Origin of the sequence: Pseudomonas antarctica (genome assembly GCF_001647715.1) — a bacterium.
Taxonomy (GTDB): Bacteria; Pseudomonadota; Gammaproteobacteria; order Pseudomonadales; family Pseudomonadaceae; genus Aquipseudomonas; species Aquipseudomonas antarctica_A.
In genome coordinates this window covers 1-56,937 of record NZ_CP015600.1, presented here as the reverse complement: position 1 = coordinate 56,937, position 56,937 = coordinate 1, and the positions used below count along the sequence as shown (strand labels likewise).

Here is a 56,937-nt window from a genome sequence, read left to right as displayed (position 1 = left end):
CGCCAAGGCCTGTACTGGCAACCGTGACCACCGGGATCAAGGTCAAGGATTTGCGCAAAAAGTCACGCCGGGGGTTGTCTTGATCTTGATCAGACATGGGTGCACCTCATCATGTGGTCACGGGTTGATCAGCCGCTTCTGAGAGCAGCGTGAAGGCTTGCCGAGCAAATAGGATCCAATGGGCTAGAGCAGACTGGCAAACAATAGTTACAAATGATAGCAGGCTAAGAATTGAGAAGAATCGATTAAGCGAGAAAAACACCGGATCAGGTCGGGTATTCACGATTCTTTGACGAGTACCTCACGCCGCGTTGACCCCTCGCAGGCGAATCTGTGGCCCATCAGCCATTTCCCTATTCGGTCCCAATGCGCATGTTCACAATTCGTTTGCTGCCTGCCCTCGGCCTGGCGTTCATGGCTCTGCTCAGCACGCTTCAGGCCCAAGCCGACGAGGCCACGTCCCTGCGCTCAGCAGAATGGGCCCAGCCTGTGGGCGACCAATTCAACCTGCACCAGATGACGCCGACGCTGTATCGCAGCGCACTGCCGGACAGCAGTGCAGTGCCCGTATTGGAAAAACTCAAGATCGGCACGGTGATCAACTTTTTGCCGGAATCTGATGCGGCATGGCTGAAGACATCTGATATCAAACAGGTGCAGCTGACTTATCGCACTAACCACGTCGACGATTCCGACGTGCTGGCGGCGCTCAGGGCCATCCAGCAAGCAGAAGCCAACGGCCCGGTGCTGATGCACTGCAAACACGGCTCCGACCGCACTGGCCTGATGGCCGCGATGTATCGGGTGGTGATTCAGGGGTGGAGCAAAGAAGACGCGCTGAACGAGATGACCCTGGGCGGTTTCGGCACCAGTAACGGCTTCAAGGACGGCGTTCGCTACATGATGAAAGCCGATATCGACAAGTTGCGTACAGCCTTGGCGAATGGCGATTGCAGCACCAGCGCGTTTGCCCTGTGCTCGATGAACAGTTGGCTCAACACGGCCACCAGCAGCCGTGTTGAGCCAAAGAAAGATGCTGAATTAGTGCTCACACCCTAAGAACGGGTATCAGTCTTTTTTCAGCTTGGGATTGGGGAAAAACTGCACGGCCTGCACCTTCGGGTCCGGCGCTTTCAACGCCGATGTATTGACCCGCGTGCCCAACTCCTTGGGCACCGACAAACCTTGATCATTGAGCGTGTCGGTATAACCGCAGGCCACACACTCACGGTGCGGCACGCTGTCCTCGGTCCACATCTTCAACTTGTCCGGCTCGCTGCACGCCGGGCAAACCGCCCCGGCGATAAATTGCTTTTTGGTAATCACAGGCCCTTCACTCATGCTGCCGCGTCCTCACTCAGGCCGCTGTGGCGCAAGAGTGCGTCAATCGACGGCGCACGTCCGCGGAAGTCGACGAACAGCACCATCGGCGCCTGGGAACCACCCCGCGCCAGAATCGCTTCGCGGAATGCACGGCCGGTTTCAGCGTTGAGCACACCCTCTTCCTCGAACTTGGAGAAGGCATCCGCCGACAACACTTCAGCCCATTTGTAGCTGTAATAACCCGCCGCGTAACCGCCGGCGAAGATGTGCGCAAAGCTGTTAGGGAAACGGTTGTAGGCCGGTGGACGCATGACCGAGACCTCATCGCGCACGCCTTCAAGCACCTGCGCCACTGTGCGACCATCGCCATGGGTGGCGTGCAACTCGAAGTCGAACAACGAGAACTCCAGTTGGCGCACCATCATCAGGCCGGACTGGAAATTCTTCGCCGCCAGCATTTTTTCCAGCAGGTCCTGAGGCAGCGGCTCACCGGTTTCATAGTGGCCGGAGATCAGCGCCAGGCCTTCCGGCTCCCAGCACCAGTTCTCCATGAACTGGCTCGGCAGTTCCACTGCATCCCACGCCACGCCGTTGATGCCGGACACGCCAGCGTGTTCAACGCGGGTCAGCAGGTGATGCAAGCCGTGGCCGAATTCGTGGAACAGCGTGGTGACTTCATCGTGGGTCAGCAGCGCAGGCTTGCCGCTGTCGGCCGGGGTGAAGTTGCACACCAGGTTGGCCACCGGGCTTTGCAATACGCCGTCGATCGTGCGGCGACGGTCGCGCGCGCCATCCATCCAGGCACCGCCCCGCTTGTTGGCGCGGGCGTACAGGTCGAAGAAGAAACGCCCGACGTGCTGGCCGTTTTCCTTGATTTCAAACAGGCGAACATCCGGGTGCCAGGTGTCGAAGCCTTTTTGCTCGGCGATTTCGATGCCGTACAGGCGCTGGACGATGGCAAACAGCCCGCCGAGCACTTTGTCGATCGGAAAGTAGGCGCGCAGGGCTTCCTGGGAAACGCTGTAGCGTTGCTCGCGCAGTTTTTCACCGTAGAAACCGCTGTCCCAGCTTTGCAGGTCGGCGCAGCCTTGTTCGGCGGCGTAGGCCTTGAGCTGTTGCAGGTCCTGAGCGGCAAACGGCTTGCTGCGCTTGGCCAGGTCACGCAGGAAGCTCAGCACCTGGTCGCTGGAATCAGCCATTTTGGTGGCCAGGCTCAGCTCGGAGAACGATGCATAGCCCAATAGCTTGGCCAGTTCCTGACGCAGATCGAGGATCTGCTCCATCACCGGGCCGTTATCGTTCTGACCGGCATTCGGGCCTTGGTCAGACGCACGGGTGCAGTAGGCCGCGTAGATTTCTTCACGCAGGGCGCGGTCCTGGGCGTAGGTCATCACCGCGTAGTAGCTCGGAAATTCGAGGGTAATCAGCCAGCCGTCGAGGCCTTTGGCCTGAGCGGCGGCAGCCATTTGCGCCTTGGCGGAGTCGGTCAGGCCGGTGAGAGTGGCTTCATCGGTGACGTGTTTGGTCCAGGCCTGGGTCGCATCCAGCAGTTGGTTGGAAAATTTGCTGCCCAGTTCGGAAAGCTTGCTTTGCACTTCCGCGTAACGCTTTTGCTGTTCGGGCGGCAAATCGATACCCGACAGGCGGAAGTCGCGCAGGGCGTGTTCCAGGATAGTTTTTTGCGCCACATCGAAGCCGGCCGCTTCGGGGCTGTTGGCCAGGGCTTCGAAGGCCTGGAACAGCGCGCGGTTCTGGCCCATCTCGGTGGAGTAGGCACTCAACGCAGGCAGGCAGCCTTCGTAAGCTTCGCGCAGCTCGGCACTGTTGCACACGGCGTTGAGGTGGCTGACCGGGCTCCAGGCGGCGCCCAGGCGGTCATTCAGCTCATCCATAGCCAGCACCAGACCGGCCCATGTCGGATTTTTGCCCTGGCTTTGCAGGATGCCTTCGATGGCAACGCGGTTGTCGGCGAGGATCTGTTCGATGGCCGGCTGCACGTGCTCGGCACGGATCGCCGAGAACGGCGGCAGGTCGTAGGACTGTAGAAGAGGGTTGTTCGCGCTCACGGTTGACACCTTGGCTGAAGAAACATGTAAGAACAAAGATGGGGCCATCTTAATTACAATCAACGCCCACCGCAGCTATCAGCAGAAGAGAGAGAGGCTATCGTGACCCTTCGCACCTATCAGAACCATACGCCAACCCTGGGCGCCGGGGCTTTTGTCGATATTTCGGCGGTGGTGATCGGCGATGTCGAAATCGGCACCGACAGCTCGGTTTGGCCGCTGACCGTGATTCGCGGCGACATGCACCGCATCCGCATCGGTGCGCGCACCAGCGTGCAGGACGGCTGCGTGCTGCACATCACCCACGCCGGGCCGTTCAACCCGGACGGCTTCCCGCTGCTGATCGGCGATGACGTGACCATCGCCCACAAGGTCATGCTGCATGGCTGCACCGTGGGCAGTCGGATCTTGATCGGCATGGGCAGCATCGTGATGGACGGCGCCGTGGTCGAAGACGACGTCATCATCGGCGCCGGTAGCCTGGTGCCGCCGGGCAAGAAACTCGACAGCGGCTTTTTGTATGTCGGCAGCCCGGTTAAACAAATCCGCGCGCTGACTGACAAGGAGCGCGCCTTTTTCACTTACAGCGCGGCGAACTACGTGAAGCTTAAAGACCTGCACCTGGCTGAAGGATTCGACCAATGACCCAGCGTTACCAAACTGTCCTGTTCGACCTGGATGGCACCCTGACCGACCCGCGTGAGGGCATCACTCGCTCGATCCAGTACGCGCTTGGCAAGCTCGGCATCGACGAGCCGGACCTGACCAAGCTGGAGCACTTCATCGGCCCGCCGTTGCTGCAAGCCTTCATGCAGTTCTACGGCTTCGACGAGGCCAAGGCTTGGGAGGCGGTGAATTTTTATCGCGAGCGTTTCAAGGTCACCGGCCTGTATGAAAACCGCGTGTTCGACGGCGTGATGCCGTTACTGGAAGCGCTGAACGGCCAGGGCCGTCAGCTCTATGTGGCCACGTCCAAGCCGTGGGTGTTCGCCCGCGAGATCGCCCGCCATTTCGATTTTGCCAAGCACTTCAAGGTCATCTACGGCAGCGAGCTGGATGGGACGCGCACCCATAAAGTCGAGCTGATCGCTCACTTGATCAGCGAAGAGGGCCTGGACCCGGCGACCACCTTGATGATTGGTGATCGAAAGCACGACCTGATCGGGGCGCGCAGCAATGGGCTGGACTCGGCGGCTGTAGGGTATGGGTTCGGCAGTTTTGAAGAGTTGAATGCCGAGGCGCCGACTTGGCATTTTGAGACGTTGGATGAGATGCATCAGGCGTTTTTGCAGCGGGTTTGAGACCGCTATCGCAGGCAAGCCAGCTCCCACAGTTGACTGCATTCCAAGTTTGGAAATCGGTCAACTGTGGGAGCTGGCTTGCCTGCGAAGAGGCCCTAACGGCCACCACTCTCCAATTGCCTCAACGCCGCCTTACGCTGCGCCACCGGCAACCCACCCAATTTCTCAACCGCCGCAAAAAACCTCACCCAATCCCCGCCTTCCTGCGCAAACAACGCCGCAAACGCCGGCACCCACTGGTCATACAGCCCGAATGGCAACAACCGCGCATTGTTCATCGGCTGGTTGATCCACACGTCGTAACGTTTATCCCCGCCCCATTGGCTATCGCGCATGTGCCGGTACTCGCTGCGCAATCGCTCAAATTCCGCTGCCTTGGCCTGCCGCATCACGTCCGCCACCAACGGTTTTGCGTACAACGCCTCCAGGCGTTTGCGGGTATCAAGAATCAGCTGGATAAATTGGTCACGCTGCTGCAACGCTGCATCGCTGACAGGCGCCAAACCCCGTGCTGCACGCCATTGGCGGGTGCCTTCCTGCTCGACGAAGTTGGCATAAGACTCGTTGAACTCGGTGTCGTCCTTCACATAAAAACGCTGGTGCGCCAACTCATGAAAAATCAGCGTGGCCAGTCGCTCATCACCCCAGTGCATCATCGAGCTCATGATCGGGTCGTTGAACCACCCCAGGGTGGAATAGGCCTCGACACCGCCAATCGACACGTCCATGCCCCGTTGCTGCAACAACGCCGCCTCGCCGCGTGCAGCGCCCTGGTTGTAATAGCCGCGATAAGCGACGCAGCCGGCGATCGGGAAACAGTGGGTTTGCGGGGATAGAGAGAATTCCGTCGTGGCGAACACATTCCAGACCACATAGGGTCGGCCAATGTCCGCGTACAACCGGTAACTCTGGTTGTCAGGCAAGTGCAGGTGCTCGCTGGCAAAGGCACGCGCCTTCTGCGATTGCTCCAGGTGATCGCGCAGCGCCTGTGGGCGAGAGGGGTCGGCGATGACTTCGGAAACCGGCTCCCGCGCCCTCAGCAACTGCCATTGGCCGTCAGCCAACTGGCTGTAATAACTGACGCTGGAGCAGCCGCTGAGCAACACGACCATTAACCCTGGAAGAAAACGCCTCAACATGCTCCGACCGCTCCTGGGTAATTGGCTCGCCAGACTATCCTGCCTGCGCGGGATTTTTCCATGCCGTGACGTGTTTATACTCATAGAGAGTCTGCTGCCCTGTGCGCCGGGCTTAATTCTTTCCTTCCGTTGAGTGCCTGCCATGCGCCAGCTCTTGCTTCCCGTCACTGCCCTGTTTCTCAGCGCCTGTGCTTCGACCCCATTGCCACCGGTCGATCCGCATCAGGCATGGGTCGATTTCGCCACGCCGACCCCGGGCGCCAAACTGGTGATGGCCCAGCGCCTGGACGGCAAGAACCTCAACGACGGGCGTTTCTTTCAGGTGCCACCCGGCAGCCACGAACTGATGGTGCGCTTTGATTTCGAGGTGCCGACCGGGGGCAGTTTGGGCGGGTTGTCGCAGACCCAGGACCGGACCTGCTTCATGACCTTGCAGTACGACAGTTTCCAGGCAGGCCAGCGCTATGTGCTGGAGGGCCGCTCGCTGGGCTTTACGCCCAACATCCGGCTGTACAACACAGCGCGGCAGTTGCTGGCGGAAGAACGCAGCGTCAACTGCATCTGATCAGTCGTTGTTCTTTTGGTAGACGATAGCTTTGGTACCGTTCTCACAGCTGCCGACGACCATGGCACTGTCGTGCTTGTCGGCTTCTTCTTTGCTGACGACTTCCAAGGTGTAGGACGGCACTGCGTTAGCCTGGATTTTGACCTCGATCTCTTTCCTGAGCTCTTCACAATCTTTTGGCGCGGCCACGGCCGACGTGGCCAAAACACCGCAGATGATCGCCAAGGCAAAACGTTTCATGTGTGTAGCTCCCTGAATGCATGCGCACGGGTGTGCGCCTAGGCTGCATAGCGTATAGGACCACATCCGGGAAACACGAGTTCTGATTTAACGCACAACTAAATGTGGGAGCGGGTGTGTGGGAGCTGGCTTGACCTGCGATGGCGCCACCTCGGCATAACTGAAACACCGAGGTGAACCTATCGCGGGCAAGCCCGGCTCCCACACACTCCCGCTCCCACAGAGGATCTACTGTGTTACGCAGACCGCATCAGCTGACGAGCGTGGCATCCAGGCTGATTTTCGCATTCAGTACCTTGGACACCGGGCACCCTTCCTTGGCCTTTTTGCTCAGTTCGTCGAACTGGGCCTGGCTCGCGCCGGGGATCTTGGCCTTGAGGATCAGGTGCACGGCGGTAATTGCAAAGCCACCTTCCACTTGGTCCAAAGTCACTTCAGCCTGGGTGTCAATGCTGTCGGCCTTGAGGCCGGCGTCGCCGAGAATCATCGAAAACGCCATGGAGAAACAGCCCGCGTGGGCCGCACCAATCAGTTCTTCAGGGTTGGTACCCTTGCCGCCTTCGAAACGGGCCTTGAAGCCGTAAGGCGCTTCGCGCAGCACGCCGGTTTCAGTGGAAATGGAACCCAGGCCTGTCTTCAGATCACCTTCCCAATGCGCGGATGCTTTTTTAACAATACTCATAGCTGTCTCCTCGAACGGTGGTTTTGCTTCAGTAAGGGTTCTGAGGATAGATGCGCTGGCAAAGTTCATCTTGTCGGAGAAACCTAGCTTTTTAGTAGGAAATTTCGCAATCTCTATTGAATCTCGGGTATATGCCCTCATTGCATAGAGCATGCACATGAAGCGGCAGGTTTTGGTTGGTCTATAAGCCTGCGCACCTAATGGAGAAGCAGGCTTATGAAATCGCTGTCCGACGTGAAGTTCTCGACCCTCGACCTCGTGCCCGTGCGCGCCAACGGGAGCATCGCGCAATCGTTGCACAACTCTCTGGACCTGGCCCGGCACGTGGAAAAGTTCGGCTACAACCGTTTTTGGGTGGCCGAACACCACAACATGGACGGCATCGCCAGCTCGGCCACCTCGGTTTTGCTGGGTTATTTGGCCGGTGGCACCTCGACCATTCGCGTCGGCTCCGGCGGCGTCATGCTGCCCAACCATGCGCCCTTGGTAATCGCCGAGCAGTTCGGCACGCTGGAAAGCCTGTACCCCGGCCGTATCGACCTGGGCCTGGGCCGCGCGCCCGGTTCCGACCAGATGACCGCCCGCGCCCTGCGCCGTGAACGCTCGGGCAGCGCCGACGATTTCCCCGAAGACGTGGCCGAACTGATGGCCTACCTCGGCCCGCGCACGCCAGACCAACGGGTGATCGCCGTGCCCGGCACCGGCACCAACGTACCGGTCTGGCTGCTGGGTTCCAGCCTGTTCAGCGCGCAGCTTGCGGGAGAGAGGGGTTTGCCCTACGCCTTCGCCTCGCATTTCGCACCGCGTTTGATGCACGAGGCGATTCGCGTGTATCGCAATCACTTCAAGCCTTCAGCCGTGCTGGACAAGCCCTACGTGATGCTCGGCATTCCGCTGGTGGCGGCCGATACCGACGAGCAGGCCGATTACCTCGCCACGTCCGTGTACCAACGCATTCTGGCGCTGATGCGCGGGCAAAGCCTGGTGCAGCGCCCACCGGTGAAAACCATGGATGGCCTGTGGCTGCCCCATGAAAAAGACGCCGTCGGCAGCTTCCTCGGCTTGGCCATGGTCGGCAGCCCGGCCAAGATCCGCGCCAAACTGGAAGTGCTGATCGAGCAAACCGGTGCCGATGAGCTGATCTTCACCAGCGACCTGTACGAGCACGCTGACCGGATTCATTCCTACGAGTTGCTCGCACAACTGATGAAGGGATAACCCTCAGGCGAAAAAAAACCGACGCACTCGCGTCGGTTTTTTATGTCTGGAACACGGGATTAACCGCGTTTGTAGACGATTTCCTTGGTGCCGCCTTCGCAGGAGCCAATCACCTTTCCACCGGCTGCAGCGCCTTTATCGACAACATCCAGGGAATAATGCTGAACGCCTTTCGCATCAAGCTTCGTTGCGAGTTCACTTTTCAGCTCTTCACAAGGCTTGCCCGCCGCCAGGGCTGTACCCGCAATGCTCAACAAACCTACCGCTAACAGGAACTTCTTCATCCGATACTTTCCTTGCGCTGATCAAAAAGAGCGTGCCGACGCATTGCATCGGCACCCCAAGGTTGTAGCGCAGGTTATGGCAATCGGCCAGTCAGCAAGTTCAACCAACGTGATCAACTACTGGCAATTCGGAATCCCACCTTCAGCGTGACCTGGAAATGCGCGGCCTTGCCGTCCTTGATGTGACCACGGGTTTCGGTCACTTCAAACCACTCCAAGTGCTTGATGCTCTTATGCGCTTCGGCAATGGCGTTGTTGATGGCGTCTTCGATGCTGGTCGTCGACGAGCCCACCAGTTCGACTTTCTTGTAGGTGTGATGATCTGACATAGCGTTTCTCCTGAGGTCTCTACTGAAGCGTAGCAGTCAATGTTCGTACTGCTTCTGGCGGCCATTCCTACGTGAAAGTTCAGATTTACTGCACTTTCTGAAAACGCCGTAGTCGGTATCTACACATGCCACTCAATCACTTCAGGAGAGCCCACATGGCCAACACTTCTTTACGCAAAGCGTCGCTGGAAAGCATGGAAGCCGAGATTTCGAGCCTGCTCAAGTCCCTTGAGAGCCTCAAGGATGATGCGTCCGATGAGTCGCGCAAAACGCTGAAGGCCCTGAAAAGTAATGCCGAGAATGCCCTCAAGCACTCCCGCCACCTGATCAGCGATGCTTACGAAGAAAGCAAAGTCAAAATCCGCGAAACCGGCGTCGCAACCCGGGACTACGCACAAGAGCACCCGTGGACTACCGCCGGCGTCGCCGTTGGCGCACTGGGCCTGCTGGCTGCTTACCTGCTGTGCAAACGCGGTGACTGATTGACCGGCTACAGCGGCTGGCGCAGCAGCTCTGCCTTGAGCCACTGCGCCAGTTGACCGGCGCGCCCGTCTGCGGCGCGCTTGGGTAGCCACAACGCCAGGTGCGCCGGGGTTTCACTGAAACCCCACGGCGCCACCAGGCGACCCGCTCGCAGGTCCTCTGCCACCAGCGGTTCAGGCGCAATCGCCACCCCCAGACCCGCAACCGCCGCCTCCAACAAATAATACAAATGCTCAAAACCCTGGCCGAGTTTCAGCGCGCCGGGATCGATACCGTGTTGCTGTGCCCAACTGGGCCAGGCCTGCGGGCGTGAGGTGGTGTGCAGCAACGCTTCGCCACACAACGCCGAGGCCGGCGCATGACGCAGGTGTTCATAACCGGCGAAGCGCGGGCTCATCACAGGGCCGATTCGCTCGCTGGCCAGTTCATACACCTGCATATCCGCCGGCCACGGCGGTTCGGCGAAGACCAGCAGGGCGTCAAGACCGGGGCGCCGAGGATCGAGGTCGCCGTCACCGGCGGACAGGTGCAGGCGCAAGTCCGGTAAGTCTGCGTTCAAGCGGCCCAGGCGCGGGATCAACCAGCGGGCCAACAAACTGCCCGAGCAGCCCAGCACGAAGGGGGCATCGGCGCTGGCTTGGGTGAGTTCTGCGCACACACCCCTCAAGCGCTCGAAGGCTTCGGCACTCGCGTCTCGCAGGCGGATACCGGCATCTGTGAGTTTAAGGCCGCGCCCATCCTTGACGAACAGGCTGACGCCCAAGTGCTCTTCCAGCACCTTCAACTGGCGACTGACGGCCCCGTGGGTTACATGCAGTTGCTCAGCAGCCTGGCTCACGCTGTTGAGCCGGGCAGTGGCTTCGAACGCGCGCAGGGCATTGAGGGGCGGAAGGTCTCGGCTCATCTGTGAGTTTTCCTGACAGGTTACGGCGATCTTATCGGTTTTCAGCGCCGGATGTGAGGGGTAGAGTGACCGTCATTGCCTCTCACACGAATTATTTCCTGGAGCGCCCCATGACTCAGTCCCAGACCGATCTGCGCAACGGCCCTGACGCCAACGGCCTCTTTGGCGCGTTTGGCGGCCGTTACGTCGCTGAAACCCTGATGCCGTTGATCCTCGAACTGGCCCGCGAATACGAAGCGGCCAAGATCGATCCGGCTTTCAACGAAGAATTGGCCTACTTCCAGCGCGACTACGTCGGACGCCCAAGCCCGCTGTATTTCGCTGAACGCCTGACTGAGTTCTGCGGCGGCGCCAAGATCTACCTCAAGCGCGAAGAGCTGAACCACACCGGCGCGCACAAGATCAACAACTGCATCGGCCAGATCCTGCTGGCACGGCGCATGGGCAAAAAACGCATCATCGCCGAGACCGGCGCCGGCATGCACGGCGTGGCAACCGCCACCGTGGCCGCACGCTTTGGCCTCGACTGCGTGATCTACATGGGCACCACCGACATCGAGCGTCAACAGGCCAACGTATTTCGCATGAAGCTGCTGGGCGCCGAAGTGATCCCGGTGGTCGCCGGCACCGGCACGCTCAAAGACGCGATGAACGAAGCCCTGCGTGACTGGGTGACCAACGTCGACGACACCTTCTACCTGATCGGCACCGTGGCCGGCCCGCACCCCTACCCGGCGATGGTGCGCGACTTCCAGGCCGTGATCGGCAAGGAAACCCGCACCCAGATGCAAGCCCAGGAAGGCCGCTTGCCGGACAGCCTGGTGGCCTGCATCGGCGGTGGCTCCAACGCCATGGGCCTGTTCCACCCGTTCCTGGATGACGCCAGCGTCGAGATTATCGGCGTTGAAGCGGCCGGCTACGGCATCGAAACCGGCAAGCATGCCGCCAGCCTCAACGGCGGCGTACCGGGCGTGCTGCACGGCAACCGCACCTTCCTGCTGCAGGACGACGACGGCCAGATCATCGACGCCCACTCGATTTCCGCCGGCCTCGACTACCCCGGCATCGGCCCTGAACACGCCTGGTTGCATGATATCGGCCGCGCCCAATACACCTCGGTGACTGACGACGAGGCCCTGATCGCATTCCACAAATGCTGCCGTCTGGAAGGGATTATTCCCGCACTGGAAACCGCCCACGCCTTGGCCGAAGTGTTCAAGCGCGCACCGAATCTGCCGAAGGATCACCTGATGGTGGTCAACCTCTCCGGCCGTGGCGACAAAGACATGCAGACCGTGATGCATCACATGGAACAGTCTCAGCAGGAGAAACACTAAATGAGCCGCCTGCAAACCCGCTTTGCGCAGCTGAAAGAACAAAACCGCGCGGCCCTGGTGACCTTCGTTACCGCCGGCGACCCGGGCTATGACACCTCGCTGGCGATCCTCAAGGGTTTGCCGGCAGCCGGCGCCGACGTGATCGAGCTGGGCATGCCCTTCACCGACCCGATGGCCGACGGCCCGGCGATTCAACTGGCCAACATCCGCGCGCTGGAAGCCAAGCAGAACCTGGCGAAAACCCTGCTGATGGTTCGCGAGTTCCGCCAGGACAACAACGACACGCCGTTGGTGTTGATGGGTTACTTCAACCCGATCCACAAATACGGTGTGCCACAGTTCATCACCGACGCCAAAGAAGCCGGCGTTGACGGCCTGATCGTGGTCGACATGCCGCCCGAGCATAACGGCGAGCTGTGCGACCCGGCCCAGGCTGCGGGCCTCGACTTTATCCGCCTGACCACGCCAACCACCGATGACGTGCGCCTGCCGACCGTGCTCAACGGCAGCTCGGGCTTTGTTTATTACGTGTCGGTAGCCGGTGTGACCGGCGCCGGCGCGGCCACCCTGGAACACGTTGAAGAAGCGGTGACCCGTCTGCGCCGCCACACCGACCTGCCGATCAGCATCGGTTTTGGTATTCGCACCCCGGAACAGGCTGCGGCCATCGCACGCTTGGCTGACGGCGTGGTGGTGGGTTCGGCACTGATCGACCACATTGCCAATGCCAAAAATGATCAGCAAGCGATTGATGGCGTGTTGAGCTTGTGCGCGGCGTTGTCGGATGGTGTCCGTAACGCCCGTAAGTAAACGCCGTGTAGCGGTAGGTAAAGTTCCTGATACAGAGGAATCATACTGTCGAATCAGTACCTAAACTGACAAGACCAAGGGATTTCGAACCCGGTTCGAAATCCCTTTTTTGTTCGTGCAGTACTGAGGAAACACCCCATGAAAATGCCTAAACGCTTGATCGCTGGTCTCGGCGTGCTGATGCTCGGCGCGAGTGCCCTGGTGCAGGCCGCTCCGCCTGACCAACGGGGCGATGGCGACGGCCCAGGCCGTGGCGGCCCGCAAGGCCAGCACGAACAACGTGGCGATGACCATCGCGGCCCGCAGGACAACCGTCGCGGCGGCCCGCCTCAGGACTTCGGCCCGGTGCGGCAGATCATCCACGACAACCACGGCCAATTCTCGCGCGGTGCACCACCGCCGCCAAATGTACGCCTGGTCCGCGGCCAGCCGCTGCCCCGCGGCTACTACGGTGAACGCCTCGACAATCGCGCCCTGTCACGCCTGCCGGTTTACCAAGGGTATGAATGGCGTCGTTCCGGGCCGGACGTGGTGTTGATCGCAGTGGGCACGGGTATCGTCTACGAAATCCTGAACGGCGTGCTCAACTGACACCAATGCTTTTGTGGCAAGTCGGCTTGTCGTCGCGAGCGGGCTTGCCACAGGGGTCAGTCGCCCCCCTGATAATGGGTTCACAGTTCGATGCGTTCGACTTTGCCCACCAGCAACACGTAGGAAAGCGCCCCAAGCAATGCCAGCACCGCGATATAGGTAATCGCTGGCGCAAATGAATCACCACTGGCCAAAAAGCCGATCACTATCGGCGTGGTAATCGCCGACAAGTTACCGATAAAGTTGAACACGCCCCCTGTCAGCCCCAGCAACCGCGCGGGTGCCAACGTCGATACCAGTGACCAGGTAATCGACGCCAAGCCATTGCCGAAAAACGCTACCGCCAAAAACGCAATCACCCACGCCGTCGAGTCCACATAGTTGGCGCCAATGATCGCCGTGGAAATCAGCAGCCCGCCAATGATCGGCAGCTTGCGCGCGAAACCTACCGACGCGCCCCGGCGAATCAGCCAGTCAGAAAAAATCCCCGAACACAGCACGCCGACAAACGCAGCCAGAAACGGCAACGACGCCAACAGCCCGGACTTGATGAAGTCCATGCCACGGTATTTCACCAGGTAGGTCGGGAACCACGTCAGGAAGAACCACAGCGTGGAGTTCAGGCAGAACTGCCCCAGGTAGATGCCCCACAACTTGCGCTGGCTCAGCACGACCCCCAGGTCGACCCAACTGAACGGCGCCTTGGTTTGCGCCTGGATATCCACCAGCCCGCCGCCGTCGCGGATCAGTTCGATTTCAGCCGCGTTGGCGCCTTTGAAATCCTTCGGCTCGCGGTACACCGCGTACCAGATCAGCGCCCATAGAATGCCCACGCCACCGGTGGCGACGAACACCATGTGCCAGCCAAACGCATGCTGCAGCCAGGCCAGCACCGGCGTAAGAAAGGCGAGCCCGACAAATTGCCCCGAGGTGTAAACACCAATCGCCGTGGCGCGCTCACGCTCGGGAAACCACGTGGTGACCACGCGGCTGTTGATCGGGTAGGCCGGCGCTTCCAGGGCACCGACGGCCATGCGCAACACGAACAGCGCGATAAAGCTGGCGGCGAACCCAAGCATCACGGTGGCAATCGACCACAGCAGCAGGGCGACGGTGTAGAGAATGCGGGGCGGCACTCGGTCCACCAGCCAGCCGCCGGGGATCTGCATGGCGGCGTAGGTCCAGCCGAAAGCAGAGAAGATCAGCCCGACGTGCACCGGGTCGATGCCTAGCTCGCTGGTCAACGCCGGGGCGGCAATCGACAGGTTGCTGCGGTCGAGGTAGTTGATCACCACGGTGATAAACAGCAACACCATGATGAAGAAGCGCTTTCTGCTGGGCGTGACTAAAGACGCCTGCCCGGTGAAGGATTCAGGGTGCATGGGGGGTGCCTCTTCTTATGGTTATTGAGGACAAATCTGGCTGAACGAGCGCGGTCAGTGTGGGAGCTGGCTTGCCTGCGATGGCGGTATACCTGCGCCAGAGATGCAAGCTGGCCCACCGATATCGCCGGCAAGCCAGCTCCCACATTGACTGTGTTTCCTCAGGAGGGGCTTACCACTCGGCGAAGCTGCCGTCGGCATGGCGCCAGATCGGGTTGCGCCAGCGGTGGCCGATGGCCGCGCGTTCGATCACGTATTCCTCGTTGATCTCGATGCCCAGGCCCGGCCCATTGGGGATCTTCACAAAGCCTTTGTCGTAGTCGAACACGCCCGGATCGCGCACGTAGTCGAGCAAGTCATTGCTCTCGTTGTAGTGAATGCCCAGGCTTTGCTCCTGGATAAACGCGTTGTAGCAAACCGCGTCCAATTGCAGGCAGGCCGCCAGGGCAATCGGGCCCAGCGGGCAGTGCAGGGCCAGGGCTACGTCGTAAGCTTCGGCCATGTTGGCGATCTTGCGGGTTTCGGTGATGCCGCCGGCGTGGGACGCGTCCGGCTGGATGATGTCGACGTAACCTTCGCTGAGCACGCGCTTGAAGTCCCAACGCGAGAACAGGCGCTCGCCCAGGGCAATCGGTGTGCTGGTCAGCGGCGCCAGTTCTTTCAGCGCTTCATAGTTTTCGCTGAGCACCGGCTCTTCGATAAACATCAGTTTGTACGGGTCCAACTCTTTCATCAGCACCTTGGCCATCGGCTTGTGCACGCGGCCATGGAAGTCGACGCCAATGCCAACGTTAGGGCCGACGGCGTCGCGCACCGCGGCCACGTTGGCCAGGGCCAGGTCGACTTTTTCAAAGCTGTCGACGAACTGCAGCTCTTCGGTGCCGTTCATCTTCACCGCGGTAAAACCACGGGCCACCGCCTCTTTGGCGGCGCGGGCGGTGTCGGCCGGGCGGTCGCCGCCGATCCATGAATACACGCGGATTTTGTCGCGCACCTGGCCGCCCAGCAGGTCGCTGACCGATACGCCAAGCGCCTTGCCCTTGATGTCCCACAGCGCCTGGTCGATACCGGCGAGGGCGCTCATGTGCACGGCGCCGCCACGGTAGAAGCCGCCACGGTAGAGCACGGTCCAGATGTCTTCGATATTGCGAGGGTCTTTGCCGATCAGGTAGTCGGAGAGTTCCTCGACGGCAGCGGCCACCGTGTGGGCGCGGCCTTCGACCACGGGCTCGCCCCAACCGGTCACGCCCTGGTCGGTTTCAACCTTTAGGAAGCACCAGCGCGGCGGGACGATGAAGGTAGTCAGTTTGGTGATTTTCATCTCTTATCTCTCTTGTCGATGCAGCGCCCAGGGCGCAATGCTTGCACTCAGTTCAGGGGCATCAGTTAAGCGCGTTCCAGGCCGCGACATAGGCCTGGGCACTGCTCGCCACTTGCGCCACCGACATACCCGGTTTGAACAACCCGGAACCCAGGCCGAAGCCCTTCGCGCCAGCGTCGAAATACACCTGCATGTTGTCCGGGGTCACACCGCCAACCGGCAGCAGCAACGTGCCCGTCGGCAATACCGCCAGCCACGCCTTGATCACCGCCGGGCCCATTTGCTCGGCAGGGAACAGTTTCAATACGTCGGCGCCCTCGGCCAGCGCGGCGAAGGCTTCGGTCGGCGTGGCCACACCCGGCGACAGGTACAGGCCCGCCGCTTTCGCAGCACGTAGCACCTTGGCGTCGCTGTGGGGCATGACGATCACTTGGCCGCCGGCCGCTTTCACGTGCTCCACTTGCTCCGCAGTCAACACCGTACCCGCGCCGATCAGGCAATCGGCGGGCAGGCTGTCGCGCAGCATGCGGATGCTGGTGTAAGGGTCGGGGGAGTTCAGCGGCACTTCAATCACGCGAAAGCCAGCCTCGTAGAGCACCTGGCCAACTGCCTCAGCTTCGTCCGGTCGTATACCGCGCAGGATTGCGATCAAACCGTTGTGTGCGAGTGCTTGCTTGAGCATGTCAGGCCTCCGATACACGTTGAGTGAGCCCGGCCGCGACTGCCAGTTGCCACAAGCCGCGCTCGGTGGCTTCCTGCGCCAGGCTGACATGGGCGAAACCGCACAGGGCGAGGGCGCGTTGGTAGCGGGCGCAGAGCGGTGCGGCGCCGACTAGAACGATGGGCTTGTGTTTCGCCTGGTCCGGCAAACCGGCGAGTTCATGGCCGATGAGCAGGCCGGACAGATAATCCGGTTGCTGCTCGGGTGCCAGTTCGGCGGTCAATCCCAGGGTGCGCGCGCTGAACAGTGTCGATAGCACGCCACGTTGGCCATCTGCTGATAACGCCACGTTCACGCCTCGATCAAACGCCTCGGCCTGGAAGTGTTCGGATGTTCTTTGCGTACGCCCGAGGATGCTGTGCTTGCTCAGCACCGCGAACAGCTCGCCGGTCATGAAGGTGTCGAAATGAGTGATGCAGCCGCCCATCACCTCGACCCATTTGGAATGGCTGCCGGGCAGGCCGATCAGGACCTCGGCCTCAAGGCCTTGCAGCACGCCCAGCACCTGGGTTTCTTCGCCACGCATCACATTGGGCAAGCCGACCTGTTCGATAACGCCGGGCACGATATGCACATCCACACCGCGCAGGCTGCGCACTGTGTGGAGCGCCTGGCCCAGGCTGGCAACATCGACTGGGGTATTGCGATAGGCCGCCTCGCTCCACCCCTGGGCGCTGCCCACCATGCCGCAGGCGATTACCGGCAAGTTGGGCTCGGCGTCGAGCCAATCGCCGCAGGCGGCATCGAACGCCAACTCGAAGCCATCGCTGCAGCGAACGCCGGCAATCTCCCGCGGTTCGCTGGGCAGGTGCATGATGCCGAACGCCAGCGAGCGCTGTTCCAACACCTCGGCAGCCGAGCCGAGTTTATAAGCACGAAGGGAGCTGGTCCCCCAGTCGAGCGCGATCAATTGCGCCTGCATCGCTTCACCTGAAATGAGTGGGTGCTGAAAAAAGCAGATGGGCGAATATAAACCTATGACTGGCGATATCTCAATATATAAATAACGGTCCCATATATTGGGTAAATACATAAAAAATCCCGTCGCCTTTGCACAAGAGAACGGGATTCGTCTGGTTCGTGGTTAAAAAATAGACAGGTCCAGTTCGCGCATTGCGCCCATCCAGATCGCGTAATCGGTGTGATCCTTCAAGTCATCGCCGGTTTCAGGGTGCAGAAACACCACCAACCCTTCGCGATGCAACGCCAGCCACGGCAGCACCACGCCGATGTATTCCGGCTCGAACGCCAGTTGGCAGCTCCAGTCAGGGTGCGGGCCCACTGGCCGTTCGTGCACACGGCCCATGCGCAACGGGAACAGGCGTGCCGCGTCTTCGCACAGGCTGCGCGCCTGGTCGATAGTGCTGGCGTCGAAGTAGATATGGGCGTGGTAGCCCTTGATACGTTGCATGGCGAAATCCGGATCCAATATGCCCCGATCCTAGACCGCAATCGACGGCAGGGCCAGCCCGGTCAACGACTGCGCGCTGCTGGCTTGTTCGGCCACCAGCCAGTCGACAAAGCGCTCGACCAACTGCCCGCGGCGTTTGCGCTGGGGCTGCACCACGTAATAGCCGAAGCGCGAGATCACCGTGTCGGTGATCGGTCGGCACAGCCAGTTCTGTTCGAGCAGGTTATCCACCAAATGGCGCCAGCCGATGGCCACGCCCTGACCCGCAATCGCCGCCTGGATCAGCAATGTGTAGTTGTCGAAACGCAGTTGGCCGGGCGTCGGCGCAGTGGTAATGCCCAGCTCGCGAAACACACCGCTCCAGTCGAACCATTGGCTGTTGTTTTCCTGGCGCAGGTGCAGCAGCGGATACTCCGGCAAGGTCTGCACGGTCAGCGCCGTGGCCTGCTCCTTGAGCCATTGCGGGCTGCACACCGGGAACACTTCCTCATTGAACAGCCACAGGCTGTCACCCTGCTTGAAACGACCGTCGCCGAACAACACCGCCACGTCGATATCGCTGCGCAAGGTGGCATGGTTGCGCTCGCTGGTGACCAGGCTCACATCAACTTGCGGGTTGGCCTGGTGGAAGCGATGCAGGCGCGGCATCAGCCAATAGGCGGCGAAGGCGAAGTCGGTGGCCACTTGCAGCACTTCATGCTGGCCCTGTTGGCTGATCGCGCTCAGGCCCTGATTGATGGTCTGCAAACCGCCTTGGACGTGCTCGAACAGCAGAGCCCCGGCGTCGGTCAGTTCGATGCCGCGGTAGATGCGATCAAACAGGCGGATCGCCAGCTGTTCTTCGAGGCGCTTGATTTGCTGGCTGATGGCCGGCTGAGTGGTGCCCAACTCCATCGCGGCGGCGGTGAAGCTGCGATGGCGCGCCGCCGCTTCGAAGGCACGCAGCAGGTCGAGCGACACATCACCGAGGGCTTCATACATAAGCTGTGCTTATCCTAGACATTGCCTTTCATGGGCTTTACCCCATTTTCCATGGGCTGCATGCTCATTCGCATAAACACCGCCTATGGAATGCCGAAGACTCATGAAGCGCAAGAACATTCTTTTCATCATGGCCGATCAAATGGCCGCGCCGATGCTTCCGTTCTACGGACCTTCCCCGATCAAGTTGCCCAACCTGAGCCGCCTCGCTGCACAGGGCGTGGTATTCGACGCCGCTTATTGCAACAGCCCCCTGTGCGCGCCGTCACGTTTCACCCTGGTCAGTGGCCAGTTGCCGAGCAAGATCGGCGCCTACGACAACGCGGCGGATTTCCCCGCCGATGTGCCGACTTACGCCCATTACTTGCGTCGCCTGGGCTACCGCACCGCGCTGTCCGGCAAGATGCACTTCTGCGGGCCAGACCAACTGCACGGTTACGAAGAACGCCTGACCAGCGACATCTACCCCGCCGACTATGGCTGGGCGGTGAATTGGGATGAACCGGACGTGCGCCCCACCTGGTATCACAACATGTCCTCGGTGCTGCAAGCCGGGCCGTGCGTGCGCACCAACCAGCTGGATTTCGACGAAGAGGTGGTGTTCAAGGCCCAACAGTATTTGTTCGACCATATCCGTGAAGACGGCGACCAGCCGTTCTGCCTGACCGTGTCGATGACTCACCCACACGACCCGTACACCATTCCCAAACCGTTCTGGGACCTGTACGACGACAGCGACATCCCATTGCCTACGACGCCAGCCCAGGTCGACCTCGACCCGCACTCCCAGCGCCTGCTCAAGGTGTATGACCTGTGGGACAAGCCGCTGCCGCTGGACAAGATCCGCGATGCCCGCCGCGCCTACTTCGGCGCGTGCAGCTACATCGACAGCAACGTCGGCAAACTCCTGCAGACGCTGGAAGACACCGGCCTGGCCGATGACACCATCATCATCTTCTCCGGCGACCACGGCGACATGCTCGGCGAGCGCGGCCTCTGGTACAAAATGCACTGGTTTGAAATGGCCGCCCGCGTGCCGCTGCTGGTCAGTGCGCCGGGCCAGTTTGCCGCTGGCCGCGTGTCCCGGGCCGTCTCGACGGCCGACCTGTTGCCGACACTGGTGGAACTGGCCGGCGGCGAGCTGGACCCGCGTTTGCCGCTGGACGGCCGCTCACTGGTCCCGCACTTGCAGGGGCTGGGCGGGCACGACGAAGTGTTCGGCGAATACATGGCCGAAGGCACCATCAGCCCGCTGATGATGATTCGCCGTGGCGCTTACAAGTTCATCTACAGCGAAGACGACCCTTGTCTACTGTTCGATGTGCACAACGACCCGCACGAGCGGGAGAACCTCAGCCAGTCACCGGAACACCGGCCACTGTTCGAGGCGTTTTTGCGTGAGGCGCGGACCAAATGGGACATCCCGGCGATCCACCAACAGGTGCTCGCCAGCCAACGCCGTCGTCGCCTGGTGTTTGAGGCGCTGACCCAGGGCAAGCTGAAGAGCTGGGACCACCAGCCACTGGTAGACGCCAGTCAGCAATACATGCGCAACCATATCGACCTCGACGATCTGGAGCGCAAGGCACGTTATCCACAACCCTGCCAAAACCAATAAAACTGAGGGGAAGGCCATGCAAAAGTTATCCACCGTGTTGAGCGTTGCACTGCTGGCGTTGAGCAGCGCCGGCGCCTATGCGGACTCAAGCTGCGATACCGTGAAGATGGCCGATCCGGGCTGGAGTGATATCGCCGCCACCAATGCCATCACCGGTTTTCTGTTGAACGGCATGGGCTACAAGGCCAAAGTCGACACCCTGGCGGTGCCGATTACGTTTGGCGGGCTCAAGGACGGCCAGGTGGATGTGTTCCTGGGTAACTGGATGCCGGCGCAGCAGGGCTTCTATGACAAGTTCGTGGCCAACGGCGATGTGGTGCAACTGGCGAAAAACCTCGACGGCACCGAGTTCACCCTCGCCGTCCCGGACTACGTATGGGACGCCGGGGTGCATGATTTTGCCGACTTGAACAGGTTTGCGGACAAGTTCGACAAAAAGATCTACGGCATCGGCTCCGGCGCGCCGGCGAATATCTCGCTGCAGGAAATCATCAAAAAGAACGACTTCGACCTGGGCCAGTGGAAGCTGATCGAGTCGAGTGAGCAGGCGATGCTTGCTGAGGTATCACGCGCGGTGAAGAAACAGCGTTTCGTCACCTTCCTCGGCTGGACGCCGCACCCGATGAACGTGCAGTTGAAAATGCATTACCTCAAGGGTGGCGAGAAGTACTTCGGTGACAAAGGCAGCGTGTTTACCCTGACCCGCAAGGGCTATGCACAGGCCTGCCCGAATGTCGGGAAGCTGCTGACCAACCTGAGTTTTACCCAGGACATGGAAAACAGCATCATGGCTGAAGTGGTGAATAAAAAAGTCAGCAATGCTGATGCCGCCAAGGCCTGGATCAAGGCGAACCCGGCGGTGCTGGATAAGTGGCTCGATGGCGTAAAAACCGTGGATGGCCAGGATGCGTTAGCGGCGGTAAAAGCCAAACTCTAATTCCAAACGCTAATCCCTGTGGGAGCTGGCTTGCCTGCGATAGCATCACCGCGGTGTATCAGTAATACCGAGGTGCCTGGATCGCAGGCAAGCCAGCTCCCACACACCCCCTCTCCCACAGGAGTCGGTGTGGACTGATACTCTGAGCTAACCCTTTCTACCGAGTTTGCGATGCCCCGGCTCAACCGCCATACACTCTTCCCCTTCCTCGCCTGGCTCCCGCGCCAAACCCGCGCCAGTGTCGGCCGGGACGCGATGGTCGGCCTCAGCGGCGCGGTACTCGCATTGCCGCAGTCGATTGCCTACGCGCTGATCGCCGGCCTGCCACCCGAATACGGTTTATACGCCGCGATTATTCCGGTGCTGATCGCCTGCCTCTGGGGCTCCTCCTGGCACCTGATCTGCGGCCCTACAGCGGCAATTTCCATCGTGCTCTACGCCAGCATCAGTCCCTTGGCTGTGCCGGGGTCGCAGGACTACATCACCTTGATCCTGCTGCTGACCTTCCTCGCCGGCGTTTTCCAGTGGTTGCTGGGCATGCTGCGCTTCGGTGCGCTGGTGAATTTCGTCTCCCATTCCGTGGTGCTGGGTTTCACCCTGGGTGCTGCCGTGGTGATTGCATTGGGGCAATTACCCAACCTGCTGGGGCTGGATTTACCAAGCGAGGCCACGGCGATCAATAGCCTGTTGGCGCTGATCAACCATGCCGGCGAGTGGGACCATGCCTCACTCGCCCTCGGCTTGGGCACCTTGCTGGTGGGCGCTTTGCTCAAGTACCTGGTGCCACGCTGGCCCACGCTATTGATCGCTCTGGCTCTGGGCAGCCTGGCCGCGTGGCTGTGGCCGACGATGTTCGGGCAGGTGGCGCGGGTCAGTTCATTCGTGGGCAAACTGCCGCCGTTCAGCCCATTGCCGATGGACCTGGATATGCTCCTGCGCCTGCTGCCCAGCGCCGTGGCGGTGGGCATGCTGGGGCTGGTGACGAGCCTGTCGATTGCCCGCTCGCTGTCGGCGCGCTCGCAGCAGTTACTCGACGCCAATCAGGAAGTCCGGGCGCAGGGTTTATCCAATATCGTGGGAGGATTTTTCTCTGGCTACTTGTCAGCCGGTTCCTTTACGCGGTCCGGCCTCAGCTATGAAGCGGGTGCGTGTTCGCCCTTGGCGGGTGTGTTTTCCGCAGCGTGGGTGGCTCTGTTTGCGCTGTTCGGCGCGGCGTTGATCGCGCACATTCCGATTCCCAGCATGGCCGCGAGCATCCTTTTGATTTGCTGGGGCCTGGTGGACCATCGCGGCATTCGCGCATTGTTTCGCGTGAGCCGTGCCGAGTTTGTGGTGATGAGCCTGACCTGCGGCGCCACCTTGTTGCTGGAGCTGCAGACGGCGATTTACGCGGGGGTGCTGGCGTCGCTGTTTTTCTACCTCAAACGTACGTCGCAACCACGGGTTCAGCAATGGCGTGACGGTGACGAGGATGTATTGCGGGTCGGCGGCTCGATCTTTTTTGGCGCCAGCCATTACCTGCAAGTGCGCCTGCAAAGCCTGCAAGGCGAGCGGGTGGTGATCGAGGCGCAGCAGATCAACTTTATCGACTATTCCGGGGTGGAAATGTTGCACCAGGAGGCGCGGCGCTTGCGGGGGTTAGGGCGTAGTTTGACGCTGCGCCGGGCCCGGCCGCCGGTGGTGGAGGAGTTAAAGAAATTGGAAGGGGCCGACAAGTGCCCCATCCATTTCGAAGACTGAACGCGGTTAAAACTGTGGGAGCTGGCTTGCCTGCGATGGCGGTGTGTCTGTACCAGATGAGTGAGCTGATGCACCGCTATCGCAGGCAAGCCAGCTCCCACATTAGATCGTCACAAGGTGGGAATCAGTTGGCTGCCAACTGTGTGCGCAACTCGGCCAATACAGGCGCCGAATCCGGGCGCACACCGCGCCACAGGAAGAAGGCTTCCGCTGCTTGCTCCACCAGCATGCCCAGGCCATCCATCGACACCGCTGCGCCCTGCTCAGAGGCCCAGCGGCAGAACGCGGTCGGTTCCTTGGCGTACATCATGTCGTAGCAGAAGGTCTTGCCCGGCTCGATCAGGCTGCCGGCAATCGGCGGTACATCGCCTGACAGGCTGGCGGACGTGGCATTGATGATCACGTCCACCGGCTCACGCAGCCAGTCGAAACCGCTGGCAGACACCGGGCCCAGGTCGTCGAACAGCTCGGCAAGCAACTCGGCTTTTTCCACCGTCCGATTGGCGATGATCAGCGAAGCCGGTTGCTCAGCCAGCAATGGCTCCAGCGCCCCGCGTACTGCGCCACCGGCGCCCAGCAGCAGGATGCGTTTACCTTTCAGGCTCAACCCGGCGTTCACCGTCAGGTCCCGCACAAGGCCCGCGCCGTCAGTGTTATCGCCGAGCAGGCCGCCATCGGCCAACTTACTCAAGGTGTTCACCGCCCCGGCGCGCTGAGCGCGTTCGGTCAGGCGAGTGGCCAGGCGATACGCGTCTTCCTTGAACGGTACGGTGACGTTGGCGCCACGGCCTTGCTGAAAAAACTCACGGGCACAGCCGGTGAAATCCTCCAGCGGCGCGAGCAGGGTGCTGTAGTCCAATTGCTCACCGGTTTGCTCGGCGAACATACGGTGAATCAGCGGCGACTTGCTGTGGCCGATGGGGTTGCCGAAGACGACATAACGGTCCATCAGACAGCCGCCTTGGGCGCAACGATGCCGAGCCAGTCGCGATCTTGCAGGAAGTAATCGGTGAGGCGCGCTTCTTCGCTGCCAGCCTCGGCCTTCCAGTCGTAGCTCCAGCGCACCTGCGGCGGCAGCGACATCAGGATCGACTCGGTACGGCCGCCCGATTGCAGGCCAAACAGCGTGCCACGGTCGTAGACGAGGTTGAACTCGACATAGCGCCCACGGCGGAACTCCTGGAAGTGACGCTGCTGCTCGGTGTAGGCGGCGGCCTTGCGGCGCTGCACGATCGGCAGGTAGGCGTCGATGTAGGCGTCGCCGATGGCGCGGATGAAGGCGAAGCAGGTGTCGAAGTCCCACTCGTTCAAATCATCGAAGAACAGGCCGCCAATACCGCGTGGCTCATTGCGATGTTTGATGTGGAAGTAGGTGTCGCACCAGGCCTTGTAGCGCGAGTACACATCCGCACCGAACGGCGCACAGGCCTGCTCGGCCACGCGGTGCCAATGGATACAGTCTTCTTCATTGCCGTAGTACGGCGTGAGGTCGAAGCCACCACCGAACCACCACACCGGCTCTTCGCCTTCTTTTTCGGCGATGAAAAAGCGCACGTTGGCGTGGGACGTCGGCACATGGGGGTTGTGCGGATGGATCACCAGCGACACGCCGAGGGCTTCAAACCCACGGCCGGCCAGCTCAGGACGATGCGCGCTGGCGGACGGTGGGAGGCCGCTGCCAAACACGTGGGAAAAGTTAACGCCGCCTTTTTCGATCACCGAACCGTTTTCGATCACACGGGTGCGACCACCGCCGCCCGCAGGCCGGGTCCAGGCGTCTTCGATAAAGCGAGTGTCCGTCTCAAAGGTTTCCAGGGCGCTGCAAATTCGGTCTTGCAGGTCGAGCAGGTAGGCTTTAACAGCCTCGGTGCGGGTAGTCATGGCATCACCTTGAATCGGGCAAAGCTACGCGAGGCCATTGGGCGTCGGCGGCAAATGGGCGCACAGGATACCACCGCACTCCAGTAAGCCGCAGTTGACGAAGATCAAGCTTAGGAGTCCGATAGAGGGCTACGCGAATCGACCTCAGGAGAAGTGCAGATGGCCAAACGTATCCAGTTCCGTGCCCATGGCGGCCCCGAAGTGCTTGAGTATGTGGACTACACCCCGGCAGAACCGGGCCCTCAGCAGGTTCGCGTGCGCAACGAGGCCATCGGCCTGAACTTCATCGACACCTACTTCCGCAGCGGTCTCTATGCGCCGCCAGCCCTGCCATCGGGCCTGGGCGCAGAAGGTGCCGGTGTGGTGGATGCGGTGGGCAGCGAGGTCACCCAGTTCAAGGTCGGTGACCGCGTGGCCTACGGCAGTGGCCCACTTGGCGCCTACAGCGAGCTGCATGTATTGCCCGCCGCCAACCTGGTGCACCTGCCGGATGAGATCAGCTTCGAACAAGCCGCCGGCGCCATGCTCAAAGGCCTGACCGTGCAGTACCTGCTGCGCCAGACCTACGAGTTGAAGGGTGGCGAAACCATTCTGTTCCACGCCGCTGCCGGTGGCGTGGGCTCCCTGGCCTGCCAATGGGCCAAGGCTTTGGGCGTTAAGTTGATCGGTACCGTGAGCTCCCCGGAAAAAGCCGCCCTGGCCAAATCTCTCGGTGCCTGGGAAACCATCGACTACAGCAAGGAAAACGTCGCACAACGCGTACTGGAATTGACCGACGGCAAAAAAGTGCCTGTGGTGTACGACGGCGTCGGCAAGGACACGTGGCTGACCTCGCTGGACAGCGTGGCGCCGCGTGGGCTGGTGGTGAGTTTTGGCAATGCCTCAGGCGCTGTGGACGGGGTGAACCTGGGCATTCTGGCCGCGAAGGGCTCGCTGTATGTCACCCGGCCGACCTTGGCGACCTATGCCAGCAATCCAAAAGACTTGCAGACCATGGCCGATGACCTGTTCTCGATGATCAAGAGCGGCAAGGTGCGCATTGATATCAACCAGCGGTTTTCGCTGGCCGAGGCGGCGAAGGCGCAGACGGAATTGTCGGGCCGGCGGACGACGGGGTCGACCATTCTGTTGCCGTAAGGCGATAGATCTACTGGGCTGTGAGGGCCTCATCGCGGGCAAGCCCGGCTCCCACATTTTGAGCGGATTCCAACTGAAGGAACGCGATCGAATGTGGGAGCGGGCTTGCCCGCGATGGCCGCACCTCGATCTTAAGAGGGCCGCACAACCTCGCCTGTCGCCAAATCGCGAATCAGGCTTGGGTTCTTGCGCCCACCCAGGGCGCCGCCCAATACCCGATCAACCTGGCCACGGAAGTACTGCTCCACACGAAGCCGCGTGCGTGCTGCCGGGCGGCCCTGCGGGTTGGCCGACGTGGAAATCAGCGGCCCGACCAATGAGCATAAATCCCGCACCAGCGGATGATCGCTGACCCGCAAGGCGACTGTGTCGTGCACACCTGTCACCCATTCAGGCAGCAAGTCCTGATGGGGAACCAACCAGGTATTCGGCCCAGGCCAAGTGCTGGCCATGCGCTCGATCCAGGTGTCCGGGAAATCTTCAAAAAGAAAATCGAACTGGCGAATATTGTCCGCCACCAGGATCAGCCCCTTGTCCACCGACCGATTCTTGATCGCCAGCAATCGGTCCACCGCCTCTTCATTCCACGGGTCGCAGCCAAGGCCCCAGACCGCTTCGGTCGGGTAGGCGATCACCGCGCCTGCGCGAATTTCTCGTGCGGTTTCCAGCACACGCCACCTGTTGACCATTGCTCACTCTCCGAACTAAAGCTCTGCGCAGTTTACCGATGTTCTTTACAAAACCTAGCAGCGCGCAAGCCACCGCCCGCTTTCACAGATCACCTGGCCTTCGAGCTCAAGCTCGGTAAGGGCCGCCAGCACGTGGGACAAGGGTCGCCCGCTGGCAATCGCCAGAGCCTCGCTGGTATGAGGCGCGGCATGCAGCAGCGCCACCAGCGGGTGAGTCACCGGCATCGGTGCCGGGCGAGACAAGGCCTGCCAGCCGCGCAACCCTTCAAGAATATGCTCGATGGACTCGACCAACGTCGCACCATCGCGAATCAACTGATGACAGCCCTTGGCGCCCGGATGATGGATGGAGCCGGGGATCGCATACACCTCACGCCCCTGCTCGGCGGCGAGCTTTGCAGTGATCAGCGAGCCGCTGGCCATGCTGGCTTCCACCACCAGCACCCCCAGCGACAGGCCACTGATGATCCGGTTACGCCGTGGAAAGTTAGCGGCCTGGGGCGCGGCGTCCAGCGGAAACTCGGAAACCACCGCGCTACCTTCGGCAATCATCGCGGCTGCGAGCTGCCGGTGTCGCTGTGGATAAAAATTTTCCAGGCCGGTGCCAAGCACGCCGATTGTCTGCCCGCCGACGTCCAATGCCGCTTGATGCGCAGCGCCGTCAATGCCCAAGGCCAACCCGCTGGTGATGACAAAACCGGCGCTCGCCAGGCTGCGGGAAAAGGCGGCGGCCGTGTCCAGCCCGGGTCTGGAAGCGCGCCGACTGCCGACCATGGCCAACTGCGGTTTTTCCAGGATTTTGGGGTCGCCGGCGACGAACAATAACGGTGGGGCGTCGTCAATCTGCGCAAGCAAGGCAGGGTACTCAGGTTGGTCCCACATCAGTAAATGCTGGGCGGGATGCTCCAACCACGCGAGCGCGTCACTGGCGCTGTCACGGATTTGCGGGCTGCGTCGGGCATCCGCACTGCCAGGCGGTAACCCGAGGGAGCGCCAGGCACTGGCAGGCGCACTGATAGCCTTTGAGGCAGAACCGAATGCTTCGATCAACACACGAAAACGCTTGGGGCCCAGTTCTGGCAGCCTGTGCAAGCGTAGTCGGGCTTCCAGTTCTGACGGGGAAATTTCATGGCTGTTTGTCGGATACATTTGATCATCCTTGATCGGAACAAGCTGTGGATAACTCTGTTGGTAACTTATTTAGCAGGCTATTTATTGTGTTTGTTGGGCAGTCTCAAAACGGTCCATCACCGCCAGCGACCTTGAAGCGCTGAGAACCAGGCCATAACTGAGCTTTTCATAGGTGCGGAACACCTGCAGGGTGCCGGCGCGCTCATCAGGAAGTTTCGTCAAAGCGCCGCTGAGGACATCCCTTACGGTGGCGCCCTGCTTGATCACCGTGAGCACTTGGCCTTCGACCAGGCCGTCGCGGCGGCCCTTGTTCAAGGTGACGGCGTCCAACACGCCGATCTGGGTCACGCCTTTGGGAACGTCGATGATGTGCCCTTTGATAAGGGCCGCGGGGTGCGGCGGCGTTTGCAGCCTGGACAACTCGACGCCAGGTTCGGCGCGCAGCAATCGGTCGCCTGGGCGGACTTCCTGGGTCACTCGCTGCACTGCAAGGGTGGTGAGGTCGCCGGCCATCAAAAACCGCGCGGTGCCGATGTCCTCGGCGTTGACCCCCAGCAGTTCCTGGGTGTCCGGGTCGGTGTAAACCTTGCCTCGGCGAAAGATTCCATAGCTTGGCTGGACCGGGTCCAGGTTGCCCCTGGCGTGCACACGTTCGCCATTGGCGCCCAGCACTCGACCCGCCTCGGCCGCAACAATATAAGGCGCGTTATCTAGATCCTGAGGCGTATCGAGGATGCGGTTATGCAGCAAAAAGCGCTGTATGGCCTGTTGCGCCGCTTGATTGAGGCGCTGTTCGGGCGGTTTCAGCAGCGCCATGGTGAGCGGCGCCCACAGCAGCAAGACGAGTAGCGATTTCCTCATGGGGTGAATCTCCTTTATTATGTACGTTCGCGTGAAATGCCATAGCCTTCGCGGCTTTCGAACCTTTCACACCGGCTGTCTGGGTCCATCCCAACGCCGATTTGCCTCTACCTCACATGTGCAGCAATTACGCTTATGGCTATTTTGAACATCCTCGAATTCCCCGACTCGCGCCTGCGCACGATCGCCAAACCGGTGGCCGTAGTGGACGACAAGGTTCGTCAGTTGGTCGATGACATGTTTGAAACAATGTATGAAGCCCCGGGCATCGGCCTCGCCGCGACCCAGGTCAACGTGCATCAGCGCGTCGTGGTCATGGACCTGTCGGAAGATCGCAGCGAGCCTCGGGTGTTTATCAACCCCGAGTTCGAACCGCTGACCGAGGAGATGGGCGAATACCAGGAGGGCTGCCTCTCGGTGCCGGAGTTCTACGAGAACGTCGAACGCCCGGTGCGCGTGAAGATCAAAGCCCTGGACCGTGACGGCAAGCCCTACGAGCTGATCGCAGAGGGCCTGCTGGCGGTGTGCATTCAGCACGAATGCGACCACCTCAACGGCAAACTGTTTGTCGATTACCTGTCCACGCTTAAACGCGACCGGATCAAGAAGAAGCTGGAAAAAAAGCATCGCCAGCAAGCTTGATGCCCTTCTTCCAAAGGCTTGCTGCGGCAAGCCTTTTTCTTTTGTGACTGTTTTTAACCGAGAACTCCCATGACCGAGCCACTGCGCATTGTTTTTGCCGGCACTCCTGAATTTGCCGCCGAACACCTAAAGGCCCTGCTTGCCAGCCCTTATGACATCGTCGCGGTGTACACCCAGCCGGATCGCCCGGCCGGTCGCGGGCAAAAACTGATGCCGAGCCCGGTCAAGCAGCTGGCGCTTGAGCACAACATTGCCGTGCTGCAACCACCGACCCTGCGTAACACCGATGCCCAGGCAGAGCTGGCCGCGTTGAAGCCAGACCTGCTGGTGGTCGTGGCCTATGGCTTGATCCTGCCTCAGGCAGTGCTGGATATTCCGCGCCTGGGCTGCATCAACAGCCATGCTTCGCTGCTGCCACGCTGGCGCGGTGCGGCGCCGATCCAGCGCGCCGTGGAAGCCGGTGACAGCGAAAGCGGCGTGACCGTGATGCGCATGGAAGCGGGTCTGGACACCGGCCCGATGCTGCTCAAAGTCACCACCCCGATCACCGGCGAAGACACCGGCGGCAGCCTGCACGACCGCTTGGCCGAGATGGGCCCACCTGCCGTGCTCCAGGCCATCGCCGGCCTGGCTGCCGGCACCCTGGAAGGCGAAGTGCAGGACGACAGCCTTGCCACCTACGCGCACAAACTGAACAAAGACGAAGCGCGTATCGACTGGAGCCGCCCGGCCGTGGAGCTGGAACGCTTGGTGCGCGCGTTCAATCCATGGCCGATCTGCCACAGCACCCTCAGCGATGAAGCCTTGAAAGTGTTGGCCGCCACCTTGGCTGACGGCAAAGGCGCTCCCGGTGAAATCATCGGTGCCAGCAAGGAAGGCCTGCTGGTCGCCTGCGGAGAGCAGGCGTTGTGTCTGACGCGCCTGCAATTGCCCGGTGGCAAAGCGCTTAATTTCAGCGATTTGTTCAACAGCCGTCGTGAGAAATTCGCCCTGGGCACGGTTCTCGGGGCGGTCGCTCAATGAACCCGCGTCTGGCCGCCGCCAAGGCCCTCGCCGCCGTCCTCAACGGCAAGGCTTCACTGAACAGTTCGCTGCCTACGCAAATGGATAAAGTCGAAGACCGCGATCGCGGCTTCACCCAGGACCTGGCGTTTGGTACGGCCCGTTGGCAGCCACGCTTGTCGGCGCTGGCGGCCAAGCTGCTGCAAAAGCCATTCAAGGCAGCCGATGCCGACGTGGAAGCGCTGCTGCTGGTCGGCCTGTATCAGTTGCTCTACACCCGCGTGCCGGCCCACGCCGCCATCGGTGAAACCGTTGGTTGCGCCGACAAACTGAAAAAGCCCTGGGCCAAAGCCCTGCTCAATGCCGTGCTACGCCGTGCCCAGCGCGAGAGCGAAGCGCTGCTGGCCGAACTGGAACACGACCCGGTGGTGCGCACCGCCCACCCGCGCTGGCTGCAAAAGTCCTTGAAAGCGTTCTGGCCTGAACAATGGGAAGCCATTTGCGCGGCCAACAATGCACATCCGCCGATGATTTTGCGGGTTAACCGCCGTCATCACAGCCGTGACGCTTACCTGCAATTGCTCACAGACGCGGGCATCAACGCCTCGCCATGCGTGTACAGCAGCGATGGCATCGTGCTGGAAGCCGCCGCCGACGTACGCAGCCTGCCGGGCTTTGCCGAAGGCTGGATCAGCGTGCAGGACGAAGCGGCGCAACTGGCCGCCGACCTGCTCGACCTGGCACCGGGCCAGCGCGTACTCGACGCCTGCTGCGCGCCGGGTGGTAAGACTTGTCACATTCTGGAAGTCGAAAAAGACCTCGCTGGTGTGGTCGCCGTCGACCTGGAAGCCAAGCGCCTGGTGCGCGTGCGCGAAAACCTCGCGCGCCTGGGCCTGAGTGCCGACCTGATAGCCGCCGACGGTCGCGACACTGCCACCTGGTGGGACGGCAAACCGTTCCAGCGCATCCTGCTGGATGCGCCATGCTCCGCCACCGGCGTCATCCGTCGCCACCCGGACATCAAGCTGACCCGCCAGCCCGACGACATCGCCGCCCTGGCCGTCCTGCAAGGCGAACTGCTCGACGCCATGTGGCCGACCCTCGAAGTTGGCGGCATCCTGCTTTACGCCACCTGCTCCACTTTGCCCACCGAAAACACAGAGGTGATCGAAGCCTTCCTCGCCCGCAACAGCGGCGCGCGCGAGCTGGACCTCGCTACAACGGCCGGCATCAAGCAGCCCCACGGCCGCCAATTGCTTGCACAGGAAGGCGGACACGATGGCTTCTACTACGCCAAACTGATCAAGATTGCCGCCGCACGCGGCTGAATGGGTTTAAGGGAGTGACCGGATGAAAATCATCATCCTTGGAGCTGGGCAGGTCGGCGGCACGCTGGCTGAACATTTGGCCAGCGAAGCCAACGACATCACCGTGGTCGACACCGATGCCGAGCGCCTGCGCAACCTCGGTGACCGCCTGGACATCCGCACCGTGCAAGGCCGCGCGTCATTCCCGACGGTGCTGCGCCAGGCGGGTGCCGACGATGCCGACATGCTGGTGGCCGTCACCAATAGCGACGAAACCAACATGGTCGCCTGCCAGGTCGCCCACACTCTGTTCCACACCCCAACCAAAATCGCCCGCGTACGTGAGGCGGCTTACCTGACTCGTGCAGGGCTTTTCGACAACGACGCGATTCCGGTGGACGTGTTGATCAGCCCCGAGCAAGTCGTGACCCACTACATCAAGCGCCTGATCGAAATCCCCGGTGCTTTGCAGGTGATCGACTTTGCCGAGGGCAAGGCGCAACTGGTGGCGGTTAAGGCTTACTACGGCGGCCCGCTGGTGGGCCAGCAACTGCGCCAACTGCGCGAGCACATGCCGAATGTGGAAACCCGCGTAGCGGCGATTTTCCGTCGCGATCGGCCGATTCTGCCCCAGGGCGATACGGTGATCGAAGCGGACGACGAAGTATTTTTCATCGCCGCCAAAGCGAATATTCGCGCGGTCATGAGCGAAATGCGCCGCCTGGATGAGACCTACAAGCGCATCGTCATCGCCGGCGGCGGGCAGATCGGCGAGCGTTTGGCGGAGGCGATCGAAAGCCGCTACCAGGTGAAGATCATCGAGATGAACCCGGCACGCTGCCGGCATTTGTCCGACACCCTCGACAGCACCGTCGTACTGCAAGGCAGCGCCTCAGACCGCGACCTATTGATGGAAGAGAACATCGCCGATGCCGATATCTTCCTGGCCCTGACCAACGATGACGAGGCCAACATCATGTCCTCGCTCTTGGCCAAGCGGCTGGGGGCCAAGAAGGTGATGACCATCATCAACAACCCGGCCTATGTCGACCTGATCCAGGGCGGCGATATCGACATCGCCATCAGCCCTCAGTTGGCCACCATTGGCACTTTGCTCGCCCACGTGCGCCGTGGCGATATCGTCAGCGTGCACTCCCTGCGCCGGGGCGCAGCGGAAGCCATTGAGGCGATTGCGCATGGTGATTCAAAGTCGAGCAAGGTCATCGGCAAGGCCATCCGCGATATCGGCCTGCCGCCGGGCACCACCATCGGCGCGATCATTCGTGACGAAGAGGTGATCATCGCCCACGACGATACGGTGATCGCCACGGGTGACCATGTGATTCTGTTCCTGGTGGATAAAAAACATATCCGCGATGTGGAGAAGTTGTTCCACGTGGGGTTGAGCTTTTTCTGATCAACACATTCAGCTGAGCCTGCGGCCGTCATCGCGGGCAAGCCCGCTCCCACAGGTAATCGGATAGCTGCTGTGGGAGCGGGTTTGCCCTCGGTGCGTTATTGAAACCCCTACCTGGCAAAGGATGCACAGCCATGCTCGAATCCCTGGAAAAAATGCTCGCCAAGGGTGTGGATAATTCACTGCTGCGCTTTGGCTTGGGCAAGGGTTATCTGGACGTGAAGGACAACGCCAAGGCGGCGGAGCATCTGCAAAAATGCGTCGAGTTTGACCCGAAGTACTCGGCGGCATGGAAGTTGTTAGGCAAGGCGCAGCAAGGGCTGGGGGATAATGCGGCAGCACGGCAGGCGTGGGAAAAGGGTATCGAAGCGGCCCTGGCGCATGGCGACAAGCAGGCCGAGAAAGAGATGACGGTGTTCCTGAAGAAACTTGATCGCCAGGCCTAAGCGGAACCCCTGTGGGAGCTGGCTTGCCTGCGATGGGGGCGACTCGGTCTTTCAGTCAGATCGAGGTGATGCCATCGCAGGCAAGCCAGCTCCCACATTAGATCTACATTGATTTATAGATCTATGAGCATCAATACCACCGCGCCTCACCGGGCGGGCGTTTCTTGAAGCGCTTCATGCTCCACATGTACTGGCTCGGGTAGGCGCCGACATAGCGCTCCACCACCTTGCTCATCGCCGCGCAGGACGTGGCGGTGTCGGTGCTGTACATATCTTCCGGCGCCGCTTCCAAAATCACTTTGTAACCCGAGCCGTCCGGCAGTCGCAGGGCATGCAGGAACACGCCCACGGCTTTGTGGCCCGCGAGCATGTTAGGCACGAACTTGCTGGTCAGCGCCTGGGTAGCAAAGAACGGCACGAAGATGCCTGCCGATTCCGCCGGCTCCGGGTCGGCGGGAATGCCCACCTGACCACCTTTGCGCACTTCCTTGATGACGCTGAGAATGCCTTCCTTGGTCGACGCGGCTACTCGGTTACCCAACTGCACCCGCTGTTTGCGCAACAAATCGTCCACCGCTTTCAGCTTCGGCGGTCGGTAGAAGATGATCGGTTTGCACTGGCTGCAATAGAAGTGGTTCAACACTTCCCAGTTACCCAGGTGGCTGGTGATGCCGACCACGCCTTTGCCCGAGGCCAATGCTTCATGCAGCACCTCCAGGCCTTCGACTTCACGCACCAGGTCGATGGAACGCTGGGCGGGCCAGATCCAGGCGCAGGCGCTTTCAGTCAGGGACTTACCGATATCCATGAGGCTCTGGCCGACCAGGCGCTCGCGTGCGGCGGGGTCCATGTCGGGGAAGCATTTGGACAGGTTGATCCGCACCGTCTCGCGGGAACGGTTGGGGGTTTTCCACATGATCCAGCCAATCGCCGTGCCGACCGCTTGAACCGCGCGCCAGGGCAATAGGGCAAACAACCGAAGAGCGCCTACCAGCAAGGCGCCTTTAAACTTTTCCACAGGTCACTCCTGATCGTGTGTGGTGCGCAAAGCCGCCATTCTAACCGGCGTTGGCCAAGTCCGCGTAACGGTCGCAGTCTTGAGTGTGGTCCATGACCATGCCCGAGGCCTGCATGAACGCGTAGCAAATGGTCGGCCCGACGAACGTGAAACCGGCTTTTTTCAGGGCTTTGCTCATGGCTTCAGCCTCTGGCGTAATAGCCGGGACTTGGCTGCGATCCTTGAAGTGATTGACCTTGGGCACGCCGCCGACAAACGACCAGAGCAAGCCAACCGGGTCTTCCAGGGCCAGCCAGGCAGCGGCGTTGCGGCGGGTGGCGTTGAGCTTGAGGCGATTGCGTACGATGCCAGGGTCGAGCATCAACGCTTCGATCTCAGCGTCGGTCAGTCGCGCCAAACGCTGGGCATCAAAACCGAACAAGACCTTCCGATAATGCTCGCGTTTGCGTAAAACGGTGATCCAGGAAAGGCCCGCCTGGAACCCTTCGAGCAAAAGCAACTCGAACAGACCCTGCGCATCGCGCAGCGGCGTTCCCCACTCCTGATCGTGATAAGCCATGTACAGCGGATCTTCAGAACACCAAAAGCAGCGTGGCATAAGGCTCCAGGGGATGGTGGCGCGGCCGAATCGGGTATACTCCCGCTCTTTAAATCGCAGCCCAAGTAACAGGTGAATTTCGTGAGCCAGCCTACGCCAGCCGTGCGTACCTTCCAAGACTTGATCCTCGCCCTCCAGCAATACTGGGCCGAGCAAGGTTGTGTGGTACTTCAGCCCTACGATATGGAAGTAGGCGCCGGCACTTTCCACACCGCTACCTTCCTGCGGGCCATCGGCCCGGAAACCTGGAACGCCGCTTATGTGCAGCCCAGTCGTCGCCCGACTGACGGCCGCTACGGCGAAAACCCGAACCGTCTGCAGCACTACTACCAGTTCCAGGTGGTATTGAAGCCGAACCCGGACAACTTCCAGGAGCTGTACCTGGGCTCGCTGAAACATGTCGGCCTGGACCCGCTGGTACACGACATCCGTTTCGTCGAAGACAACTGGGAATCGCCAACCCTCGGCGCCTGGGGCCTGGGCTGGGAAGTCTGGCTCAACGGCATGGAAGTGACGCAGTTCACTTACTTCCAGCAAGCCGGCGGCATCGAGTGCTACCCGGTGACCGGCGAGATCACTTACGGTCTCGAGCGCCTGGCCATGTACCTGCAAGGCGTGGACTCTGTCTACGACCTGGTGTGGGCTGACGGCCCGTTCGGCAAAGTGACCTACGGCGACGTGTTCCACCAGAACGAGGTGGAGCAGTCCACCTACAACTTCGAACACGCCAACGTCGAGAAGCTGTTCGAACTGTTCGACTTCTATGAAAGCGAAGCCAAGCGCCTGATCGAACTCGACCAGCCGCTGCCGTTGCCAAGCTATGAAATGGTGTTGAAGGCGTCCCATACCTTCAACCTGCTGGACGCCCGTCGTGCCATCTCGGTAACCGCGCGCCAGCAATACATCCTGCGTGTACGCACCCTGGCGCGTTCCGTCGCCCAAGCCTACCTGCTGGCTCGCGCCAAGCTGGGCTTCCCGATGGCTACCCCGGACCTGCGTGATGAAGTGTTGGCTAAGCTGGAGGCTGCACAATGAGTGCTCAAGATTTCCTGGTTGAACTGGGCACCGAAGAGCTGCCACCCAAGGCACTGAATACCCTGGCCGACGCGTTCCTGGCCGGTATCGAAAAAGGCCTGCAAACCGCCGGCTTGAAGTTCGCGGCAAAGAAAGTCTACGCCGCGCCACGTCGCCTGGCCGTGTTGCTGACCGCGCTGGAAACCCAGCAGCCGGACCGCAGCATCAACCTCGACGGCCCGCCGCGTCAGGCGGCTTTTGACGCTGAAGGTAACCCGACTCAAGCGGCCCTTGGTTTCGCCAAGAAGTGCGGCGTCGAGCTGAGCGAGATCGACCAAAGTGGCCCGAAACTGCGGTTCAGCCAGGTCATCACCGGCAAGCCGACCGCCAGCCTGTTGCCCACTATTGTTGAAGACTCGCTGAACGACCTGCCGATCCCCAAGCGCATGCGCTGGGGTGCTCGCAAGGAAGAATTCGTACGCCCGACCCAATGGCTGGTGATGCTGCTCGGTGACCAAGTCATCGACTGCACGATCCTGGCTCAGAAGGCTGGCCGTGATTCCCGCGGTCACCGCTTCCACCATCCAGAAGCCGTGCGCATCACCTCGCCCGCCAACTATGCCGCTGACCTGCGCGCCGCTTATGTATTGGCCGATGCCAATGAGCGTCGTGAGCTGATCAGCAAGCGCACCGAAGAACTGGCGCGTTTGCAGGAAGGCACCGCCATCGTGCCGCCAAGCCTGCTCGACGAAGTGACCGCGTTGGTTGAATGGCCGGTGCCGCTGGTGTGCTCGTTCGAAGAGCGTTTCCTCGATGTGCCGCAAGAAGCCCTGATCACCACCATGCAGGACAACCAGAAGTACTTCTGCCTGCTAGACGTTGACGGTAAGTTGCTGCCGCGCTTTATCACCGTGGCCAACATCGAAAGCAAAGACCCGCAGCAGATCATCGCTGGTAACGAGAAAGTCGTTCGCCCGCGCCTGACCGACGCCGAGTTCTTCTTCAAGCAAGACAAGAAGCAGAAGCTCGAAGATTTCAACCTGCGCCTGCAAAACGTGGTGTTCCAGGAAAAACTCGGCAGCGTCTACGACAAGGCTGTGCGTGTTTCCAAACTGGCCGCGTACATTGCGCCGCGCATCGGCGGTGACGCTGCCTGGGCCGCCCGTGCAGGGTTGCTGTCCAAGTGCGACCTGGCCACCGAGATGGTCGGCGAGTTCCCGGAAATGCAAGGTGTTGCCGGTTACTACTACGCCCTCAATGACGGCGAGCCGAACGATGTGGCGCTGGCGCTGAACGAGCAGTACATGCCACGCGGTGCCGGTGCTGAACTGCCGACCACCCTGACCGGTGCGGCCGTGGCCATCGCCGACAAGCTGGACACCCTCGTGGGTATTTTTGGTATCGGCATGCTGCCTACCGGCAGCAAAGACCCGTATGCCCTGCGCCGTGCCGCGCTGGGCGTGCTGCGTATCCTGATCGACAAGAAGCTTGACCTCGACCTGACCCAGGCCGTGGTGTTCGCTGTCGGCCAGTTCGGTGGCAAGGTCAAGCAAGGAGGCCTGGCCGAGCAAGTGCTGGAATTCGTGTTCGACCGCCTGCGTGCGCGTTACGAAGACGAAGGCGTGGACGTTTCCGTCTACCTGTCGGTACGTGCCCTGCAGCCGGGTTCGGCGCTGGACTTCGACCAACGCGTACAAGCCGTCCAGGCGTTCCGCAAACTGCCGGAAGCCGGGGCACTGGCCGCTGTGAACAAGCGTGTGTCGAACCTGTTGAGCAAGGCCGACAACCTCGGCAATGCCGAAGTCGACCCAGGCCTGTTTGCCGATGCCAAGGAGTTCTCGCTGAACTCGGCCATCGCCAAGGCAGAAAACGCAGTGAAACCGCTGCTCGCCGAACGCAACTACGCCGAAGCATTGGCGCGCCTGGCCACCTTGCGTGAGCCGGTGGATGCGTTCTTCGAAGCGGTGATGATCAATGCCGAAGATGCGGGCGTGCGGAAAAACCGCTACGCCATGCTGGCGCGTCTGCGTGGCTTGTTCATCAATATCGCTGACATTTCCGTACTGGGCTGATCATGTTGAAACTGCTGATTCTCGATCGGGACGGTGTCATCAATTACGACTCCGACGCTTACATCAAGTCGGTGGCGGAATGGATTCCCCTGCCGGGCTCGATCGAGGCCATTGCGCAGTTAAGCAAAGCCGGCTGGACGGTGGCCATCGCCACCAACCAGTCCGGCATCGCCCGCGGTTACTACGACATTGCCACCCTGGACGCCATGCACGCGCGCTTGCGCATGTTAGTGGCTGAGCAGGGCGGTGACGTGGGGCTGGTGGTGTACTGCCCCCATGGGCCGGATGAGGGCTGCGATTGCCGCAAGCCCAAGCCTGGCATGTTGAAAACCATTGCAGAACATTACAAGGTGCCATTAGCTGGGCTATGGTTCGTCGGGGACAGCCTCGGTGACCTGGAGGCGGCCAAAGCCGTCGACTCTCAGCCAGTTTTGGTTAAAACCGGGAAAGGCGAAAAGACCCAGGCGAAAAACCTGCCGGTAGGCACCTTGATTTTTGACGATCTGGCGGCCGTTGCCGCAGAACTTATCAACAACTAGCCGCCCTCGACTTCCTGACCAAGGATTGTTCGGGAGTGCGCTTTTAACAGGCGGGCCCTGTCCCGCAACGGTAAATGCCGCCATGTCGATTTTGCAGGCCATCAGAACCTTCTTCTTTTACCTGCTGTTGGGCACCAGTTCGTTTCTCTGGTGCACCCTGAGCTTTTTTATCGCGCCATTCCTGCCGTTCAAGGCGCGCTATCGTTTTATCAACGTCTTTTGGTGCCGCTGCGCGTTATGGCTGACCAAGGTGTTCCTGAACATCCGTTTCGAGATCAAGGGCGCTGAAAACGTCCCGGACCAACCCTGCGTGATTCTGTCGAACCACCAGAGCACCTGGGAAACGTTCTTCCTTTCAGCGTACTTCTCGCCGCTGAGCCAGGTGCTCAAGCGTGAGTTGCTGTACGTGCCGTTCTTCGGCTGGGCGATGGCCATGTTGCGTCCGATTGCGATCGACCGTGACAACCCGAAGGCTGCGCTCAAGCACGTGGCCAAGAAGGGTGACGAGCTGCTCAAGGATGGCGTTTGGGTGCTGATATTCCCGGAAGGTACTCGGGTGCCTTATGGCACCGTGGGCAAGTTTTCGCGAGGCGGCACCGCGTTGGCGGTCAATGCCAATCTGCCGGTATTGCCGATTGCACATAACGCCGGCAAATTCTGGCCGAAGTCCGGTTGGGCCAAAACTGCAGGCACCATCACCGTAGTCATCGGCGAACCGATGTACGCCGAAGGTGAAGGGCCGCGTGCCATTGCCGCGTTGAACGACCGCGCGGCAGCATGGAATGAAGCGCAGCAACGGGCCATGGGTTCGTTGCCTGCGCAGGCTGTTGTAGTCGAGACACCTGAGATTTGAGGATCTGTGGATAACCTGTGTACGGTTTGTTGGCGAATTGGCGTTTTTGATTCATAACAAGCTGATTTAATTACATATTTCTCAAGCTCATAAAATCTCGAAAAACGTGCATAAGTTTTTTTGCGCATTAAAAAACCGGTCCTAGTGACCGGTTTTTTATGCACAGGCGAAAGGTACGTTTTTCACTCGTCAAGCAGAGGCAGTTGCAGGCTGAAGGTTGAGCCTTTACCCAGCTCGCTTTCACACCTGATGCGGCCGCCATGACGCTCCAACACGGCCTTGACCATGGTCAATCCCAACCCCAGACCCTCACTGCCCTGGGCCGAGTCGAAGCGTCGATACTGGCTGAACAGTTCGGGCAAGTCTTCTGGCGCAATGCCGGGCCCCTGATCGCTGATACTGCATTCCAACCACCCTTGCGTACTGCTATGGCTCAACGTGACGGTAGTACCGGATGGGGAATATTTAATAGCGTTCTCCAGCATGTTGAACAGCGCCCGAGTCAGCAGTGATTGATCGGCTGAGACCATACCCTCATCCGCCTCGTCCAGGTCGTGAACCAAGTGAATGCCCTTGAGCTGCGCAATCACCGCCACTTGGTCAAAAGCATCCATTACCAGCATGGCGAACAGTGAGGGATGGAAGTGGTAGCCATCAGCTTCGGCTTTGGCCAACTGCACAAAGGACTCAGTGAGGCTCAACGCGCGCTTCACCTGTTGTTCGATCTGGGAAAATATGGGGGATTGGCCGTTGTGCACATCCAGCATCGCCAGGATCGCCGAGTGTGGCGCACGCAGGTCGTGGGAAAGAAAGCGCAGCATCGTCTCGCGGTGTAATTGGGCTTCACGTTCCTTGCTCAGGTCCGTCAGGCTCAGCAGCCAGCCAAGGGCGAGGTCGCCTTCAGCCGGCAGCAAGGGCGCAAGCTCCATGCGCAGGCTGCGTTGGTGGATGTCACGAAACTCAACGAGCTCCAACACTGACAGAGCAGGGCGTACGCCATTGTGCAGCGGTGGATAGCCCAGGTCGGCAAGTTGCTCGAGCAGATTTTCGTTCACCAGGTCATTACCGAACACCTCCCGCGCAATACGGTTAGCCAGCAGGATGTTGCCTTTGGGGTCTGTAATGAGAGTTGCCACCGGCAAGCATTCCAGACCGTCAGCCATAAACCGTCGGGTGTCGCGTGTGCGGCTTACCGCTTGCTCCAGGGCAAAGATCCGCGCTTGCAACACATCACCCTTACTGGCGGGCGCACGGCGACGTTCGGGAAGCACCTTGGGTTCGTTATCCAACCGCGCGAGCTCCCAGCCGAAGTAGGCAAGGATCACGCTGAGGCGGCGCCAATTCCAGATCAGGTAGCTGAGCAGCAACCCAATCAAACACGCAGCAGGCGACCACCAGTGGTCCAGGCGCAACAACACCCACGCGCCCAGCAACGCGGTAGTCATACAGCCTAGGGTCATCCACAGCGCGTAGCGTGGGCGATATAGCAACAAGCCCAGCAACAGAGCCACCAATGCGGTCGCCATGAGTGCCGACACCCCACCAGGAAGGTCGACAATGCTGCGCCCTAGCAAGAGACCATTGAGGACGTTGGCCTGGATCTCGACGCCCGCTGTCGTGCCGACGGTGGAGGAGAGCGGCGTAACGAAGCGATCGCCCATACCGGTTGCAGTGGAGCCCACCAGGATAAGGCGACCGCGCAGGCGCTCTGGAGGCACTTCACCGCGTAATACGCTGGCGTAGGACACACTGGGAAAGTGGGTATTGGCAGCGACGAAAGGAATACGAATGGCATTCTCTCGATGCCAGTACTGACTAACCGGCTGCAGAGGCGTCCCGGGCATTTCAGAGACTTGACCGCTCACCGTGTAAGCCAGCCACGCCAGTTGCGGCGCCATGTTATCGGGTGGCCCTTCGCGCATGAACAGGCTGCGTACTACGCCGTCGCTGTCCGCTTCGACATTGATATGCCCAAGGCCCCTGGCGCAATTGAGCAGCGGCAACAATTCCGCTTCCGGTTGGCTGTAACTGGCGACTTCTTCACGCAGCAAAGGCAACACGACATTGCCGGCATGACACACCGCTGCTGCGAGGCGCTGGTCATTGGCGGGTACGCCAGGTTCACTGAAAATCACATCGAACAGGATGGCTGACGGTTGCGCGGCACTTAGGCGATCGATCAGGTCAGCATGCAAATTGCGCGGCCAGGGCCATCGCCCCAGCTCTTTCAAGCTTTGGTCGTCGATGGTCACCAGCAAGATACGTGGATCCACCGGCAGCGGCGCCAGACGCCGAAGGCTGTCGTACAACGGATTGTTCAGCGCCAGGCCCGGGCTCAACGATAGGTAGGCAGTGATAGGCAACAACAACAGCCCTATCCACAACCACTCGCGAACCAACCCATGGAATAAACGTTGGGCGTGGGTGGGTTGGCGTTTCTCTGCCTTGTGCCAAAGCATCATTGGTCAGCCACCGGACACCTGAACCTGGGTAGCAGGTGGGTAATAGAAGATGTCATAAACCCCGGTTTCCCCCTCCAGGCCGTCCGCGTCGTAGGCTGACAGGCGTACGTGATAGAACGATGCTTTGAGCCCAGTGAAGCGCATTTTCGGCTCACTGGAAAAGTTTTCCTGCTTGATGTTCATGAAGGCCGTATCGGTAGCGACCTGGGCGCGATAACGCTGTGCACCGGGTAATGGCCGCAGGTACAAACTCCAGATCGGTGCCTCGCCTTTCTGGCCATCTTGACCGATTAACTCAGGCGCAGGGAGAAGCTCCACGGGCTTGAGCTCACCCTGTGTTTTGATGAGCAAACCTTGTCGTGCACCCACCTTTACTTCACTTTCGACGGGCCAGGTTTTTATCTCGCGATTGACCGCGACCTGTCCGTTGAGCACCTCCAACACCGATTGCTCGCCATCGCTGCGCACGCGAAAGTGTGTACCGCGCACGCCCAGAACACCCACGGGTGTCACGATCTGGAAACGGTCGTAATCACTGACCCGCTTGATCACATACGTCTCGACTTGGCCTTGCTCGAGAATGACCTGGGGAATCGACTGTTTCTCCACCAGGTGCAATCGCACGTGTGAACTGGAGGGCAGCACCACCCTCGAACCGTCCCCCAACAGTAGGCTGACAAACGCCGACGTTGATGTCTTCACACCTTCTTGCTCATCAATGGTCATGCCTTCCTGCAGCGGCTGTGCCTTGCCCGCGGCATCGAGCTTCCAGGCTTCCCCCGTCAGATGCTGCACAACCGCCGGCAACGGTTGCGCACGACACAATAATTGATCGTCGATATAGGCAGCGCGGTGCACCGTAGAAGCCTGCGTAGCCCCTATGACCAAAATTAATAACGAGGGCAGGGCACCGCATAATCGGTTGGCAGAAAAGGTCATGGAGCTCATCACGTTGGTGGTTCGAGAAGGCAACTGGCATCAAGACGCACATGTCTGCGGCAGTGCATGTGTCGGCTGATCCTTTTCCTCTGGGATGGGAGCCGGTATCTTTCCCACTTAGGTACCGAAGACTTTAAACGGATTAACGGCCCTTTGATATCAGCGTACCGACAGATCCAAGGAGGCGTTGAGTCTGGCCACAATTATTCAGATTCACCCACCGACCCTGCGCTGTATGTAGGTGACTGAACAGGCCGTCGGCTGCCGTATTTTTTTGGAGAAGGACCCACCCATGCGTGTCGCAATACTGGACGACGAACCCGCTGAATTGCGCCGGGTTGAACAGACACTGCGACAGATCCCCGGCACCGCAGAACAACCCTGGTCCCTGCATTGCTTCGAGCGCGGTGAAGACCTGCTGCGGCAATTGCGCCGGGAAACTTTTGACCTTTTGATACTCGACTGGCAATTGCCCGATATCACGGGTATCGCACTGCTGCGCTGGACGCGCGAACACATGGATTCACCGCCCGCCGTGATCATGCTCACCAGCCGGGATGCCGAGAGCGACATCGTCACGGCGTTGAACAGCGGGGCGGATGATTACGTCAGTAAGCCCTTTAGGCCTAACGAACTCAAAGCTCGGGTTAGTGCGGTCTTACGTCGTCATGGGCTGCAAAAATCAGCCAATAATGAGCTGCAAAGCTTCAACGACCTGACCTTTGATGACGCCGAGTTGACTGTCACGCGGGCAGGCAAGCCGATCAATTTGACCGAGCGAGAGTACCGACTGGCCAGTTGCTTGTTCGCCAACCTGGCTCGACCGCTCTCTCGCGAATACCTGTATGAACGATTTTGGTCCCATGAGGAAATGGTGTCTTCAAGGCCACTGGATACCCATATCTATCGGTTGCGTAACAAGCTGGGATTGACCGCTGACAGAGGCTGGCAACTGTTGACGATCTATGGATACGGCTACCGATTGGAGAGTGTTGCGCCTGCGACCCCAAGCTAAAATAGCGATGTTCCACGTGGAGCATTTCAAAAGCGCCTATTCATCACCCAATAAAAAAGGCCAACGCTGAGCGTTGGCCTTTTTGTTTTTGCAGAATCACCTGGCGCAGGTTCCAAAAATAGACGATTCGGGAAGCCCGGCAAACCTGGATAATTTTTTCGCGGACAAACAAAACCCCTACCTGTATGCGCAGGTAGGGGTTTCGGAATTTAATCTTGACGATGACCTACTCTCACATGGGGAAACCCCACACTACCATCGGCGATGCATCGTTTCACTGCTGAGTTCGGGATGGGATCAGGTGGTTCCAATGCTCTATGGTCGTCAAGAAATTCGGGTACTGAGTCGTGGCCAGCTGGCCTCGCTTCAGCAAATTGGGTATGTGACAGCTTTCGGTGTTTTGTGAGATTCGAACTTTCGGTTCTATCGTCTTCACACACCGCAATCTGGTCTCTTTCGCTTTTCAGCTCGGAGCATGCAAATTGCTTGGGTGTTATATGGTCAAGCCTCACGGGCAATTAGTATTGGTTAGCTCAACGCCTCACAGCGCTTACACACCCAACCTATCAACGTCGTAGTCTTCGACGGCCCTTCAGGGGACTCAAGGTCCCAGTGAGATCTCATCTTGAGGCTAGTTTCCCGCTTAGATGCTTTCAGCGGTTATCTATTCCGAACATAGCTACCCGGCAATGCCACTGGCGTGACAACCGGAACACCAGAGGTTCGTCCACTCCGGTCCTCTCGTACTAGGAGCAGCCCCTCTCAAATCTCAAACGTCCACGGCAGATAGGGACCGAACTGTCTCACGACGTTCTAAACCCAGCTCGCGTACCACTTTAAATGGCGAACAGCCATACCCTTGGGACCGGCTTCAGCCCCAGGATGTGATGAGCCGACATCGAGGTGCCAAACACCGCCGTCGATATGAACTCTTGGGCGGTATCAGCCTGTTATCCCCGGAGTACCTTTTATCCGTTGAGCGATGGCCCTTCCATACAGAACCACCGGATCACTAAGACCTACTTTCGTACCTGCTCGACGTGTCTGTCTCGCAGTCAAGCGCGCTTTTGCCTTTATACTCTACGACCGATTTCCGACCGGTCTGAGCGCACCTTCGTACTCCTCCGTTACTCTTTAGGAGGAGACCGCCCCAGTCAAACTACCCACCATACACTGTCCTCGATCCGGATAACGGACCTGAGTTAGAACCTCAAAGTTGCCAGGGTGGTATTTCAAGGTTGGCTCCACGCGAACTGGCGTCCACGCTTCAAAGCCTCCCACCTATCCTACACAAGCAAATTCAAAGTCCAGTGCAAAGCTATAGTAAAGGTTCACGGGGTCTTTCCGTCTAGCCGCGGATACACTGCATCTTCACAGCGATTTCAATTTCACTGAGTCTCGGGTGGAGACAGCGCCGCCATCGTTACGCCATTCGTGCAGGTCGGAACTTACCCGACAAGGAATTTCGCTACCTTAGGACCGTTATAGTTACGGCCGCCGTTTACCGGGGCTTCGATCAAGAGCTTCGCGTTAGCTAACCCCATCAATTAACCTTCCGGCACCGGGCAGGCGTCACACCCTATACGTCCACTTTCGTGTTTGCAGAGTGCTGTGTTTTTAATAAACAGTCGCAGCGGCCTGGTATCTTCGACCGGCATGAGCTTACGGAGCAAGTCCTTCACCCTCACCGGCGCACCTTCTCCCGAAGTTACGGTGCCATTTTGCCTAGTTCCTTCACCCGAGTTCTCTCAAGCGCCTTGGTATTCTCTACCCAACCACCTGTGTCGGTTTGGGGTACGGTTCCTGGTTACCTGAAGCTTAGAAGCTTTTCTTGGAAGCATGGCATCAACCACTTCGTCATCTAAAAGATGACTCGTCATCAGCTCTCGGCCTTAGAATCCCGGATTTACCTAAGATTCCAGCCTACCACCTTAAACTTGGACAACCAACGCCAAGCTGGCCTAGCCTTCTCCGTCCCTCCATCGCAATAACCAGAAGTACAGGAATATTAACCTGTTTTCCATCGACTACGCTTTTCAGCCTCGCCTTAGGGACCGACTAACCCTGCGTCGATTAACGTTGCGCAGGAAACCTTGGTCTTTCGGCGTGGGTGTTTTTCACACCCATTGTCGTTACTCATGTCAGCATTCGCACTTCTGATACCTCCAGCAAGCTTCTCAACTCACCTTCACAGGCTTACAGAACGCTCCTCTACCGCATCACTTACGTGATACCCGTAGCTTCGGTGTATGGTTTGAGCCCCGTTACATCTTCCGCGCAGGCCGACTCGACTAGTGAGCTATTACGCTTTCTTTAAAGGGTGGCTGCTTCTAAGCCAACCTCCTAGCTGTCTAAGCCTTCCCACATCGTTTCCCACTTAACCATAACTTTGGGACCTTAGCTGACGGTCTGGGTTGTTTCCCTTTTCACGACGGACGTTAGCACCCGCCGTGTGTCTCCCATGCTCGGCACTTGTAGGTATTCGGAGTTTGCATCGGTTTGGTAAGTCGGGATGACCCCCTAGCCGAAACAGTGCTCTACCCCCTACAGTGATACATGAGGCGCTACCTAAATAGCTTTCGAGGAGAACCAGCTATCTCCGAGCTTGATTAGCCTTTCACTCCGATCCACAGGTCATCCGCTAACTTTTCAACGGTAGTCGGTTCGGTCCTCCAGTTAGTGTTACCCAACCTTCAACCTGCCCATGGATAGATCGCCCGGTTTCGGGTCTATTCCCAGCGACTAGACGCCCTATTAAGACTCGCTTTCGCTACGCCTCCCCTATTCGGTTAAGCTCGCCACTGAAAATAAGTCGCTGACCCATTATACAAAAGGTACGCAGTCACCCAACAAAGTGGGCTCCCACTGCTTGTACGCATACGGTTTCAGGATCTATTTCACTCCCCTCTCCGGGGTTCTTTTCGCCTTTCCCTCACGGTACTAGTTCACTATCGGTCAGTCAGTAGTATTTAGCCTTGGAGGATGGTCCCCCCATATTCAGACAAAGTTTCTCGTGCTCCGTCCTACTCGATTTCATGACTAAGAGATTTTCGCGTACAGGGCTATCACCCACTATGGCCGCACTTTCCAGAGCGTTCCGCTAATCTCAAAGCCACTTAAGGGCTAGTCCCCGTTCGCTCGCCACTACTAAGGGAATCTCGGTTGATTTCTTTTCCTCAGGGTACTTAGATGTTTCAGTTCCCCTGGTTCGCTCCATACACCTATGTATTCAGTGTAAGGTAACCATCTTATGATGGCTGGGTTCCCCCATTCAGACATCTCCGGATCAAAGTCTGTTTGCCGACTCCCCGAAGCTTTTCGCAGGCTACCACGTCTTTCATCGCCTCTGACTGCCAAGGCATCCACCGTATGCGCTTCTTCACTTGACCATATAACCCCAAGCAATCTGGTTATACTGTGAAGACAACATTCGCCGAAAATTCGATAATACTCAATTACGAGTAACTCACAAATTTTACCTTAGCCTGATCCGTTACCAGTGAAAGTAACGTTCAGTCTATCTTTCTATCACATACCCAAATTTTTAAAGAACGATCTAATCAAAGACTAGAAATCAACATTCACCATCTTAACAATGGAATGCTCATTTCTAAGCTTTCATACAATACAGTTACGCTCTTTATTTAGAGCGCACACTTATCGTCTTCTTCAATGAATCAAGCAATTCGTGTGGGAACTTATGGAGCAGCTGATGTCGTCGATTAAGGAGGTGATCCAGCCGCAGGTTCCCCTACGGCTACCTTGTTACGACTTCACCCCAGTCATGAATCACACCGTGGTAACCGTCCTCCCGAAGGTTAGACTAGCTACTTCTGGTGCAACCCACTCCCATGGTGTGACGGGCGGTGTGTACAAGGCCCGGGAACGTATTCACCGCGACATTCTGATTCGCGATTACTAGCGATTCCGACTTCACGCAGTCGAGTTGCAGACTGCGATCCGGACTACGATCGGTTTTGTGGGATTAGCTCCACCTCGCGGCTTGGCAACCCTCTGTACCGACCATTGTAGCACGTGTGTAGCCCAGGCCGTAAGGGCCATGATGACTTGACGTCATCCCCACCTTCCTCCGGTTTGTCACCGGCAGTCTCCTTAGAGTGCCCACCATTACGTGCTGGTAACTAAGGACAAGGGTTGCGCTCGTTACGGGACTTAACCCAACATCTCACGACACGAGCTGACGACAGCCATGCAGCACCTGTCTCAATGTTCCCGAAGGCACCAATCTATCTCTAGAAAGTTCATTGGATGTCAAGGCCTGGTAAGGTTCTTCGCGTTGCTTCGAATTAAACCACATGCTCCACCGCTTGTGCGGGCCCCCGTCAATTCATTTGAGTTTTAACCTTGCGGCCGTACTCCCCAGGCGGTCAACTTAATGCGTTAGCTGCGCCACTAAGAGCTCAAGGCTCCCAACGGCTAGTTGACATCGTTTACGGCGTGGACTACCAGGGTATCTAATCCTGTTTGCTCCCCACGCTTTCGCACCTCAGTGTCAGTATTAGTCCAGGTGGTCGCCTTCGCCACTGGTGTTCCTTCCTATATCTACGCATTTCACCGCTACACAGGAAATTCCACCACCCTCTACCATACTCTAGTCAGTCAGTTTTGAATGCAGTTCCCAGGTTGAGCCCGGGGATTTCACATCCAACTTAACAAACCACCTACGCGCGCTTTACGCCCAGTAATTCCGATTAACGCTTGCACCCTCTGTATTACCGCGGCTGCTGGCACAGAGTTAGCCGGTGCTTATTCTGTCGGTAACGTCAAAACACCAACGTATTAGGTTAATGCCCTTCCTCCCAACTTAAAGTGCTTTACAATCCGAAGACCTTCTTCACACACGCGGCATGGCTGGATCAGGCTTTCGCCCATTGTCCAATATTCCCCACTGCTGCCTCCCGTAGGAGTCTGGACCGTGTCTCAGTTCCAGTGTGACTGATCATCCTCTCAGACCAGTTACGGATCGTCGCCTTGGTGAGCCATTACCTCACCAACTAGCTAATCCGACCTAGGCTCATCTGATAGCGCAAGGCCCGAAGGTCCCCTGCTTTCTCCCGTAGGACGTATGCGGTATTAGCGTCCGTTTCCGAACGTTATCCCCCACTACCAGGCAGATTCCTAGGCATTACTCACCCGTCCGCCGCTCTCAAGAGAAGCAAGCTTCTCTCTACCGCTCGACTTGCATGTGTTAGGCCTGCCGCCAGCGTTCAATCTGAGCCATGATCAAACTCTTCAGTTCAAACATCTTTGGGTTTTTAAGAAACCCTAAACTTGGCTCAGCAATCGTTGGTTACATCTTTGATTTCTCGCGGAGTAACTTGTGATGCTGATAATCTTGTTGACTATCAGTCTGACTCCACAAGCACCCACACGAATTGCTTGATTCAGTTGTTAAAGAGCGGCTGGTTAAGATCTTTCGTCTCAACCGAGGTGCGCATTCTACAGCACCTCACCAGCTAACACACTTAAAATTTTATGATCTTTCAATAAAATCAAATACTTAAGTAGCAACTTTGTTCAAGTTGCTCGTCAGCGGGAGGCGAATAATACAGTATTAGAATACGTGGTCAACCCCCCATCTAAAAATTATTTTTCCATGCTAAAAAGCCTGCTGTCGTTAGAAACGTCCCAAGACCTTGGCAGCAAATAATGCGCGCAAAAAAAAGCCCGCTGTCCGCGGGCCTTCTTCGCATGGTCGGCATATCAGTGGTGATTAGCCGAACCACTATTCTGTGCACCTACACCTGATCAGAAGTCCAGGTTGGACACCGCCAAGGCATTGCTCTCGATGAAGTCACGGCGAGGTTCGACCGCATCACCCATCAGGGTGTTGAAGATCTGGTCTGCGCCAATGGCGTCTTCGATGGTCACGCGCAGCATGCGACGCTGAGCTGGATCCATGGTGGTTTCCCACAACTGATCAGGGTTCATCTCGCCCAGACCTTTGTATCGCTGAATGGTGTGACGCTTGGTGCTTTCCGCCATCAGCCAGTCCAAGGCTTCCTTGAACTCCTTGACCGCTTTCTTACGCTCGCCACGTTGAATATAAGCACCATCATCCAGCAGGGTGCTCAACTGCGCGCCGAGGGTCACGACCGTCTTGTAGTCATTACTGCCGAAGAAGTCGCGGTTGAAGGTGACGTAATTCGACAGGCCGTGGGAGATCAACTCGACCTCTGGCAGCCACACATTACGTTCACGGTCTTCACGCAGACTGGCTTTGTACACCAGGCCGGACTTCTCAACAGTACGCAGGCGTACTTCGTACTGGGCCAGCCAATCTTGCATCGCTGCATGATCACCCAACTGCTCCAGACTTACGGCCGGCAGATAGATGAAGTGCTCGGTCAGTTCCTGAGGGTACAGGCGCGACAGACGCTTAAGGGTCTTCATCACCATGCGGAAGTCGTTAACCAGACGCTCCAACGCCTCACCCGAGATACCCGGCGCTTCGTCGTTCAAGTGCAGGCTGGCATCTTCCAGTGCCGACTGCGTCATGTACTCTTCCATGGCGTCGTCGTCTTTGATGTACTGCTCTTGCTTGCCTTTTTTCACTTTGTACAAAGGCGGCTGCGCGATATAGATGTAGCCACGCTCGATCAACTCAGGCAACTGACGGAAGAAGAACGTCAGCAGCAAGGTACGGATGTGCGAACCGTCGACGTCAGCATCGGTCATGATGATGATGTTGTGGTAGCGCAGCTTGTCGATATTGTACTCGTCACGGCCAATACCGCAGCCCAACGCCGTGATCAAGGTGCCAACTTCCTGGGAGGAAATCATCTTGTCGAAGCGGGCCTTCTCGACGTTGAGAATCTTACCTTTCAACGGCAGGATCGCCTGGGTGCGACGGTTACGACCCTGCTTGGCGGAACCGCCAGCAGAGTCACCTTCCACCAGGTATAGCTCGGAGAGGGCGGGGTCCTTCTCCTGGCAGTCAGCCAGCTTGCCTGGCAAGCCAGCAATGTCCAGCGCGCCTTTACGACGGGTCATCTCACGGGCTTTACGCGCCGCTTCGCGAGCACGTGCAGCGTCGATCATCTTGCCGACAACCAGCTTGGCTTCGTTCGGGTTTTCCAGCAGGAAGTCGGAGAAGTACTTACCCATCTCCTGTTCCACGGCGGTCTTCACTTCGGAAGAGACCAGCTTGTCTTTGGTCTGGGAGCTGAACTTAGGATCCGGCACTTTTACCGAGATAATCGCGGTCAGGCCTTCACGCGCATCGTCGCCGGTGGTGGCGACTTTGTGCTTCTTGGCCAAGCCTTCGGCTTCGATGTAGGTGTTCAGGTTACGCGTCAGTGCAGAACGGAAACCCACCAAGTGAGTACCGCCGTCGCGCTGTGGAATGTTGTTGGTGAAGCACAACAGGTTCTCATTGAAGCTGTCGTTCCACTGCAGGGCGATTTCCACGCCGATGCCGTCTTCACGCTGGATGTTGAAGTGGAACACCTGGTTGACCGCAGTCTTGTTGGTGTTCAGGTACTCAACGAACGCACGCAGGCCGCCTTCGTACTTGAACAGTTCTTCCTTGCCGCTGCGCTCGTCCTTGAGGACGATACCCACACCGGAGTTGAGGAAGGACAATTCACGAATACGCTTGGCCAGGATGTCCCAGCTGAAGTGGATATTCTTGAAGGTTTCGTCAGAAGGTTTGAAGTGGATCTGCGTACCGGTAGATTCACTGTCGCCGACGATTTTCATCGGCTCCTGTGGCACACCATGCACGTAGGTTTGTTCCCAAATCTTGCCACTACGGCGAACGGTCAGGATCAACTCCTCAGACAGAGCGTTCACTACTGACACGCCTACACCGTGCAAACCGCCGGAGACTTTATAAGAGTTGTCGTCGAACTTACCGCCGGCGTGCAGCACGGTCATGATGACCTCAGCCGCCGAAACGCCTTCTTCTTTGTGTACATCGACCGGAATGCCGCGACCGTTGTCGCGCACCGTGATGGACTCATCCGGGTGGATGATAATGCTGATGTCGTCGCAGTGACCGGCCAAAGCTTCGTCGATGGAGTTGTCGACCACCTCGAACACCATGTGGTGCAGACCGCTACCATCATCGGTGTCGCCGATGTACATACCGGGACGTTTGCGTACGGCATCCAAACCTTTCAGCACTTTAATGCTGGTCGAGTCGTACGTGTTTTCTTCGCTCATGCCTTCACTCCCGATGGTCGTGGGTCTGGGTGATACGGCCCTGTTCCACGTGGAACAAAGCGACTGGCGTTTCCGTCTGCCAGCCTTCCCTCAATAATTCGTGGTCTACACAGGTAATAAACACCTGGCAGCGTAAGTCTTCCAACAAGCGGCATAACGCGCGGCGGTGTTGTTCGTCTAGTTCAGACGGCAAATCATCCACCAGATAAATACACTGGCCGCGCCGGGCTTGGCTAACCAAATGCCCTTGGGCAATCCGCAGCGCACACACCACCAACTTCTGCTGACCACGGGACAAGATATCCGCGGCATTATGTGCGCCTAGTCTAAGGCGCAAATCAGCCCGTTGGGGCCCCGCCTGGGTATGGCCAATCTGCTGATCCCGTTGCAAGGACGTGGCGAGCACTGCGCTCAGTTCACGTTCTTTATCCCAACCACGGTAGTAGCTCAGCGTCAGCCCTTCGAGATCCAACAACTCACTCAAGGTCTGCTCAAAGACTGGTTTCAAGGCTTTGATATAGGCGCGGCGGTATTCATCTATTTCGTCGCTGGCCAGGCACAGTTCCCGGTCCCAGGCCGCTTGCGAAGCGGCGTCAAGTGTACCATGCCGCAGCCATGAGTTCCGCTGCCGCAGGGCCTTCTGCAGGCGCTGCCAAGTGGCCATGAACCGCGGTTCCACATGGAATACTCCCCAATCGAGGAACTGCCTGCGGATTTTCGGCGCACCTTCCAGAAGGCGGAAACTGTCAGGGTTGATCAGCTGCAGTGGCAGAATTTCGGCGAGTTGCGCGGCACTACGGGCATTTTGCCCGTCGATGCGAATTTGAAACTCCCCCTGGCGATCACGAGATATCCCCAGGCTGCTGTGCCCTCCTTCGGCCAATTCGACTTGGCCAAACACCGTGCACGCCAATTGCTCGTACTGAATCACCGGCAACAAGCGAGCGCTGCGAAAGGAGCGTGCCAGGCCCAATAAGTGAATGGCCTCCAGCACACTGGTTTTGCCACTGCCATTGGCGCCGTGGAGGATATTGATGCGGGGTGATGGGGAGAAGGTCACCGGGTGCAGATTGCGCACCGCGGTGACCGAGACGCGACTAAGGGACATCTAGCTTCTGCTGAGCATGGTTACAGGCGCATCGGCATAACAACGTAAGCCGAGTCGTCGTTGTCGGATTCCTGCACCAGGGCGCTGCTGTTAGAGTCCGACAGAATCAGGCGAACCTGTTCGGTGGTCATCACACCCAGTACGTCCAGCAGGTAGCTCACGTTAAAGCCGATTTCCAGCGAGCCGCCGTTGTAGTCGACACCCACTTCTTCTTCAGCCTCTTCCTGCTCCGGGTTATTGGCCTGAATTTTCAGCTGACCGTTGGCCAGTTGCAGGCGAATACCACGGTACTTTTCGTTCGACAGAATTGCAGTACGGCTGAACGCTTCACGCAGGGCCTGACGATCACCAATCACCAGCTTGTCGCCACCTTTAGGCAGCACGCGCTCGTAATCCGGGAATTTGCCGTCAACCAGCTTAGAGGTGAAGGTGAATTCGCCGGTGGTGGCGCGGATGTGGTGCTGACCCAGGACGATGCTGACATTGCCATCCGGCTCGGTGAGCAAACGCGCGAGCTCAAGAATACCTTTACGCGGCACGATCACCTGGTGACGGTCCGGCTGACCGATATCGGCCTTCATCGAGCACATGGCCAGACGGTGACCGTCGGTGGCAACGGCGCGGATAATGCCTTCCGATACTTCCAGCAACATACCGTTGAGGTAGTAACGCACGTCCTGTTGGGCCATGGCGAAGCTGGTGCGCTCGATCAAACGGCGCAGCTTGCTTTGCTCCAGGCTGCAGGTCAGCGAGCCCGGGCCCTCTTCCACCGTTGGGAAGTCGTTGGCAGGCAACGTCGACAGGGTGAAACGGCTGCGACCGGCCTTGACCACCAGCTTCTGCTCATCAACCTTGATGTCGATCAGCGCGTCGTTGGGCAGGCTCTTGCAGATGTCCATCAGCTTGCGCGCCGGCACAGTGATTTCGCCCGGTTCAGCAGGCTCTTCCAATTGAACACGGCCAACCAGTTCGACTTCCAGGTCGGTACCGGTCAAGGACAATTGCTGGCCTTCGACCACCAGCAATACGTTGGAGAGCACCGGCAAGGTCTGTCGGCGCTCGACGACGCCTGCGACCAGTTGCAGGGGTTTCAACAGGGCTTCGCGTTGAATGGTGAAATGCATGGTCTAGTCCCTTGCCTTAATAAGCTGCGCTGGTGTCATCAAGTAGTCAGTGTACGCAGCAGGTTCTTGTAGTCCTCGCGAATATCCGCGTCGGATTCCTTAAGTTCGTTGATCTTGCGGCACGCGTGCAAGACCGTGGTGTGGTCGCGACCGCCAAACACATCACCGATTTCCGGCAGGCTGTGGTTAGTCAGCTCTTTAGAGAGCGCCATGGCCACCTGACGAGGACGTGCCACCGAGCGCGAGCGGCGCTTGGAGAGCAGGTCGGAAATCTTGATCTTGTAGTACTCAGCCACGGTGCGCTGGATGTTATCCACACTCACCAGCTTGTCTTGCAGTGCCAGCAGGTCTTTCAGGGATTCACGAATCAACTCGATGGTGATGTCGCGACCCATGAAGTGCGAGTGAGCAATGACCCGCTTGAGCGCGCCTTCCAACTCACGCACGTTGGAGCGAATGCGTTGAGCGATGAAGAAAGCGGCATCGTGGGGCAGATCGACTTTCGCCTGGTCGGCCTTTTTCATCAGGATCGCGACACGGGTTTCCAGCTCCGGCGGCTCTACCGCAACGGTCAGGCCCCAGCCAAAGCGCGACTTCAAACGCTCTTCCAGGCCTTCGATTTCCTTCGGATAACGGTCACTGGTCAAGATGACCTGTTGGCCACCTTCGAGCAAAGCGTTAAAAGTGTGGAAAAACTCTTCCTGGGACCGTTCCTTACGCGCGAAGAATTGAATGTCATCGATCAGCAAGGCATCAACCGAGCGATAGAAACGCTTGAACTCGTTGATTGCATTGAGCTGCAAAGCCTTGACCATGTCAGCCACGAAGCGCTCCGAGTGCAGGTACACGACCTTGGCATTCGGGTTCTTCTTTAATAGGTGGTTACCCACAGCATGCATCAAGTGCGTCTTACCCAAGCCAACGCCACCATAAAGGAAGAGCGGGTTGTAACCATGCTTGGGGTTATCGGCCACCTGCCAGGCTGCCGCCCGGGCCAACTGGTTGGATTTACCTTCGACGAAGTTTTCGAAGGTGAAAGTACGGTTCAAGTAACTGGTGTGCTTGAGCGCACCTTCTACCTGGACGGTACGCTGTTCCGCGCGGACCGGAGCTTGCTGAGAGCTGGCACCGGCCATGGGATCAAAGCTGTCGCGGGACGGCTCTTCATTTATAGGTGCGTTTTTCTGTGACGCCGATTTTGAAGGCGTCTGGGCGACCGGTGCTGATGAGTTATTAACAGGTGCCACTGCTGCCTGAGCCTGAGAGGCACTCGTGGCCAACGGCGCATTCGGCGCAGCACGCGGTGCAGAGCTACGTTTGCTGCCTATTAATAAGGAAAGCACAGGCGCGCGGCCATTACCGTGCTCATCGAGCAATTCGAGAACGCGGCTCAGGTACTTCTCGTTGACCCAGTCGAGAACAAAACGATTCGGCGCGTAGACACGCAACTCGTCGCCTTCGGCTTCGACCTGTAGCGGACGGATCCAGGTGTTGAATTGCTGGGCAGGCAGCTCTTCGCGCAAAAGCTCCACGCACTGCTGCCAAAGTTCCACTGACACGGATATCCCCTAAGTTGAAAGCCGGTGAGGCAAAAACAGCCGCCATTGTAGCGGCCAGTCGCCTACTTATCCACACGTAGGTTGCTCACAGGGCACCCAAAATCAATGCGTTAAGCGTAAAAAAGCCGACCAATGGTCTGTGCATAAGCTCTGTGGATAAGCGCACCTAAGCTCGTTGTACAAGTGGGGTCGAAAGTCTGTGGGTAACTGGCCTGTGGATAAAACCCCATTCCACACACAGCTTATCCGACAGCGCAGCACAGGCAGAGCACCGTTTCTCCCCCGTGTTGTCATTCTCTGTACATCAGGTGGAATGTGGCCTTAAGGCAGTTATCCACAGAAGATCGCTCCCCTAGCTTTTATAAGCTTTACAGAAAAGCTTTAAATAACTTCCTTCTTTATTTTTATATCTATGGCACTGCTCATGAAAGCCGAGCGAACAGAAACGTGCTGATGGGCCTGAAGAATCTAATTAAAGGAAAAGCTGGTTGGAAATTGACCTAGAGGCTTGCTTTCTCTAGAATCGCCGGTCTCTTAAAACGGGGGCCATTCC

At 58.9% G+C, this 56,937-nt stretch carries 51 protein-coding genes and 3 rRNA genes (1 of these 54 only partly in view); 23 read left to right on the top strand and 31 right to left on the bottom strand.

From position 1 onward, the window contains the following. Positions 1-97, bottom strand: the beginning of a protein-coding gene (locus A7J50_RS00270) for a gluconate 2-dehydrogenase subunit 3 family protein (RefSeq protein ID WP_064450027.1). The gene continues 656 nt to the left of window position 1, outside the view; only the first 97 of its 753 coding nucleotides appear in the window; its start codon is at positions 95-97; its stop codon lies off the left edge, out of view. A 275-nt stretch (positions 98-372) separates the two neighbouring features. Between A7J50_RS00270 and A7J50_RS00265 the strand changes: the two genes are divergently transcribed. Then, on the top strand, positions 373-1,059 hold the full coding sequence (locus A7J50_RS00265) for a dual specificity protein phosphatase family protein (RefSeq protein ID WP_064450026.1): 687 nt from the start codon (positions 373-375) through the stop codon (positions 1,057-1,059). Positions 1,060-1,068: 9 nt separating this feature from the next. Here the strand turns inward: A7J50_RS00265 and A7J50_RS00260 are convergent, their stop codons facing one another. Together A7J50_RS00260 and prlC are read right to left on the bottom strand one after the other, a co-directional pair. Next, the gene (locus A7J50_RS00260; RefSeq protein ID WP_027608125.1) at positions 1,069-1,341 is read right to left on the bottom strand and encodes a YheV family putative zinc ribbon protein; all 273 of its coding nucleotides are present in this window, start codon (positions 1,339-1,341) and stop codon (positions 1,069-1,071) included. Beyond that, a complete protein-coding gene (prlC, locus tag A7J50_RS00255) occupies positions 1,338-3,437 on the bottom strand; it encodes an oligopeptidase A (RefSeq protein WP_208604448.1) in 2,100 nt (699 codons plus the stop codon). Before prlC ends, A7J50_RS00260 begins: the two co-directional genes overlap by 4 nt. A gap of 54 nt (positions 3,438-3,491) precedes the next feature. Here prlC and A7J50_RS00250 point away from each other — a divergent pair, with 54 nt between their 5' ends. Both A7J50_RS00250 and A7J50_RS00245 read left to right on the top strand, forming a co-directional pair. Next, a complete protein-coding gene (locus A7J50_RS00250) occupies positions 3,492-4,034 on the top strand; it encodes a gamma carbonic anhydrase family protein (protein ID WP_064450024.1) in 543 nt (180 codons plus the stop codon). Then, entirely contained in the window at positions 4,031-4,690 is a 660-nt protein-coding gene (locus tag A7J50_RS00245; RefSeq protein WP_064450023.1) for an HAD family hydrolase, read from the top strand. The genes A7J50_RS00250 and A7J50_RS00245 overlap by 4 nt, the downstream gene beginning before the upstream one ends. Before the next feature lie 95 nt (positions 4,691-4,785). Here the strand turns inward: A7J50_RS00245 and A7J50_RS00240 are convergent, their stop codons facing one another. Next, positions 4,786-5,829 (bottom strand): aminopeptidase, encoded by a 1,044-nt coding sequence (locus A7J50_RS00240; RefSeq protein WP_064450022.1) that lies wholly within the window; start codon positions 5,827-5,829, stop codon positions 4,786-4,788. Between the two features lie 142 nt (positions 5,830-5,971). Between A7J50_RS00240 and A7J50_RS00235 the strand changes: the two genes are divergently transcribed. Continuing rightward, positions 5,972-6,394 (top strand): hypothetical protein, encoded by a 423-nt coding sequence (locus tag A7J50_RS00235; protein WP_064450021.1) that lies wholly within the window; start codon positions 5,972-5,974, stop codon positions 6,392-6,394. Here the strand turns inward: A7J50_RS00235 and A7J50_RS00230 are convergent, their stop codons facing one another. Further along, positions 6,395-6,634, bottom strand: coding sequence for a DUF1161 domain-containing protein (locus tag A7J50_RS00230; protein WP_064450020.1), 240 nt, complete (start codon positions 6,632-6,634; stop codon positions 6,395-6,397). It abuts the gene before it with no gap. 250 nt (positions 6,635-6,884) lie between these two features. Then, positions 6,885-7,316, bottom strand: coding sequence for an OsmC family protein (locus tag A7J50_RS00225; RefSeq protein ID WP_064450019.1), 432 nt, complete (start codon positions 7,314-7,316; stop codon positions 6,885-6,887). Between the two features lie 216 nt (positions 7,317-7,532). On the opposite strand from A7J50_RS00225, the gene A7J50_RS00220 reads away from it, so the two are divergent. Further along, a complete protein-coding gene (locus tag A7J50_RS00220; RefSeq protein WP_064450018.1) occupies positions 7,533-8,534 on the top strand; it encodes an LLM class flavin-dependent oxidoreductase in 1,002 nt (333 codons plus the stop codon). A gap of 59 nt (positions 8,535-8,593) precedes the next feature. On the opposite strand, the gene A7J50_RS00215 is transcribed toward A7J50_RS00220, so the two are convergent. Further along, positions 8,594-8,818: a DUF1161 domain-containing protein gene (locus A7J50_RS00215; RefSeq protein ID WP_064450017.1), complete on the bottom strand. Its 225-nt coding sequence runs from the start codon at positions 8,816-8,818 to the stop codon at positions 8,594-8,596. Between the two features lie 113 nt (positions 8,819-8,931). Continuing rightward, the gene (locus A7J50_RS00210) at positions 8,932-9,147 is read right to left on the bottom strand and encodes a dodecin (protein ID WP_016969657.1); all 216 of its coding nucleotides are present in this window, start codon (positions 9,145-9,147) and stop codon (positions 8,932-8,934) included. A 155-nt stretch (positions 9,148-9,302) separates the two neighbouring features. Between A7J50_RS00210 and A7J50_RS00205 the strand changes: the two genes are divergently transcribed. After that, the gene (locus A7J50_RS00205; protein ID WP_003170746.1) at positions 9,303-9,629 is read left to right on the top strand and encodes a DUF883 family protein; all 327 of its coding nucleotides are present in this window, start codon (positions 9,303-9,305) and stop codon (positions 9,627-9,629) included. An 8-nt stretch (positions 9,630-9,637) separates the two neighbouring features. Here the strand turns inward: A7J50_RS00205 and A7J50_RS00200 are convergent, their stop codons facing one another. After that, entirely contained in the window at positions 9,638-10,534 is an 897-nt protein-coding gene (locus A7J50_RS00200; protein WP_064450016.1) for a LysR family transcriptional regulator, read from the bottom strand. Positions 10,535-10,644: 110 nt separating this feature from the next. On the opposite strand from A7J50_RS00200, the gene trpB reads away from it, so the two are divergent. From trpB to A7J50_RS00185, 3 genes are all read left to right on the top strand, one after another. Further along, entirely contained in the window at positions 10,645-11,871 is a 1,227-nt protein-coding gene (gene trpB / locus A7J50_RS00195) for a tryptophan synthase subunit beta (RefSeq protein WP_064450015.1), read from the top strand. After that, positions 11,872-12,681 carry a tryptophan synthase subunit alpha gene (trpA, locus tag A7J50_RS00190; RefSeq protein ID WP_064450014.1) on the top strand — a complete coding sequence of 270 codons (810 nt, stop codon included), beginning with the start codon at positions 11,872-11,874 and terminating at the stop codon, positions 12,679-12,681. It abuts the gene before it with no gap. A 138-nt stretch (positions 12,682-12,819) separates the two neighbouring features. Further along, positions 12,820-13,272 carry an anti-virulence regulator CigR family protein gene (locus A7J50_RS00185; RefSeq protein WP_064450013.1) on the top strand — a complete coding sequence of 151 codons (453 nt, stop codon included), beginning with the start codon at positions 12,820-12,822 and terminating at the stop codon, positions 13,270-13,272. An 80-nt stretch (positions 13,273-13,352) separates the two neighbouring features. Here the strand turns inward: A7J50_RS00185 and A7J50_RS00180 are convergent, their stop codons facing one another. The 6 genes from A7J50_RS00180 to A7J50_RS00155 form a co-directional block, all read right to left on the bottom strand. Then, positions 13,353-14,654 (bottom strand): MFS transporter, encoded by a 1,302-nt coding sequence (locus tag A7J50_RS00180; protein WP_064450012.1) that lies wholly within the window; start codon positions 14,652-14,654, stop codon positions 13,353-13,355. 172 nt (positions 14,655-14,826) lie between these two features. Further along, on the bottom strand, positions 14,827-15,975 hold the full coding sequence (gene dgoD, locus A7J50_RS00175; RefSeq protein ID WP_017137927.1) for a galactonate dehydratase: 1,149 nt from the start codon (positions 15,973-15,975) through the stop codon (positions 14,827-14,829). Between the two features lie 61 nt (positions 15,976-16,036). Then, the gene (locus A7J50_RS00170) at positions 16,037-16,657 is read right to left on the bottom strand and encodes a 2-dehydro-3-deoxy-6-phosphogalactonate aldolase (protein ID WP_064450011.1); all 621 of its coding nucleotides are present in this window, start codon (positions 16,655-16,657) and stop codon (positions 16,037-16,039) included. A 1-nt stretch (position 16,658) separates the two neighbouring features. Further along, positions 16,659-17,618 (bottom strand): 2-dehydro-3-deoxygalactonokinase, encoded by a 960-nt coding sequence (locus A7J50_RS00165; protein WP_064450010.1) that lies wholly within the window; start codon positions 17,616-17,618, stop codon positions 16,659-16,661. Positions 17,619-17,780: 162 nt separating this feature from the next. Beyond that, the gene (locus A7J50_RS00160) at positions 17,781-18,107 is read right to left on the bottom strand and encodes a DOPA 4,5-dioxygenase family protein (RefSeq protein ID WP_064450009.1); all 327 of its coding nucleotides are present in this window, start codon (positions 18,105-18,107) and stop codon (positions 17,781-17,783) included. Positions 18,108-18,137: 30 nt separating this feature from the next. Next, entirely contained in the window at positions 18,138-19,088 is a 951-nt protein-coding gene (locus A7J50_RS00155; protein WP_064450008.1) for a choline sulfate utilization transcriptional regulator, read from the bottom strand. Positions 19,089-19,191: 103 nt separating this feature from the next. Between A7J50_RS00155 and betC the strand changes: the two genes are divergently transcribed. The 3 genes from betC (at position 19,192) to A7J50_RS00140 (ending at position 23,383) form a co-directional block, all read left to right on the top strand. Further along, on the top strand, positions 19,192-20,706 hold the full coding sequence (gene betC, locus A7J50_RS00150; protein WP_064450007.1) for a choline-sulfatase: 1,515 nt from the start codon (positions 19,192-19,194) through the stop codon (positions 20,704-20,706). Positions 20,707-20,722: 16 nt separating this feature from the next. Beyond that, the gene (choX, locus tag A7J50_RS00145) at positions 20,723-21,643 is read left to right on the top strand and encodes a choline ABC transporter substrate-binding protein (RefSeq protein ID WP_064450006.1); all 921 of its coding nucleotides are present in this window, start codon (positions 20,723-20,725) and stop codon (positions 21,641-21,643) included. A 171-nt stretch (positions 21,644-21,814) separates the two neighbouring features. Further along, on the top strand, positions 21,815-23,383 hold the full coding sequence (locus A7J50_RS00140) for a SulP family inorganic anion transporter (RefSeq protein WP_064450005.1): 1,569 nt from the start codon (positions 21,815-21,817) through the stop codon (positions 23,381-23,383). A 124-nt stretch (positions 23,384-23,507) separates the two neighbouring features. On the opposite strand, the gene aroE is transcribed toward A7J50_RS00140, so the two are convergent. Then, positions 23,508-24,332, bottom strand: coding sequence for a shikimate dehydrogenase (aroE, locus tag A7J50_RS00135; protein ID WP_064450004.1), 825 nt, complete (start codon positions 24,330-24,332; stop codon positions 23,508-23,510). Then, the gene (hemF, locus tag A7J50_RS00130) at positions 24,332-25,264 is read right to left on the bottom strand and encodes an oxygen-dependent coproporphyrinogen oxidase (RefSeq protein WP_064450003.1); all 933 of its coding nucleotides are present in this window, start codon (positions 25,262-25,264) and stop codon (positions 24,332-24,334) included. The genes aroE and hemF overlap by 1 nt, the downstream gene beginning before the upstream one ends. A 159-nt stretch (positions 25,265-25,423) precedes the next feature. Here hemF and A7J50_RS00125 point away from each other — a divergent pair, with 159 nt between their 5' ends. Further along, positions 25,424-26,401, top strand: coding sequence for an NADPH:quinone reductase (locus A7J50_RS00125; protein ID WP_064450002.1), 978 nt, complete (start codon positions 25,424-25,426; stop codon positions 26,399-26,401). Between the two features lie 131 nt (positions 26,402-26,532). On the opposite strand, the gene A7J50_RS00120 is transcribed toward A7J50_RS00125, so the two are convergent. From A7J50_RS00120 to A7J50_RS00110, 3 genes are all read right to left on the bottom strand, one after another. Next, the gene (locus tag A7J50_RS00120) at positions 26,533-27,090 is read right to left on the bottom strand and encodes an L-threonylcarbamoyladenylate synthase (RefSeq protein ID WP_053253621.1); all 558 of its coding nucleotides are present in this window, start codon (positions 27,088-27,090) and stop codon (positions 26,533-26,535) included. Between the two features lie 54 nt (positions 27,091-27,144). Beyond that, the gene (gene dprA, locus A7J50_RS00115; protein WP_064450001.1) at positions 27,145-28,239 is read right to left on the bottom strand and encodes a DNA-processing protein DprA; all 1,095 of its coding nucleotides are present in this window, start codon (positions 28,237-28,239) and stop codon (positions 27,145-27,147) included. A gap of 63 nt (positions 28,240-28,302) precedes the next feature. Then, on the bottom strand, positions 28,303-29,082 hold the full coding sequence (locus tag A7J50_RS00110; RefSeq protein ID WP_064450000.1) for a hypothetical protein: 780 nt from the start codon (positions 29,080-29,082) through the stop codon (positions 28,303-28,305). Between the two features lie 135 nt (positions 29,083-29,217). Here A7J50_RS00110 and def point away from each other — a divergent pair, with 135 nt between their 5' ends. The 5 genes from def (at position 29,218) to A7J50_RS00085 (ending at position 33,896) form a co-directional block, all read left to right on the top strand. Continuing rightward, positions 29,218-29,724 carry a peptide deformylase gene (gene def / locus A7J50_RS00105; RefSeq protein ID WP_064449999.1) on the top strand — a complete coding sequence of 169 codons (507 nt, stop codon included), beginning with the start codon at positions 29,218-29,220 and terminating at the stop codon, positions 29,722-29,724. Between the two features lie 69 nt (positions 29,725-29,793). Continuing rightward, on the top strand, positions 29,794-30,747 hold the full coding sequence (gene fmt, locus A7J50_RS00100) for a methionyl-tRNA formyltransferase (RefSeq protein WP_064449998.1): 954 nt from the start codon (positions 29,794-29,796) through the stop codon (positions 30,745-30,747). Further along, positions 30,744-32,054 (top strand): 16S rRNA (cytosine(967)-C(5))-methyltransferase RsmB, encoded by a 1,311-nt coding sequence (gene rsmB, locus A7J50_RS00095; protein ID WP_064449997.1) that lies wholly within the window; start codon positions 30,744-30,746, stop codon positions 32,052-32,054. The genes fmt and rsmB overlap by 4 nt, the downstream gene beginning before the upstream one ends. Positions 32,055-32,076: 22 nt before the next feature. Then, a complete protein-coding gene (gene trkA / locus A7J50_RS00090) occupies positions 32,077-33,450 on the top strand; it encodes a Trk system potassium transporter TrkA (protein WP_064449996.1) in 1,374 nt (457 codons plus the stop codon). A 134-nt stretch (positions 33,451-33,584) separates the two neighbouring features. Further along, positions 33,585-33,896: a hypothetical protein gene (locus tag A7J50_RS00085; protein ID WP_064449995.1), complete on the top strand. Its 312-nt coding sequence runs from the start codon at positions 33,585-33,587 to the stop codon at positions 33,894-33,896. A 130-nt stretch (positions 33,897-34,026) separates the two neighbouring features. Here A7J50_RS00085 and A7J50_RS00080 read toward each other — a convergent pair whose 3' ends face one another. Together A7J50_RS00080 and A7J50_RS00075 are read right to left on the bottom strand one after the other, a co-directional pair. Next, a complete protein-coding gene (locus A7J50_RS00080) occupies positions 34,027-34,914 on the bottom strand; it encodes a lysophospholipid acyltransferase (RefSeq protein ID WP_064449994.1) in 888 nt (295 codons plus the stop codon). Between the two features lie 40 nt (positions 34,915-34,954). After that, complete coding sequence (locus tag A7J50_RS00075; RefSeq protein ID WP_064449993.1) at positions 34,955-35,512, bottom strand: DNA-3-methyladenine glycosylase I; 558 nt, start codon at positions 35,510-35,512, stop codon at positions 34,955-34,957. Between the two features lie 81 nt (positions 35,513-35,593). On the opposite strand from A7J50_RS00075, the gene glyQ reads away from it, so the two are divergent. The 4 genes from glyQ (at position 35,594) to A7J50_RS00055 (ending at position 39,990) form a co-directional block, all read left to right on the top strand. Continuing rightward, positions 35,594-36,547 (top strand): glycine--tRNA ligase subunit alpha, encoded by a 954-nt coding sequence (glyQ, locus tag A7J50_RS00070; RefSeq protein WP_003213601.1) that lies wholly within the window; start codon positions 35,594-35,596, stop codon positions 36,545-36,547. After that, positions 36,544-38,598 carry a glycine--tRNA ligase subunit beta gene (gene glyS, locus A7J50_RS00065; RefSeq protein ID WP_064449992.1) on the top strand — a complete coding sequence of 685 codons (2,055 nt, stop codon included), beginning with the start codon at positions 36,544-36,546 and terminating at the stop codon, positions 38,596-38,598. Before glyQ ends, glyS begins: the two co-directional genes overlap by 4 nt. Beyond that, on the top strand, positions 38,598-39,137 hold the full coding sequence (gene gmhB / locus A7J50_RS00060; protein ID WP_208604456.1) for a D-glycero-beta-D-manno-heptose 1,7-bisphosphate 7-phosphatase: 540 nt from the start codon (positions 38,598-38,600) through the stop codon (positions 39,135-39,137). The genes glyS and gmhB overlap by 1 nt, the downstream gene beginning before the upstream one ends. 82 nt (positions 39,138-39,219) lie before the next feature. Further along, entirely contained in the window at positions 39,220-39,990 is a 771-nt protein-coding gene (locus tag A7J50_RS00055) for a lysophospholipid acyltransferase family protein (protein ID WP_064449991.1), read from the top strand. Positions 39,991-40,172: 182 nt separating this feature from the next. Here A7J50_RS00055 and A7J50_RS00050 read toward each other — a convergent pair whose 3' ends face one another. Then, on the bottom strand, positions 40,173-42,452 hold the full coding sequence (locus A7J50_RS00050; protein WP_064449990.1) for a CHASE2 domain-containing protein: 2,280 nt from the start codon (positions 42,450-42,452) through the stop codon (positions 40,173-40,175). 3 nt (positions 42,453-42,455) lie between these two features. Further along, a complete protein-coding gene (locus A7J50_RS00045; RefSeq protein WP_064449989.1) occupies positions 42,456-43,400 on the bottom strand; it encodes a FecR domain-containing protein in 945 nt (314 codons plus the stop codon). 283 nt (positions 43,401-43,683) lie between these two features. Here A7J50_RS00045 and A7J50_RS00040 point away from each other — a divergent pair, with 283 nt between their 5' ends. Continuing rightward, complete coding sequence (locus A7J50_RS00040) at positions 43,684-44,406, top strand: response regulator transcription factor (protein WP_064449988.1); 723 nt, start codon at positions 43,684-43,686, stop codon at positions 44,404-44,406. 213 nt (positions 44,407-44,619) lie between these two features. Here A7J50_RS00040 and rrf read toward each other — a convergent pair. From rrf to dnaA, 7 genes are all read right to left on the bottom strand, one after another. Continuing rightward, positions 44,620-44,735: ribosomal RNA gene (rrf, locus tag A7J50_RS00035) — 5S ribosomal RNA — on the bottom strand. Between the two features lie 168 nt (positions 44,736-44,903). After that, a 23S ribosomal RNA gene (locus A7J50_RS00030) occupies positions 44,904-47,795 on the bottom strand. 334 nt (positions 47,796-48,129) lie between these two features. Beyond that, positions 48,130-49,666: ribosomal RNA gene (locus A7J50_RS00025) — 16S ribosomal RNA — on the bottom strand. The 16S, 23S and 5S rRNA genes sit together here, the layout of an rRNA operon. A gap of 509 nt (positions 49,667-50,175) precedes the next feature. Further along, positions 50,176-52,593, bottom strand: coding sequence for a DNA topoisomerase (ATP-hydrolyzing) subunit B (gene gyrB, locus A7J50_RS00020; RefSeq protein ID WP_064449987.1), 2,418 nt, complete (start codon positions 52,591-52,593; stop codon positions 50,176-50,178). Positions 52,594-52,597: 4 nt separating this feature from the next. Then, entirely contained in the window at positions 52,598-53,701 is a 1,104-nt protein-coding gene (gene recF / locus A7J50_RS00015; RefSeq protein ID WP_064449986.1) for a DNA replication/repair protein RecF, read from the bottom strand. A gap of 20 nt (positions 53,702-53,721) precedes the next feature. Then, positions 53,722-54,825, bottom strand: a complete 1,104-nt coding sequence (dnaN, locus tag A7J50_RS00010; protein ID WP_053258802.1) for a DNA polymerase III subunit beta — start codon at positions 54,823-54,825, stop codon at positions 53,722-53,724. A gap of 38 nt (positions 54,826-54,863) precedes the next feature. Continuing rightward, positions 54,864-56,384, bottom strand: a complete 1,521-nt coding sequence (dnaA, locus tag A7J50_RS00005) for a chromosomal replication initiator protein DnaA (protein WP_064449985.1) — start codon at positions 56,382-56,384, stop codon at positions 54,864-54,866. Positions 56,385-56,937: the final 553 nt, after the last annotated feature.

Coding starts and splice junctions, on each gene's coding strand:
- A7J50_RS00120 (WP_053253621.1), bottom strand. CDS start 27,090: ATGGTCAACAGGTGGCGTGTGCTGGAAACCGCACGAGAAATTCGCGCA.
- A7J50_RS00055 (WP_064449991.1), top strand. CDS start 39,220: ATGTCGATTTTGCAGGCCATCAGAACCTTCTTCTTTTACCTGCTGTTG.
- A7J50_RS00230 (WP_064450020.1), bottom strand. CDS start 6,634: ATGAAACGTTTTGCCTTGGCGATCATCTGCGGTGTTTTGGCCACGTCG.
- hemF (WP_064450003.1), bottom strand. CDS start 25,264: ATGACTACCCGCACCGAGGCTGTTAAAGCCTACCTGCTCGACCTGCAA.
- A7J50_RS00040 (WP_064449988.1), top strand. CDS start 43,684: ATGCGTGTCGCAATACTGGACGACGAACCCGCTGAATTGCGCCGGGTT.
- A7J50_RS00185 (WP_064450013.1), top strand. CDS start 12,820: ATGAAAATGCCTAAACGCTTGATCGCTGGTCTCGGCGTGCTGATGCTC.
- A7J50_RS00140 (WP_064450005.1), top strand. CDS start 21,815: ATGCCCCGGCTCAACCGCCATACACTCTTCCCCTTCCTCGCCTGGCTC.
- A7J50_RS00110 (WP_064450000.1), bottom strand. CDS start 29,082: ATGAGGAAATCGCTACTCGTCTTGCTGCTGTGGGCGCCGCTCACCATG.
- A7J50_RS00200 (WP_064450016.1), bottom strand. CDS start 10,534: ATGAGCCGAGACCTTCCGCCCCTCAATGCCCTGCGCGCGTTCGAAGCC.
- A7J50_RS00160 (WP_064450009.1), bottom strand. CDS start 18,107: ATGCAACGTATCAAGGGCTACCACGCCCATATCTACTTCGACGCCAGC.
- A7J50_RS00180 (WP_064450012.1), bottom strand. CDS start 14,654: ATGCACCCTGAATCCTTCACCGGGCAGGCGTCTTTAGTCACGCCCAGC.
- aroE (WP_064450004.1), bottom strand. CDS start 24,332: ATGGACCGTTATGTCGTCTTCGGCAACCCCATCGGCCACAGCAAGTCG.
- A7J50_RS00210 (WP_016969657.1), bottom strand. CDS start 9,147: ATGTCAGATCATCACACCTACAAGAAAGTCGAACTGGTGGGCTCGTCG.
- A7J50_RS00050 (WP_064449990.1), bottom strand. CDS start 42,452: ATGATGCTTTGGCACAAGGCAGAGAAACGCCAACCCACCCACGCCCAA.
- A7J50_RS00155 (WP_064450008.1), bottom strand. CDS start 19,088: ATGTATGAAGCCCTCGGTGATGTGTCGCTCGACCTGCTGCGTGCCTTC.
- A7J50_RS00235 (WP_064450021.1), top strand. CDS start 5,972: ATGCGCCAGCTCTTGCTTCCCGTCACTGCCCTGTTTCTCAGCGCCTGT.
- choX (WP_064450006.1), top strand. CDS start 20,723: ATGCAAAAGTTATCCACCGTGTTGAGCGTTGCACTGCTGGCGTTGAGC.
- A7J50_RS00215 (WP_064450017.1), bottom strand. CDS start 8,818: ATGAAGAAGTTCCTGTTAGCGGTAGGTTTGTTGAGCATTGCGGGTACA.
- trpA (WP_064450014.1), top strand. CDS start 11,872: ATGAGCCGCCTGCAAACCCGCTTTGCGCAGCTGAAAGAACAAAACCGC.
- A7J50_RS00240 (WP_064450022.1), bottom strand. CDS start 5,829: ATGTTGAGGCGTTTTCTTCCAGGGTTAATGGTCGTGTTGCTCAGCGGC.
- A7J50_RS00260 (WP_027608125.1), bottom strand. CDS start 1,341: ATGAGTGAAGGGCCTGTGATTACCAAAAAGCAATTTATCGCCGGGGCG.
- A7J50_RS00205 (WP_003170746.1), top strand. CDS start 9,303: ATGGCCAACACTTCTTTACGCAAAGCGTCGCTGGAAAGCATGGAAGCC.
- A7J50_RS00170 (WP_064450011.1), bottom strand. CDS start 16,657: ATGCTCAAGCAAGCACTCGCACACAACGGTTTGATCGCAATCCTGCGC.
- A7J50_RS00225 (WP_064450019.1), bottom strand. CDS start 7,316: ATGAGTATTGTTAAAAAAGCATCCGCGCATTGGGAAGGTGATCTGAAG.
- A7J50_RS00165 (WP_064450010.1), bottom strand. CDS start 17,618: ATGCAGGCGCAATTGATCGCGCTCGACTGGGGGACCAGCTCCCTTCGT.
- A7J50_RS00075 (WP_064449993.1), bottom strand. CDS start 35,512: ATGCCACGCTGCTTTTGGTGTTCTGAAGATCCGCTGTACATGGCTTAT.
- dprA (WP_064450001.1), bottom strand. CDS start 28,239: ATGTATCCGACAAACAGCCATGAAATTTCCCCGTCAGAACTGGAAGCC.
- A7J50_RS00220 (WP_064450018.1), top strand. CDS start 7,533: ATGAAATCGCTGTCCGACGTGAAGTTCTCGACCCTCGACCTCGTGCCC.
- A7J50_RS00125 (WP_064450002.1), top strand. CDS start 25,424: ATGGCCAAACGTATCCAGTTCCGTGCCCATGGCGGCCCCGAAGTGCTT.
- prlC (WP_208604448.1), bottom strand. CDS start 3,437: ATGGCCCCATCTTTGTTCTTACATGTTTCTTCAGCCAAGGTGTCAACC.
- fmt (WP_064449998.1), top strand. CDS start 29,794: ATGACCGAGCCACTGCGCATTGTTTTTGCCGGCACTCCTGAATTTGCC.
- rsmB (WP_064449997.1), top strand. CDS start 30,744: ATGAACCCGCGTCTGGCCGCCGCCAAGGCCCTCGCCGCCGTCCTCAAC.
- dgoD (WP_017137927.1), bottom strand. CDS start 15,975: ATGAAAATCACCAAACTGACTACCTTCATCGTCCCGCCGCGCTGGTGC.
- dnaN (WP_053258802.1), bottom strand. CDS start 54,825: ATGCATTTCACCATTCAACGCGAAGCCCTGTTGAAACCCCTGCAACTG.
- betC (WP_064450007.1), top strand. CDS start 19,192: ATGAAGCGCAAGAACATTCTTTTCATCATGGCCGATCAAATGGCCGCG.
- recF (WP_064449986.1), bottom strand. CDS start 53,701: ATGTCCCTTAGTCGCGTCTCGGTCACCGCGGTGCGCAATCTGCACCCG.
- gyrB (WP_064449987.1), bottom strand. CDS start 52,593: ATGAGCGAAGAAAACACGTACGACTCGACCAGCATTAAAGTGCTGAAA.
- def (WP_064449999.1), top strand. CDS start 29,218: ATGGCTATTTTGAACATCCTCGAATTCCCCGACTCGCGCCTGCGCACG.
- A7J50_RS00265 (WP_064450026.1), top strand. CDS start 373: ATGTTCACAATTCGTTTGCTGCCTGCCCTCGGCCTGGCGTTCATGGCT.
- trpB (WP_064450015.1), top strand. CDS start 10,645: ATGACTCAGTCCCAGACCGATCTGCGCAACGGCCCTGACGCCAACGGC.
- glyS (WP_064449992.1), top strand. CDS start 36,544: ATGAGTGCTCAAGATTTCCTGGTTGAACTGGGCACCGAAGAGCTGCCA.
- A7J50_RS00045 (WP_064449989.1), bottom strand. CDS start 43,400: ATGAGCTCCATGACCTTTTCTGCCAACCGATTATGCGGTGCCCTGCCC.
- trkA (WP_064449996.1), top strand. CDS start 32,077: ATGAAAATCATCATCCTTGGAGCTGGGCAGGTCGGCGGCACGCTGGCT.
- A7J50_RS00085 (WP_064449995.1), top strand. CDS start 33,585: ATGCTCGAATCCCTGGAAAAAATGCTCGCCAAGGGTGTGGATAATTCA.
- A7J50_RS00245 (WP_064450023.1), top strand. CDS start 4,031: ATGACCCAGCGTTACCAAACTGTCCTGTTCGACCTGGATGGCACCCTG.